Here is a 52,427-nt window from a genome sequence, read left to right on the forward strand (position 1 = left end):
CCCGCCCCCGGGCAACATTCCTAATGGCCGCAATGAGATCGAAACCGGCCACTCCCCACCAGCGAGCTGCAACAATCTCTGCTTAGAGTGTCATTTCGCCCCCAGCCGGAACCGACCCCTCTTACGAGAAGAAGAAGTCCCACGCCTGGCTGAAGATCAAGCCCGAGGACACGATCGACCTCTTCATTGTCGGGTTCTACAACGGCGAGGAGAACGCTGAGAACGAGGATCGTCTCGGCGGTGCGATCGTCGACCACAAGGGCGTCAATGTGCGCATCGGTGGTGGCTGGTCCTCTGAAGATCGCGATCAGCTCTGGGAAGACTGGTGCCATGACGCTGCGATCCTCGGTATCAATCCGAAGGTTGGTTTCAAGCCCGGTTGGTCGACCGACTTCGAAACGATCCGGCGCCACGCACATCGTTTCAAGTTCCTCGGCCGAATGCTCGAGATCGAGTTCAACGAGGTTACGCCGGACGGCTCGCTCCGTCACCCGCGCGCCGTTCGCTTCCGCGACGACAAGGCCGGCGAAGCTCTGCGTGAGGCTGCATAATGGCCCTTCAGCGCACCTATCACCGCAATCTGGATTACCCCTCGACCGATCCGGGCAACGAGCTGCGCGATGCGCTCTCCGAACTCGAAGTGGATGAGGAGCAGAACCGCAAGTTCGGCGAGCTGCTCTACACCGCGAGTGAGCGCGGCATCCTGGACTTTCACCTCGACAGCAAAGATGCGGCCACCGTTCTTCGGCTCGTCGCGCTCTCGGCGAAGATCAAAGGGGATGATGTTTCGAAATTTCGCATGTAGCGTCGAAATTTTCGAAAAGCCGACGAAATACTGACTATTCTATAGATACAAGACGCTCGGTTCCTTTCACGTTTGTTTTGTGTCTCCTGTCTCAAACTGGGCGATCTTCGGGTCGCCCTTTTTTTTAGTGCTGTCGTCTTCGCTTCATCAGGCGAATTTCTTGCGCGAGATCGACCTCGTTCTGCGCCACGCGTCGCACGTAGCTTCTGAAAAATCCGCCGAAGTTCTTGATCGTTGCCTTGCCGCGCTGATCCAGCTCGTAGAACTGGAGCGCGACCATAAAGACGGCGCCGGCGCGGCCACCCAATAGTTCGCGGGCCTCCTGCCAGGCCGACGCATGAACGCCGAACGCGCCGCGCAGTTTGCCCGCGGTCTCCATAATGCTCTCCCAGGTCGCCGGTCCCGGCAGATACCCGATCGCGTCAGGGCAAGCATCCGCAAGCTGTCCAAGGCTGATCTCGGTGTTCGCCCCTCTCATGTCTTCTTGGCCGTTTTGACAAGATTCCTGTAGTGCCTCGTTGTTGTCCTCAATGTTACGGCATTCTTTGCCCCCAAAGGCGGCTTCATAAATCGTCTGAGCTTCATCGAGGAGCGAAGTCCACATGCTGAGCGCCAGGTCGGCAGGCATCTTGCTGTCACGCCGCGGCGTCAAGCTTACGAGCCGTTCTGCTTCTGCGACGAGACCGCGTGTTAGGGTGGGATCGAGCGCCACTACAAGCGCCTGGATAGAACGCCGGCAGATGGTGATGCGGTCGAAGGCAGACTTCCGGCGCCGGCGCTCCTCCTCGAGCTCCTCAACCACGGCCGAAAATTCCTCGAGGCGGGAGGAGAGGGGAGTGAGATCAAAGCCGTAAGCGTCCATTACCTCCCCACTCTTTGAGCGGATCGGGAAGCGCTTTCCGTTGGCGCTATCTTTCGCCTGGATAAGTCCGGAAATAAGCAGATCGCGCAGCGCATATCTGACCGCTCTTTCGGACAGACCTGTGCGCTCCATGAGGAACTCATTGGAAGGCCAGACGAGGATCTTCTCAGCGACTGGTTCGCCACTGAAGCAGCCAACCAATTGCTCCAACACATGTCGTGCTGCTGACCTAAGCTTCACCGCTTGCATTGCAAGGCGCGCGGCCTGGTAAAGCTCGTTCTTAGATCGCTCTCTGGCGACTGTAGTTGTGCTGATTCTAGCGGGCGGAATAGTCCGCCAGCCAGAGCTAATATGCCCAAGCATCCCATCTCCTTAGAGGGCAAAGCTTCGCCGTTCTTCGAGCTAGTCGAAGATTGACAGCTACCCTGTTTTCTGGGAGATTGGATTTGTGAGAACCGAATCACCCAGAGTGATTTTTAAGAGCCCTCGAAGCTGGTAACTTCGGGGGTTCTTTCATTTGGGATTTACGCGCTCATGCGCGGCTCATCTCCGAAAGCCAGACGAAGGGCCTGGCGAACTACGTCCGACTTACTCATGCCCGTCTCACCAACTTTCTTCTCGACCATCAGGCGCTCTTCCGGCGACAGCCAGACTGTCGACTCGAGAAAACCTTCCGCTCGCTTGACCCGGCGAAACTCCGCCATACGATCACGGTGTGAAGACATGCATACCTCCTAAACCTTCGTTTACAGGTAGCGCAGATTCGCACTGATTTGGCAAGATTGCGGGCTAGGATGGTGAATCCGGTGTAACTTTCCACTGCCCGTCAAAGTGGCATATTCTATCTTATGGAACTAGCAGTTGCCTGTCCGAAACCTGTCGGCGACATGACTTAGACCAACTTTTTTCAAGTTTTCCATAATTTGGCGATCAATCGGCATTGACTTACTTTTGAAAATTTAGCCTATAAGAAAAATCTGCATCCCATGACTGATTTGCTATTCATTCAGTAGAAAACAAGAAAACGCTGTTAGTGAACAAGTCAAATACGGTCAAAGGAAGAAGGTAATACATTAATGTCCACTACATACGTTCGCCCCTACGCTAACACGAAGGTTGCTCGTTTTCTCGATAAGCACATCGACCAGAAGGTCAATAAATCTCATCGCGAGATCGCCCAGGCAGCCGGCTGGACCCAGTCCAACATGGTAACGATGATCAAGAAGGGCGACGCTAAGCTGCCGCTCGATCGCGTTGCTGCTCTTGCCCGCGCGATTAGCGTCGATCCTCTTTTTCTGTTTCGTCTGGCTCTTGAGCAGTTCCTGCCCGAGGACAAGGATACGGCGCGGATGCTGGACTTCGTTTGCTCTGCGAATGAGGTGGAGATCCTCAACGTGATCCGCGAAGCCAATGACGCCGATCCGAAGCTCACGGATGAGCAGCGCGCTCTCCTCACCGAGGCTTTTAGCAAGTAATCCCAGGCACCTGGTCTCAACCGTTGCGATCCGATCACTCAGTCGGATCGCATTATTTTTCACGACAGCGATCAGTCAACATTGACTGACCACCGCGCAAAGGACTGACTATGCAGACTCTCCAGCAAGCAATCACCAAGTCTCCGGCTCTCTCCGTTCAGGACATTCCATATGACATGGCGTGGTCTGAAGGACTGAAGTTGGAAGGTTGCGTGCGCACAGAACGAGAAGGCGCCACTGTCTTTACGGGCGTCCATCCTGAGCATGGCAATATTCACATCGTGATCCCTCCGGTCGGCAACGGGCTCCTGCTCTTCCCGTTTGTGACCCACTCATTTTGATGCGATAAACAATCAATCAAAATTGATTTAACGGAGTGCGACATGAACAATGACATTGTGATCCTGCGCGAAGCGATCAAGAAGATTATTCCGATGCTTGCGGGCAAAGGCTTGATCGTTACTCAGATGGGCACACAGGCATACGTCAAGCCGCACCCCGTCACTGGCCTGCCTCACCAGGTCAACATTCCACTCTTGCCCGACAACGCCGAGCCGGAGTTCGTCGTAGCGATCCAGGGCTTTATCGACCACGAAGTCGCGCACGTCCTCTACACCGACTTCCTGTTCAAGGCGCGCGAGAAGTCCAAGCGCCTGCACAGCCTGCATAACATCGTCGAGGATACGATGATCGAGCGTCTGATGGGTCAGGATTTCCCTGGTTCTAAGCGCAATATCTCGCGTCTGCGTGATTACTTCCTCGAGAACGTCACGAAGGTGGCGCTCGCAAAGGCGACTAACGCGCAGGAGGAGTTCAACTACCTCATTGTCGTGTTGGCTCGCGCACTCGCTGGTCACGTCGAGTTCCAGCGCTTCATGGACGACAACAACTACTGGGAGCAGGAGAAGGTGAAGGAGTTCATGCTCCGCTTCCCGAAGAATCTGCAAGCCAAGATGCCGCTCCTCGAGACGACCGAGGAGACCTATGAGATGGCGCTCGAGATCGAAGCCATTCTCTACCCGCCACCACCGCCCGTTCCTCCGCAGCCTGAGCCCGAGGAAGAGAAAGACGAGGATGATAGCCAGGGCGAAGGCTCTGACGATCAGCAGAAGTCCGAGGGTGAAGACGACAAGGATCATTCCGACGAAGAACAGACCGGCGACGGCGAAGGTCAGGGTGAGCGTGAGCACACTGAGGACAACGACAAGGCGTCGGGCGGCGAAGGTGAAAAGGAAGACGATGAGGAGACTCGCGACGGAGACGACTCTGCAGGAGACGGCGCAGACGATGGCGACGACGATCAGACTGGCGAAGAAGATGCCGGTCAGAGCGACGACGGCGATGGCTCCGAAGACGAAGACGACAAAGAAGGCGCCGCTGACGAGGACGAAGGCGATGCGGGTGCTGACCAGCCTGATAACGGTGGGTCGGAAGCAGAGGATTCTGATGCAGAGGATCAAGGTGAGCCCTCTGAAATGGAAGACGGCGCCAATGAGGAAGGTGGGGATGATCAGGATGGGGATAGCGAGAGCGACGGCTCAACTGAAGGCTCTAATCCCCCTGGTGATGCCGACGAAGAGCAGGATGGTGATGACGACGAAGATGGCGACGACCAGGACGCCAGCACGCCGCCTCTGAGCAACGTCGCGATCGAGCAGGACGATGACCAGCTCGATCAGGAAAATGCCGAAGCGACCGAGGAAGATAACGATCTCCAGGCGAGCGGCATTGGCTACGATCCGAAGCAGAATCCCTTTGAAGAAATGGACGATGACGCGCTCGAGGAGCAGGATCTCTCGTCGGCGCTGGTGAAGATCATCGTCAAGGAAGCAATCGCGGCGTGCAAGGCGTCGGAATATTCGATCTTCACCCGCGACTACGACACCATCAAAACGCTCGACGTGCCGGCTGACTTCGACAGCAAATACATCGTCCAGCTCGAAGAGGAGACGCGCTCGCTCACCGGTGTGATGCAGAAGGACATCGAGCGCATGATGGCCGCGCAGGCGCGCGTCTTCAATGTCGCCGGTCAACGCTCCGGCCGTCTAAACTCGGCCGGCCTGCACCGTCTCACCGCGGGTGATGCGCGTGTGTTCTCGCGTCGTGAAGAGATCCGCACCAAAGACACAGCCGTCGCGCTTCTGTCTGACTGCTCCGGCTCGATGAAGGGTGCGCCAATGGCGACGGCCGTCTCCGCTTCCTACGCGCTCGCGTCGGTCCTGGAGCGCTGCAATATTCCTGCTGAGTGCATGGGCTTCACGACTGCTAACCTCTGGGGTGGCCCGAGCGTGATGACGCGGGCCCGGATCGACCAGTTCAACGAAGATCTCCAGGCCGAATACGCGAGGTCCGGCATCAACTTCAATCGCGTGCATCCGATCTACATGCCGATCTTCAAGGAGTTTCACGAGCGCCTCAACGCTGACGTGAAGAAGCGCTTCGCCTATCAGCGCAAGTTCCAGCCGCACATGGGTGGAAACATCGACGGCGAGTCCCTCGAATACGCTGCGATGCGTCTCGCCAGGCGCAAGGAAAACCGCAAGGTGATCATCGTCCTGTCCGACGGCTTTCCTGCCGGCGCCACGAACGACGACGCGCACCTGAAATACATGGTTCAGCGCCTCACGAACATGGGCTTCGATCTCGTCGGTATCGGCATTAAGTCGGCCGCGGTCGAGCGGTTCTACGACAACTACGTCATCCTCAACTCTGTCGAGGAGCTGCCGAAGGCTGTCATGGGTGAGCTGAAAAAGATCCTCATGAAGTGATCTGGGGATGCAATCGGTCAGTAAATACTGATTGCATCCCATATCAGCGCTTGTTAGTAAGTAAATATTGATTGATAGCGACATAGAGCGCACGACACGGAGACATTCAATGACGACTGCTACCGAGAACGACGAGATGATCACCTGCGCGATCGACGGCGGGAAGTGCCACTCGATCCGCCTCTATTTGCGTGAAAATCACCCCGACTGGACGGTCGATAAATACAAGGAAGAGTTTCCGGGTCAGCCGGTGCTTTCTGAGCGCGGCCGACAGGCAGCCCTGAGAGCGAAAGCCGCTCAAGATCGCAAGGCGAACGTGCCGCAGCCTGGACACGCATTTGCTTTCGCCGAGCGACCGCTGGCTGAAATCTTCGGGCTCGACGCTTCGACGGCGCTGTCGTCGACCGGCAATCCGATCATGCTGCGCTGCCTGAGTGAGCATCACCCCGAGGCTGATGCTTATATGAACGCGATCGATGAGGACTACGTCTTCAACATCGATCTGGTGAAGAAAGTCTGCCTGGGCTTCGAGCTTGCCATGAACGTCTACCTCTGGGGCTTTCACGGCACAGGCAAGACGACCGTGCTTGAGCAGTGCGCCGCCCGCACCGGTCGCCCGTTCTTGCGCGTGCAGCACACCGGCAACACCGAAGAGGCGCACATTCTCGGTCAGTATGTCGTCAAGACGGTAATGGTCGATGCGCAGGAGCTCGGCCCCGACGGTAAGATCCATCTCGTCAAGAAGCCGCAGACCGTGACCGAGTTCCAATATGGTCCGCTCGCGATGGCGATGAAATACGGCATGATCTACTGCGCCGACGAATACGACTTCGCCATGCCGTCCGTGATCGCACTCTACCAGCCGGTGCTCGAGGGCAAGCCGCTTGTCATCAAGGATGCGCCCATCGATCAGCGCGTGATCCATCCGCACCCCGACTTCCGCTTCGTTGCGACCGGCAACACCAACGGCGTCGGTGACGAGACTGGCCTCTACCAAGGCACGATGATTCAGAATGCCGCGTCCTACTCGCGCTTCCATATCACCGAAGAGGTGAAATACATGGACGCGAAGCAGGAAAGCCTTGTGCTGCGCTCGAAGGCAGGTCTCGGCAAGCCCGACGCCGACAAGTTTGTCAAGATTGCAAACGCCATCCGCGAAAGCTTCTCGAAGGGCGAGCTGTCGATGACGATCTCGCCGCGCGAGCTGATCACCGCCGCATCCCTCACCATCGTCTTCGGCAACAACCCGGAGCTCGGCTTCCGGCTCGCGTTCGTCAACCGCTGCTCACGTGTCGACCAGGTGACGGTCTCCCAGGTCATTCAGCGTCACTTCGGGTCGTAATCATGATCGACCACAAGGAAAGCGCCGAACTGATCAAGCGCCTGTCCTGGTCGATCGCACGTAAGCTTCACGGCTCTGGCGCGATGTCCATGAGCCGTGAGGACGTCGAGCAGGAGTTGTGGTGCATCTGGTGTCGCGCACGCGACACGTTCGACCCGACCCTCGGTGTGCCTTTCAGAGCCTATCTGCTTGAAGGCATCCGGATCTCGAAACTCGCGATCAACCGGCAGATGTTCAAGCGCATCGACGAGGAGCGCGCCAAAAGCCTCGATGCTCCGATCGGCGACGATGACGAGATGGGCAGTTTGATCGACGTCATCGCGTCCGACGATACGACGGCCGAGACGAAGATGGTCGAGGAGACGCACCTGAACTGGGCTTTGCGCCGGCTGAGCGCCCGCGCTGCGCTGTTCCTGAAGCTCCTCTACGAGCAGCCGCCCGAGCTCCTCGAGCAAATGCGTCTGCTGAAGGCGCGCGCTGATTACGCCAAGTCGATCGGCGCGCCCAACATTCTCGCCAGCCACATCACGACGGCATTCGTATTTCGCGTGATGAACGCTGATCGCCCCGAACGCACGAAGATCCTCGCTGAGCTGCGCAAGCTCTCCGAGCGAGTTCAAAGGACTGCAGCATGAACGTCATTATCCCTCCTTTTGCGCCAGGCTGCTTTGGTTCGGCACTTGCGTTCGACGATCAGGCCCCGGTCTGCTCGGTCTGCAAGTTCGCCGAGTCCTGCCGCCCGCTGCACGAACACAATCTTCAAATCCTGCGCGATCGCGTTGGTGTGAAGGGTAAGGGGTCGAAGAAAGCCAAGAACCCACTCGTCGATCGTCCTCCGGCTGATCCCGCAAAGCTCACCGTGCCCAAGAAGGTCCAGGAGCTCGTCGACAAGTTGGACAAGTCGAACCTGCGCGTAACCGAGAGCTTCACCAAGGGCGTCAATCCATTTGCCTCGTCCTCGAGCTTTTTGAAGATCGCTGGGCACCTGCTCTTGAAGTTGCGCCAGCCGCTCGATCGCCAGACGCTCGCCTATGCATTCACCTCGAAGCTCGGCTGGACCGAAGGCACGGCAGACAGTCACGCGCGCATGACGATCCAGGCGCTCACCCATATCGGCGCTGTCGTCAACATCGACGGTCTGATCTCTCTGAGGAGAGGCTGATTGGCAGGCATTCGCTTTCGTTTCACGGTGCTCCCATACGGCAATACCCATGTCGCAGCAGGTGTCTGCGATATCGTCTCCTTCGACACGCCGACCCCGCCTCATCCGGAATTGATGCGGCAGATCGAAGAAGCCTTGGGTGCCGACTGGGAGCCCCTCATTCACTCGTGGGAGTTCCGCGAGGACATCAACCTTCCGGCGTTTGGCCTGACTGACTTCAAGGAGCTTCCCATCTAATGCACGCTATCCTCGCAGCTCGAACCGACTTCTCTCTGGGCGAAAGCATCCTCAATGCAGAGATGCTTGTCGACATCGCCAAGACGCAAGGGGCAAGTGTCGTCGCTATCACCGACACCATGTCCGTCACTGGTCTCGTCGACTTCACCAATCGCGCCAAGAAGGCCGAGGTGAAGCCGATCATCGGCGTGCGTCTCCGTCTGTCCGAGGATCCGACCTGGCGCCCGGCCAAGGGTCAGAAAAAGAAGCATATGCCGCCCGAGCACTTCCTCACGGCTTATGTGCTGTCGGAGACCGGGATGAAGACCATCTACCGGCTTCTCACAAAGGCCAATACAGGCGACTCTGAGGACGCTGCCGGCAATAAGGTGCCTGGACGCTACTACTACACCGCAAAGCTCGCCTACGACGATCTGTGGGACGAACTGAACGTGATTGGCGCCGGACACCTGGCCTTCCACCTCGGTGACACGCACGGCGTCATCATGCGTGCCGATGCCGACGACATCGTCGCCAAGCTGATTGACTTTGCGCACCCGCATTATGTCTTTGCGCCGCTGATCCCGGTCGACACGCCCTATTTCGGCGCCGTCAACAAACGCTCGGCCGCTCTGATCGCCAAACACGACATTTCGCCGCTCGTGATCCGCCCCGCCTTCTACGAAGAGGAGCAGGCTGACGCACACGAGGTCATGGGTGCGATCGCCAATGGCAACAAGGTCACGGACGGCTGGCACAAGTCGATGCACAATCGCGACTTTCACGTGCTGAAGGCGACCGATCTCGGCAAGGAGGTCATGAAGGCCGCAAAGCACCTGTCGATGCGCGGCATCACAGGCGCCGGCACGCTGTTCAAGCAAGGGCTCGCCAATACTGACCGCCTGGCAGATATGGTCGAATACGAGTGGTCGAAACAGCCCGTCTCATTGCCGGTGATGGCGCCGGATGAGTTCGCCAAGCTCGTCGAGGAGTGTAAGGCAGGTTGGAAGGTCCGTTTCAGCCAGGAGAGCTTCGGGCATAAGCCGAGCCAGCAAGAGCTGATCGACGTCTACAAGCCGCGTCTCGCCTACGAGCTCGAAACCCTCAAGAAGCTGTCATTCGCGGGCTACTTCCTGCTTGTGCAGGACGTGGTGCAGTTCTCCAAACAAAACGGCATTCTCGTCGGACCTGGTCGCGGCTCTGTCGGTGGCTCGCTCGTCGCTTATCTCATGGGTATCACTGACTGCGATCCGATCCGCTTTGGCCTGCTGTTCGAACGCTTTATCAACCCCGAACGTCTCGACTTGCCAGACGCCGACTTGGACTTCATGTCCACGCGCCGGCACGAGGTCGTCGAATACCTCATTCAGAAATACGGCGAGAAGCGCGTCGCCGGCGTGTCGAACTTCGGCACCCTTGCGGCTGCATCCTCGATCCGCGACGTCGGGCGCACCTTCGGCATTCCCGAGAAGGAATATGCCATCTCCAAGCTCGTGCCGAAAAAGCACGGCGCGAACGTTCCCCTGCCCGAATGCCGCATTGAAGTCGGCGAAATTGACGAGTTCGCTCACAAGTATCCGGCGCACTGGGACATCATGGAGCGCATCGAAGGCACGATCCGCAATATGAGCCAGCACGCAGCCGGCATCGTTGTTAGTGAGTGCGATCTGGTCGAGCGCGCGGTCATTGAGCGTCGAAAAGGCGACTCCGCGGTCGTGTGCTGGGACAAGCGCATCGTTGAGGATCAAGGCCTGGTCAAAATGGACATTCTGGGTCTGTCGACCCTGGATCTGATCGCCCTCGTCCAGCAATACATCTTCGAGCGCCACGCCAAGAAGATCAATCTGATGAAGGTGCCGCTGGACGATGAAGCGGTGCTGAAGAACTTTGCCGCGGGTCTGACGACAGGCGTGTTCCAGTTCGAAAGCTCCGGTATGCGCAAACTGCTGCGCGAGCTCGGCGCGGACGGCTGCATCACCTTCGATGATATCACCGCAGCGACCGCTCTCTACCGACCTGGCCCGATGGAGTCAGGCATGATGGACAGCTATTACAAGCGCAAGCAGGGCAACGAGACGGTCGACTACGACCATCCGCTGATGGAAGACGTGCTGCGCGAAACATACGGCGTCATCGTCTACCAGGAGCAGGTCATGAAGACCTCGCAAGTCGTATCGGGCTACTCCGGTGCCGACGCTGACAAGCTCCGCAAGATCATGGGTAAGAAATTGCCCGAAGAGATGAAGAAGGAGCGCGGCAAGTTCGTCGATGGTGCGGTCAAGACGATCGGCTGCACAGAGGAGTGGGCCGGCGCCCTGTTCGACAAGATCGAAGGCTTCGCCGGCTACGGCTTCAACAAGAGCCACTCGGTCGAATATTCGCTGATCTCCTGGCAATCCATGTGGCTGAAGACGCACTATCCGGTCGAGTTCTTTGCCGCTGCGCTGACGCTGATGGACGAGGACAAGCTCCCTGCCCTTCTGCGCGACGCAAGCCGTTTCGGCATCGACGTGAACATGCCCGATATCAACATTTCGACCGAGAGGTTTGAGATCGTGACCGACGTGCGCATGGTCATGCCGTTCCAGCGCATCAAGGGCGTGTCTTCGAACACCACGAAAGCCATCCTCGACGCGAGGAACGCGGTCGATCCCACGACGGGCCACCCTATCGGCAAGTTCAAGAGCAAGGCTGACTTCCTCGAGCGCGTGAACAAGACCAAATGCAACAAGCGGCATCAGGAGAATCTCGATCTCGTCGGAGCGTTCTCACGCATCGAGATGAGCCAGGCGCCGGCCAATGATCCGAGCCGCATTCGTGACCAGCTCGAGCTTCTGCCAGGCCTTGTGACGGCGACGGTGCCGGTCGCGCGCTCGATGGAGCGTGATAAGGCGACGAAGGACGCGATCGCGCAGGTGATCGAGGACTACAAGGGCGAGCTTTCCGAGGATGGCATCATGGTCATGCCTCACTTCGGCAAGAGCGCCGAGTTCATGATCATCACGGACGCGCCCAACAACCCGGAAGAGCAGGAAGGCATGATGTCGATCGGCAAGGCGTCGGCGCCGGTCATCGACGCGCTGATGGTGCATGAGCTCGATCGCAAGACCTTCTACTGGACGGCCATGCTGAAGCGACCGAAGTCCGGCAAGATGATCTCGATGGATGAGATCCGCATGTATCTGCCCTACCTCGAGCGCGAGATCGATATCCTCAAGCCTCCGATCATCGTGCTGCTCGGCTCGACGATCGTCCGGCACTTCCTGCCTGACTTCAAGGGCAAGGCGTCCGATGTCGCCGGCAAGATCGTCTACCACAAGGAGCTCGATGCGAATCTGGTGATCGGCTTCAATCCCGGCGAAATCTACTATGCACCAGAGAAACAGGAGTTGATGGAAACCGTCTTTGCGTCGGTCGTCGATCTCCTCGACTAGCCACCCGAACCCCGCGCGTCGAAGCGCTATTCTATAAACGCGATCAAAGGAGTTGATCATGAGTGACGATACAGAAGCAGAAAAGAAGGCGGTCGCCAAAATCACGGTGCGGAACTACGTCGACACGGCTGAGCTGAAGAAGGATCTCGGCTACACACTTGTCGATATCTCCGGCGCCCAGGCCGAGCAGGCGCAATTGTTCGCCCACTACGGCGTCCAGGCAGCCAAAGCCGCGCGCCAGGTGGATAATATCAAGCTGCTGCTGGAGAACGCCGAGGCGGCTGTCTATCGCGTATTGCGCGACAAGATGGTTGCGGCCGGCGAGAAGGTGACAGAGGCGCTGCTCGACAAGTTGGTGACGCGCCACGAGCGTGTGACTGCGGTCAAGAAGGCGCTCAATGAGGCCAAGCAGATCGAGGCGATCGCAAAGACCGCGGTTGAGGCGTTCCGGCATCGAAAGGACATGCTTGTGCAGCATGGCGCAACCGAGCGCGAGGAGATGAAGGGCGAGCTTGTGACGAAGCTGCGCTCGAGCCGTGAAGAGGATCTGACGAACCTCAAGGAAGGCTACCTGAAGCGCGTCGCGCAAAACGCCGCATAAATTTTACGCAATCCGTCTGTTTTTCAGCTATTCAACAGTCAGTCAATATTGACTGACTGGAACACACAGGAACCCCAGATGAGCAAGTTTCTCCAGAAATTCCGCACCATTTTCCGCCGCGACCGTTCGGTTGACACGATCCTCAAGCCGCTGACCAAGATCTCCAACGATCTCGCCCAGCACGAGCAGGAGCAGCTTCGCCGCGCCGACGCCAAGCGCGTCGCTGCCAACAAGGCTCTGTCCGCTGAAAACGACGCACGCGACGCCGCTGTCCGCGCTGCCGAAAAGCGCGCCAAGCTCTCGGTTTTCGCCTGAAATAATCCTCGAGATTTTTCGCGCAACCCGATGAAAAGCTGACTATTCTATTCTTAGCGATTTAGCGAAATCGCTAAGTCGAAAAGTAGCAAAGCACCAACCTACCAGCCTACGAAAAGGAAAAATCGATATGGCACTCTCTCCCGCACTGCAGAAGCTCGTTTCCCAAGGCGCAAACAAGTATTCGCGCTCCACTGGCGAGCGGATCAAGCCGAAGGAAGGTATCAACCGATACCGCGTCCTCGTGCCTGATGTGAATGCCCAGTTCTGGGCCGACCTCGGCGTCCACTGGATCAAGCCCGAAGTCGAAGGCAAGGCCAAGCCCATCGCCGTCGTCGGTTGCCCCGACGTTTGCTTCCAGCAGCCGTGCGAAATCGACACCGCGATCAACGAGGCGATCTCGTCCGCGATCGACGAAGATTCCAAGAAGCTCTACGAGTCCTGGCGCGCTCGCAAGACCGTTCTCCTGAATGTCCTCGATCGCTCGAAGGGCTCGACTGATGTCGACAAGGTCCAGATCCTCGAGATCACGACCGGCACCTTCGGCTCCATCCTGAATATCATTCAGCAGTATGCCGAAGAAGGCGAAGACATTCTCGACGCAGCAGGCGGCATGGATATCGCGATCACCCGCACCGGCAAGGGTCTCCAGACCGAATACGCCGTCAATATCGCGCCTGGCGCTTCCAAGCCGGTCACGAAGCAGCATCTCACCGACTGCCACAACCTGACTGACCACATCAACAAGGAGTTCTTCAAGGGCGACGAGAAGAAGGCCTTGAACTTCATCAGCCAGGTGGCTCAGGTTTCGCTCCCGCGTCTCGCCTCGAAGACGCCGACCGCAGCGCTGACCTCGCGTGCGGCCCAGGTCGACCCGGAAGTCGATGCTGACGCACTCGCTGACGCGCTCGATCTCGAAGAGGCGCCGGCTGAAGAAGCGCCGGCTCCCGTCAAGACTGCTGCTGCAACCACTTCGTCCGCTGCCCCGGCTGAAGAAGTCGAAGTCGCCCTCGACGACAACGACCTCGAAGACGTTCTGGCAGACCTGGACAACATCTAAGTCGTCACTGCGCCGCGCGTTAGAGCGCAGTGATCTCGTGCCTGGCAAGTCGCGCTGCCAGGCACGTTCGTCAGGAGGCCGTGTTTCTGTCTCCTCGTTCCGCTTGCGGCCTCCTGACGCTCCTATTCTCCAAAATTCAAAGGTTTGAAATGTCCAGGTATCTGCTGATCGACGGCATGAATATTGCTCATGCGGCCAACAACTCGAAGATCCTCACGGTTGGCAACACGCAGGTTCAGGCAATCTACCACTTCATCAAGATCGTCCGAAAGCTCGTCGCAGCCTACCCGACCGCAAAGCCCGCGGTGCTCTGGGATGGCGCGTCCTGGCGCTACATGGACTATCCGGACTACAAGTCCAACCGCAAGAAGGAAGACACCCCGTCCGCGATCAAGGCTGCAGAAGCGAAGAAGGCCGCTGAAAGCCAGATCCCGGCGATCAAGAAGGCAATGCAGCTCATTGGCATGCCCCAGGTGCGCGCTTCGAATATGGAAGCTGACGACCTGGCCGGCATCATGGGTGATCGCTACGCCGGCAAGGGCGCAAAGGTCATTCTCGTCTCGGGCGACAAGGACTGGGTGCAGCTCGTCAATCAGAACATCATCTGGTTCGATCCGATCCGCGACCGCAAGATCATGAAGCCGGCCGACATGCTCGACGCGCTCGGCTACGATCTCGAAAGCTTCGAAGCATTCCTCGAAATGAAGTGCCTGATGGGTGACACCGGCGATGGTATCGGTGGCGTCGGTGGCATTGGTGACAAGGGTGCGATCGAGTTCCTCAAGGCGTATGGCTCGACAGTCAACTTCTCCAACATGCTGCTCGACAAGACGCTTGATCCGAAGAAGGTGCCGAAGAAATATCGCGACTTCGCTGAGAGCGAGGACAAGCAGATTATCTTCCGGCGCAATCGCAAGCTGATGGATCTGCGCACGCCGCTGCGTCCCGAGCCCGTCAATCTGAGGGTTGATAGCGGCGAGCCCGACATCGAGCGCTTCCGCACCTTCTGCAACCGACTGATGTTCCGCTCGATCACAAAGGATCTCGAGAGCTGGGTATCGGTGTTCCCCGCATTCCATCACCTACAGGAGGAGCTCGCAGCCGCATGATGTATCTCGCTGCATTTGGTTCCGTGTGCATCTACGTCGCAATGACGGTGTTCACGGTCCATCTACTCACTACCCGCTTCGAAGGGGTTCGAACTGAGCGCGTCGCGCTCGCCTCAGCCCTTTGGTTCGTGTTCTGGCCCTACGTGGTCTTCAGCACATTCTTTGAATACTTCCGGAGGCGTCTGCAATATGTCCGATGATAGCAAGAAAGCCCTCGAGACAGCGATCGGTAAGGTCGCAAGGGCTTATGCTGATCTGATCAAGGTGGCTGAGAAGCACGGCGACGATATCAGCAAGGAAGACTACGAAAAGGCTCGTTTCTTCCTGGGTTCAACTCTCGATCAAATCTGGCAGAAGGTCGACATCGTGCGCTCGATCGCAAAGGCAACGACCGGTGAGTTTTCGCTCGATAGCGTTGAGGTGCCGCTTGATCTGAAGGTTTCGTGGTATGCAAACTTCCCCGACCCTATTCGCCCACACTCGACGCTGAACGGCCGACCCGATCCGGCAGCTCGCCTTCAACCGCATGAGACCGTCATCGAGGGTGGCGCAGTGCCGATTGGCACGCAGATCGTAATGCAGCCGCGTATCGTCGTTCCGCCCGGCACCCCTATCGATGCCTCGCAGATGGACGGCAAGTCCCTGGCGCGGGCAATTGGCGGTCGTCTTTCGAAGGCCGCTCAGCGCGAAGCTCCACGTCCAGAGCAGTCAGTCAATAATGATTTAGGCGGCGAGGACGGTAGCGACGACGACATTGATTTTATCGACGAGTAACCAAGGAGACTGAAAATGGCATCAGCAGCAGATATCGCAAAGAGCCTCGCCGGCGCGATCGGAGCCAACGACGAGGAAGTGACTGTCTCGCAGTTCCTCCCCTCGGGGTTCCCGCCTCTCGACCACGCATCCAATTCGAGCTGGGATCTCGGCGCCTTCCCGGTCGGCCGCATGATTGAGATCGCCGGCCCTCCCTCCTCCGGCAAGACCGCGCTCGCAACGGCAGGCATGGCCGGCGCACAGAAGATGGGCGGAATCGCAGGCTTCATGGATCATGAACGCTCATTCTCACTGCGCCTGGCGCCGCGCCTCGGCCTCGACACCACGCCTGGTCGGTTCATCTTCAAGACGCCGAAGACCTTCGAGGAAAGCCTTCAGATTTGCGTCGTCGCGGCCAATCACGTTCGCAAGAACAAGTTGATCGCGAAGGATGCTCCGATTTGCTGGGTGTTCGACAGTCTGGCTGCGATGGTGCCGCAGTCGGCTTACTACGAAATGAAGGCGGGTAAGGTCGTCGGTGTAAAGTCGCTCGAGGACCGCAACATGAACGACAATACGGCGCTCGCGCGTGCGACGTCGAACGCCTTCCCGGCCTTCGCTCAACACTGCGAGGATCTCGGCATCTGCGCCATCTTCCTCAACCAGATGCGCACCGACCTTAACGTCAAGTTCGGCGATCCGCGCAAGACGACCGGTGGTAACGCGCCCGAGTTCTACTTCTCGCAGCGCCTCTGGCTGTCGGCATCGCAGATCAAGAAGGGCACCGACATTATCGGCATGGAAGTGACCGGCAAATACAAGAAGAACAAGATTGCGCGTCCGTTCCAGGAGGCGAGCTGGCGCTTCGAGTTCCAGGAAGACGGCACTGGCAAGTTCAACCGCTTCCGCTCGCTGATCGAGTTTCTCGAGGGGCTCGACCTGATCAAGAAGGGCAAGCAGACCGGCACGGTCGAATGGGATGGCAAGACCTACCCGAAGGCCACGCTCTCCAACACCCTCGAGGCCGAAGGTGACAAGGGCTTTGCCAAGCTGACGGCATTGCTGCCGGCGAACTACGAGCCGCCTGTTGTCGCCGAGATCGACGCTGAGATCGACGAGGACGCGGCTATCGCGGCGTAATTTCGCGATTTAGCGTTTTCGCTAGCGTCTCCGATGAAAATCAGTCTATTCAAGATCAAATCATCGGAGACGCATCATGAAGGTAATTTCAGTTTGGCAGCCGTGGTCGACACTTCTCGTCTACGGCTACAAAAGGTTTGAGACACGAACCTGGGCGCCGCCCAAATCAGTGATCGGTCAGCGCATTGGTATCGCTGCGACGAAAAGCGTCCTGTCCAAGCAGGTCGCGGCCTTCAACGATCCGGAGTTCCAGCTTTTCTGGAACATGCTCGACGAGGATTGGGAGTTTAACACGCTGCCGAAGGGCTATCTCCTCGGCACGGTCATTCTCGATAGCGTCGAACTGATCGATGAGGAGTTCCTCGACGATATCACCCGCGAAGAGAAGGCATATGGCTGGTATCAGTTGGGCGGTTACGCCTGGCGCATGCGTGAGCCGGAACGCCTCGAGCACCCGATCCCGATCCGCGGCGCGCAAGGTCTTTACGAATGGAAGGGCTTTGAGAATGGCGCGCAAGCAGAAGGTGTCGACAACAGTCGTCCGGCGCGGTCGTCGGATATACGGCCACATCTATCACTTTGCGAATAGGGACGTTTACCTCGCCGCCCGGAAGATCGACCAGATTTTCCGGTTCGGCGAGAAGAACAATTCGGACGCGGTTCGAAAAGACCTCGCGGCCTGGGCGCTGGACGAGGAGACCATCACTAACCTGCGCCTGCAAAAGATCGTTTGGGTCGGCGTTCGCGTAAAGCAGAACAACGATATCTATATTACCCGGATCGAGAACTTCTTCGACAGGAAGAAGACCAAGCACCTGAATTACGAGCGCCGAGGCGGCGCCGCTCAGCGCTACCTCCCCTTGCAGTATTTTCACCACATTCCAGGCAGTGTGAGAATTAAGTGAGCCAGTATTTGTTGATGAAAAACGAGGCAATCTGTAAGGGTTATCTGGCAACTCCTCGAGTAAAAATTGCCGACCAACCCTCAATCGAAAGCACCAATATGTCAAATAAGAATCCACCCGTATCCCGCCCTAACGTAATTACAGAACAAAAGGGCTATCTGGCGACTCCGAAGATTCAGCCTTCTACCCCCGCGCCGACACAAGGCAGCTCCTCGAGCTCGAGCCCCTCTTCTACCAAGAAATGAACAATCCGCTTTGCCTACTAGGCATTCTTTCGGACGAAGCCGTGTGTCAGACCGCTCGAGCATGGCTTCGCCCGGATCAGACCTATTTGGATTTTCTGTCGGGTCTTGGCTCGATAGGCACATTGGCCGCGCTAGTATTTGCCGGGTTGTCGGTTCGACAGGCGGCGCAGTCTCGGAATTTAACAGCGACCATAGAGCTTTCTCGGCAAATCACTGCGGAAAGAGACCGCGCCCAATCGCTCAACCTCTTCGGTATGAGCGATCGCGAGTTTCACGCCTTCCAGATGCTCCAATTGGTCGAGCAGGCCTGCTTTATCGTCAATCACGGCATGATCACAGGCCGCGCATCGGAGTTCATGTGCGACTGGCTTGAGGGCGAAATTCGATCAATCGAAACGCAGGAGATTTACCGGGCGTTTTTGCGAAATTTGGAGCCGGGACAGCTTACCGAATATGTGAGTTTTCGCAGAAAAAGCTTACATTGGCACAAGGTGCTCGACGCCGATTTCGGTCCGCAAAAGTCCGCGCTAAAACACGAAATCTCTCATCTAAAAGCTCTCGCGAGTCAGTAAATACTGATTGCGTCCCTTCGGCCGATCGTTATAAACAAATCAGTCAGTCAATATTGACTTAGGAGACGCAACGAATGACAACGATGAAAACGTTGAACGACGGTAGCGAGATATCGCAAGACGCGTTCGGCTCAATCTTCGGCGGTGGGCTGAAGAAGGCACTCGACACGCAGCGCAAGCTCAAGATCGCCGGTGAGGATTTCTTCTTCACCATCCGCGACATGTCGCTACTGCAGAACGTAATCGACACTCTCGTGACCGAGAGCGCTACCGCGCGCAGCGAAGCCAATCGGCTGATGGAAGAAAACGCCACGCTGAAGGCTCGCGTTCGTTTCCTCGAGCGCCAGGACAAGCTCAGCCGCGGCAAGCGCCCTGTCGGTCGCCCGCGCAAGTCCGAAACGGACGACGCAAATGTCGTTGCGATGAAGCCCAAGGTCCGCGTGCAGGCCGGTTCGCATCGGATGGCAGCATGAGCTACGTCATCGTTTCCGATATCCACGGCCACAAGTGGTCAACGTTTTCGAACTTCACTGCGAACGGCGTCAACGGTCGTCTGCAGATCACCCTCGACGAACTGACCCGCGCCGCGCGTTACGCCAAGTCGATCGGCGCGAATTTCATCGTGTGCGCCGGCGACGTTCTGCACGTTCGCGGCTCGATCGACCCCGAAGTGCTCAATCCACTCCAGGACACCATCCGCGAGATCCTCGACATGGGTCTCGATATCTACGCCATCCCAGGCAATCACGACCTGGCCGGCAAGGATACAACTGCTCTCGGCAATGCGATCAACACGCTGGCTGAGACCAAGAGCGATTACGGCACATTCTACGTTTACAACGAGCCGCGTGGCGTCACGCGCGACGGGCACAAGATCGGGATGGTTCCATATCGGATGACCATCCCGTTGCTCCTCGCCGATCTGGCCGAGCTGGCGAAGCATCCGGACAAGGCAGAGATGGACGTCTTCATCCATGCCGGTATCGACGGTGTGCTGTTCGGAACGCCGGATCATGGCCTGACCGGTGAAATGCTGGCTGACTTCGGCTTCCGCAACGTCTTTGCCGGCGATTATCACAATCACAAGCAGGTTGTGCCTGGCGTCTGGTCGATCGGCGCAACCACGCATCAGCGCTGGAACGACGTCGGCACCAAGGCGGGTTTCATGTCCGTCATGGATGACGGTGCGGTTTCCTTCCACGCGACCCATGCGCCGCGCTTTGTCGATGTTAGCGGTCTGGACGAGAGCGACATGGCTCTTGCGGCCGACGGCAACTACGTGCGCTTCTCCGGCCCGGAAATGACCAGCTCCGAGATTGCCGAGCTGCGCAAGTTCCTCGAGGACTCCGGCGCGCAAGGCGTTGTCATCATGGCGCCGAAGAAGACCGCAGCAACCGCCCGCACCACGTCAGTCAAGGCGGGCACCGTCACTCTCGATGAGTCCGTTTCCGCCTACGTCGACGATGCGAAGGATATCTCGACGCTGGTCGATCGCGAGCGCCTCAAGCGTGACTGCGCCGACGTGCTCAACGCTGCCAGGTCGGTGGTCGAAGACGCCTGATAGCAACCCGCTCTTGATACGCTATTCTGTATCAAGTCACTGATTTTATGCAGGAAAACGCATCATGCAGCTTTACAGTATCACCTATGACCAGCTCACGTTGATCTCGGTCTTCGACGACAAAGGCAACAGAACCGGCGAGCGCGAGGAGCGCGTGCGCGTCTCGATGCACGATCTGCCGCTTCAGACGGCGCAGATGTATCGCGGCAAGATGACCGGTCTGAACTTCGAGATGACCGCGCAGACGGCAGTTTCGAACGAGCAGCCGCGCACCAGCAAGCGCGATCGCCGAGTGCACGAGGATACGTCTGTGCAGCGCGCAGCGGCTCGTCCCGCGCAACCCACCAAACAACAGCAGATCAACCAGGCTGCCGCGACCGGCGATATGACTGCTGCCATCAACAACAGGAGCAAGTGAGCGCCATGAAACTGTTCTTTACGGGGTGCACGCACTTCGCGCACGCCAACATTATTCGCCTGGCGAACCGGCCCTTCGTCAATGTCGATGAAATGAATGAGGCGCTCGTCGAGCGCTGGAACGCGAAGGTCGGCAAGAACGATCGTGTTTACCACCTTGGCGATGTCGGCTGGAACTCGGTCACGCCCTGGATGGAGCGTCTGAACGGCGAGAAAGTGATCATCACCGGAAATCATGACGATCCCGCTGAGATGCGGAAGCTCGGCCATTGGTGCGGCGTCAAGGAGATCACGAATTATCTAGAGATCGCGGTTGGTGGCGGGCGCCTTGTGTTGTTCCACTATCCGATTGACGACTGGAATGGCCGCTGGAAGGGCTCGATCCATCTGCACTGCCATACGCACTCGCCCAACTTCCGGAACGCGAATCTGCCTCGTGTCGACGACTCGGCTCTGTCCCTGCCGGATAATTTCCCGCCTGATATTCACTGCAACCGCTTCAACGTCGGTGTTGATGCGAACGGTTTCGAGCCCGTGGCGCTCGAGGAGATCATCGACGCGGCCATCAGCAAGGGTGATCGATGAGCCAGGCGGTAGTCACCATCAACGAAGAGGCGGATGAAGAACTGTCCGTTTCGCTGGGCGAAATGCTCGATCGCGAAAAGCTTTGGCAATTCTGCCAGGCCTTCATCGACAAGCAAAATATCCACTGCGCCGAGACGATCTGCCAGACCGATCGCGTGATCGAGAACGCCTACGAGTTCATCGATGGCGTCTGCAAGATCGTCGGCTTCAAGAAGGACGAAGACGAAGAATGAAATTCACCAAAATCACCATTGAGAACTTCATGGCGATCTCGCAGGCCGAGTTCGTTCTGAATGACCGCGGTTTGATCCTCATTCAGGGCGTCAACCTGGACGACACAAGCGCCAAGTCGAACGGCGCCGGCAAGTCCTCGATCTTCGACGCGCTTTGCTGGGCGCTCTATGGCGTGACGGCGCGCAACGAGGCTGGCGACGCCATCATCAACGACAAGGCCGGCAAGGGCACGCGCGTTGCTGTCGAGATCGTGGATAGCGGCCATATCTACCTGGTCGCGCGCCATCGCAAGCACAAGCAGCACAAGAACGCCTTGATCGTGAATCACCTGCCGGCGACGCTCGGCGCCACCTGGGGCGATCTGACGAAGGGCACGGATAAGCTCACGCAGGAAGTCGTCGACAAAGTCCTCGGCTGCTCACTCGACGTGTTTGTCGGCTCGATCTACGCCGGCCAGGAGCGAATGCCTGATCTTCCCGGCATGACCGACAAGCAGCTCAAGCTCCTGATCGAAGAGGCGTCCGGTGTGACCGTCCTTGAGGAGGCTTACGGCGAGGCTCGATCGCGCTCGCAGAAGGCCAAGATGGACGCGCAGAGCGTCATCCAAAGCTTCGACACCACCATGAATGGCAGGATCGCTACTGAGCAAAACCTTCAGATCGCCGAGCAGCAGCACAAGGACTGGGAAGTCGCGCGCATCGACCGTGCCAACACCGAGACGCAGTTCGCTCGAAACTACGTCAACCAGGTCAAGGACATTGAGAAGGTGATCCTCAGTCTGCCGACCAAGGCAGAGCTCGAGGTGCGGATCAAGGATCTCGACGATAAGATCGCAGCCGTCGGTCACGAGCAGCAAGAGCTCGCCGATCTCAATACGTCCGTCGCCCGAAAGGACGCCGAGGCGCGCAGTATGTCCAACGAGCTGTCCCGGCTCGCCAGTGACTACAGGGTCAAGAAGGATGCGGTCGAGAAGATCGATCACGTCGTCGGCTGCCCCTGTGACGGCTGTGGCCGCGAAATGACGGCAACAGAAGTGGCGCCGGCGCGCGCGTCTGCCATCAAAGCGGCCAAAGTCGTCGCTGCTGATCACAAGACGCTGAAATCGACGCTCGAAGCGACTCTGGCAGACGCACAGAAGCTCACAGAAGAGCGGGACGCGTTCAAAGCGTCAATGACAGACGTCTCGCAAGCCACAGCGCTCAGAAGCGATCTACAAGCGAAACTGAACGAGGTGAATCAGCAGCTTCGCGAAAAGGAAAATACGACCATTCGAGCGCGCCAGCACGCAGAGCGGGCGAAGGCGATCAAGATCGAGACCAATCCGCACGACGCAAGCATCGACCGCTTCAAGGCGCAGATCGAGGAGCTCGACCAGCGGATCAAGGATCTGAGCGCCGACAAGGTGAAGTCAGACACGGACGTTGCACACGCCGAAGCAGTCGTGAAGGTGTTCTCGCCGGCAGGAGTCCGCGCGCACATCATGGATGAGGTGACGCCGTTCCTCAATCAGCGCACGGCGCATTACCTCGGCACGCTCTCCGACGGCAACATCACTGCGACTTGGTCGACGCTTGTTGCGAACGCCAAGGGCGAGCTGAAGGAGAAGTTCTCGATCGAGGTCGAGAACATGACGGGTGGTAAGCGGTTCGGGCTGCAGTCGGGTGGTGAGAAGCGCAAGGTCCGGATCGCATGTGCGCTTGCACTGCAGGATCTCGTGGCGACCCGCGCGACAAAGCCGATCGAACTCTTCCTCGGCGACGAGATTGACGATGCGCTCGACGAGGCGGGTCTGGAGCGCCTGATGCAGGTGCTCGAGGAGAAGGCCAAGGAGCGCGGCTCGGTCTTCGTGATCTCCCATAACAGTCTCAGGGATTGGATCCCCCAGGTTATCGAGATCGAGAAACAGAATGGAGAAACGACCGTCAGAGAGGTGGCAGCGTGATTGTAGATGACGAGAGGCACCGGATCTCTGTCGTGAAGGTGAAGAAGGGTATTAAAATCAGCCATCCCAATCTGGGGTGGTTTATCCTCGATCAGAAAAACGCCATTGCCCTTAAAGAGCAGCTTGGTAGCAAGATCGGCATTCCCTTCCGTTTCGAGAGGGAAAAGGCATGAGCGAGACGAAACTTCTTGAACTTGCGCGACTTACCGCGGCCGCGCATGAGGACATGTTCGCTCAGTGCTGCTCCAATCCAATCACGAACGCCTGGGGCGGGCAGGTTAGTGTCGCAAAGCTGAACGATGCCGGCGCTCTTGCGAAGAATATCCTGCGTGATCACGCCGACGCCCTATCCACGCCAGCAGTAGACGGCAAGGGCAACCGAGTTCCGCCCGAGGTCTGGGTGACGCATTGGAACACGGATATGGGGTATCTCCATTTGAACAGCGTCAATGACAAGCCGTGGGACGCAGACTACGACGCTCCTGTCACCAAGCATGCCAGCAACACACGCTACGTCCCTGCCGCCCTCTCCTCCCGCTCCGCTGAAGCAGGCAAGCCGGTGGTGACTGCGAACTGCTGCCATTGCGGGCGGATTATCGACACGCGGGAAGTTTCGGAAGGTGGAGACGCATTCGGAGCTGAGATGTCCGATGGTCGCTGGACGTGCAGTTTCGAATGTAACGACGCTGTTCTTGGTCTCGCCGCCCCGGTTGCCGACATTGAGCCGGTGAGCGTGCCGGATGGGTGGCAGTTGGTTCCGAAAGAACCGACCGAGGAAATGGAGTTTGCGGCCTTTTCAAGTGGCGCAATTGCAGGAGGCAACTCTCCCAAGCGCGCCTACCGCGCCATGCTCGCTGCCGCTCCTCATCCCACCAAGACAGAGGGAGAAGCCAATGCTTAAGTTGTCGATGGAAAACAAGAACTTCGATCTGCCCGATCTCAACAGCTTTCGGATCGGTGACGAAGTGGTCGTCGATGCCTCTGAAGTCAATGACCGCTTCGAAGGTGTGATCATCGGTGTCGAGCTGCGGCGCGTATACGCTTCAAGCCATCTACAGCCGTGTATTACCCTTCTACACGACGGCTGTATCACAGATGAATTCAAACCCGCTGATGTGCGCAAGATCGCCGCTCAATCCGAGGCGATCGATATCGACGCCCTCGCCTATCGCTTCTGGTCGGTGCATCCCAAGGAAATTGACGAGTGGGAGAAGACTGCGCCCAAGATGCCTGAAGACTACAAGGGCGGCATGCGCGCCTGGTTCTTCGCCTGCGAGATGCGCGAGCTGATCTCCACGTAAAATTTCGCAAACACCAAGCCCGAACTGACTATTTAGCAGTCAGTAAAAACTGACTGACGAGGAATGAATGGCAAGCAAGAAAGAGAAACAGACCGTAACCGAGGAAGAAAAGGCGTTCGCGGAGCGCGCCGGTCGCGTCATCCTCGAGAAGCTGAAGGCGCTCGACGAGGTTTACTCGGTTGAAGGCATGCATAGTCGCTCGGTCATGAAGATCGAGAATGGAAAGTCCGTCGGCTATCGCACCAAGGCGCTGCAGCCGGAGAGCGACCACCTGATCAACGACTTCTTTGTCGGCGCCAAGGGGCAGCTCGTCTTCAAGGCGTATCCCGCCGACAGCACCGAATACGAATGGGCTGATGTCGACGAAGCCTCGATGGACAAGGTTTTCCCCCTGGTCGGCGCGTCCCTGGCAGATGCCCTCGATATTAAGGAATGCGAGGACTTTTCGATGGTCGTGCGCACCGTGAAGGAGCGCCTGGCGCAAGAGGATCTCGAAGCCGCGGACGCCGCGGCCGAGGAGAAGAAACAGGCCGACAAGGCCTATGAGACCAATCCCAACTTCGGAAGGTTCTGAAATGAAGATCAAGATCGCTGGCCTCGATGGCTCGCTGCGAAACTTTGGCATCGCAAAGATGCTCTACGATCTCGACACCGGCACGCTCGAGGTCGACGACTTTCTCCTGATCCAGACGGAGAAAGAGCAGACCAAGAAGATGCGCGCGTCCTCTGACACCTATGAGCGTGCCAAGAAGCTCGCAGAGGAAGCCAATGAGTTCACCAAGGATTGCGTCGTTACATTCGCCGAAGTTCCGTTCGGTGGGAAGTCCTACGACGCCGTGCTCGGCTTCGGCATTGTCATCGGCATCTACGCCTCGCTCAGTGTGCGGCCTGAAGAGGTCGCGCCGGCACAGACGAAGCTCGCTGCTGTCGGCACGCGCACCGCGTCCAAGGAAGAAATGATCCATTGGGCCTTCAACCTCTACCCGAACGCGCCGTGGCTGCTGCATCAGAAGAACGGCAAGGGCTACAAGAAGGGCGATCCGACGAACGCCAATGAGCACCTGGCCGACGGCTGCGGCGTCTGCCACGCCGGTATCAAGCTTCCGAGCTTCAAGCAGGCAGTCCAGCTTCTCAAGGCGAGCCAGAAGCTCGCGGCATAAACGGCGCAAAATTCAAGCCTATGCAGTCAATCAATATTGATTTAGCATAGGCACCCTTTCGAAATCAGGAGTAAATTATGATTCAGCACGCCGTTGCGAAGGAATACTTCGCCGGAATGGGTCAGGCTGTCGCCGATCGCACCATCAACCGCAAAATCACCAATCCGGACGGCACGACACGCGTCGAAACCTGGGCTGACGTTTCCCGCCGTGTCGCCATGGGTAACGCGCTGCTGATGCCCGGCGCCTACGAGAGCTTCCACAACGACGGTCACACCAATGACGAGTGGGCTGCCAACCCGCCTGCCTTCGCGGTCGAGTTCGACCGGATGCATCACCACCTGAAGCAGGCCTCGCTCCTGATGTCCGGTCGGCACCTGCAGCACGGCGACGAAACCCAGCCGACCCGCAACCAGGAAGTCTTTACCAACTGCTCGACCGCAGCCGCGACCTTCCTGCTGTTCTATCTGCTCCTCAACGGCTCTGGCGTCGGCCGCGCCTACGACGACGCGATGATCAAGGCAAACTACAATTTCATGCCGATCGTCGTTCCGACGATCGACTGGTCGCACCAGGACGTGCAACGCGGCCTTATCTCGGGTTACAAGACGCGCCGCGATGCCGAACACCTCTATGCCGGCCGCAAGATCACCGTCTATGAAGTGCCCGACAGCCGCGAAGGCTGGGCAAAAGCGGTCGAAGTCATCGAGCGCATGACGTTCGAAAGACGCCGCGACGAAGTTCTGATCCTCGAGTTCTCCGGCGTTCGTCACAACGGCGCCCCGATCAAGGGCATGCAGGGTCGCCCGGCGTCCGGACCTGGTCCGCTTATGTCGGCGATCGCCAATGTTGCGCTGCTGCGTGACGCAGGTATGGAGCCATGGCGCGCTGCCATGTATGCCGACCACTACTTCGCCGAATGCGTTCTCGTCGGTGGCGCACGCCGCGCGGCCCGCATGGCGACGAAGCACTGGAAGGACCGGACGATCTTCGGCTTCATCAATCTGAAGCGCGGTGGTTTCCTCTGGTCCTCGAACAACTCGGTCACGATCGATGACGAGTTCCGCACCGCCTGTAAGCGGGTCCGCAATCAGCTTGGCGACGGCGATCTGACGAACTCGGTTGAACGTCTGGTCTTCCTGCGCGCCATCAATGCGATCACCGAGACCGAAGCGCATGCCTGGAAGGTGCTCATGGAGCTCGCCAAGGCATCCTACTTTGACGGCACTGGCGAACCGGGCATCATCAATCAGGACAAGCTCACGCAGGTCAACGATGGCGTCGAGGATTACGTCGATGGTCTCTACGCCGGCTCCTCGCGCTTCCAGGTCGATGCTGAGACCGTGCCGCTGATGGCTGCGCTCGCAAAGGTCGTCATCGGCGTCAAATACACGATGATTACCAACCCCTGCGGCGAGATCACGCTGCTGATGCTCGGCGCCTACTGCGTCATCGCTGACGTGGTGCCTTTCCACGCGCAGAACGACGATGATGCAGAAGATGCCTTCCGCACGGCTGTCCGCGCCCTCATGCGGACGAACACGATGGATTGCCTCTATCGGCGCGAGGTCAATCGCACGAACCGCATCGGCGTCGGTATTACCGGCTTTCACGAGTGGGTCTACAGCCGCTTCAAGTTCACCTGGCACGATATCGTCGATGAGGCGAAGTCGAAGGAAATGTGGATGATGCTGTCGCGCTTCAAGCGTGCCATCGTCGACGAAGCGGAGCAGTTCGCGAAGGTGCTCGGCGTTGTCGTCCCGCACACGAACACCACGTTCAAGCCTGCCGGCACGACCTCGAAGCTGTTCGGCCTCACTGAAGGCGCTCACCTGCCCTCGATGCGCGAGTTCATCCGCTGGGTGCAGTTCCGCAACGACGATCCGCTCGTCGCTGACTACGAGGCTATGGGTTATCCGGTGAAGCGTCTGAAGACCTACGAAGGCACGACCGTCGTTGGCTTCCCGACCAAGCCGCGGATTTGCGAGCTCGACGGTGGCGCCTGGGTGGTGACGGCTGCCGAAGCCACGCCGGAGGAACAGTATGAGTTCCTGCGCCTGCTGGAGAAGTATTGGATCCATGGCGTCGACGCGAACGGCGAGTCCCTGGCTGAAGAAACGGGCAACCAGGTCAGCTACACGCTGAAATATGACCCGAAGGTTGTTACCTTCGAACACTTCCTGCACACGCTGATCGACGGCCAGTTCTCGATCCGTTGCTGCTCTGTGATGCCGCAGACCGATACCTCGGCCTATGAGTATCAGCCCGAGCAACCGGTGACGAAGCAGCAGTTCGAAATGATCGCGGCTGCGATCGAGAATGACAACGTGAAGGAAGACATCGGCTTCGAGCATGTGGATTGCGGCGCCGGCGCCTGCCCGATCGACTTCTCCGAAGGTCAGAAGGAGGCTGCGTAATGGGCTGGAAGATCGTTAGCCGCCCTGATTGCAAGTGGTGCACCCGCGCCAAAGCTCACCTGGCCGTCCGTGGCATCGACTTTGAAGAAGAGCACCTCGACACGCTCGAGGCGCAGCTCGCCTTCAAGGAGAGCACTGGTCACGACACCTTCCCACAGATTTGGGATGGTGATCAGCACGTCGGTGGCTTCTCACAACTGAGGATCCATCTGGCATAGTGCATAATCTGCATTTTGTCGCTTGAGTCCCATCGCTGCGCTTGCTAGTAAGTCATTATTGATTGATCACAGATCAAGCGCAGCAACACAAACAGCGAGGTGCCGATGAAGAAGTAAGTGGCCGTCGGATTAAGTCCAAATTGATTGACCAAGACGAGCCGGGATCGTCAGAAAATAAGCCCGGCCCTTATGCGAACGGATCGGATGACAGTTAGAGCGTAATCGCTGCTGAAAGCCGGTTCGCCCCGGTCGATCCGTTCTCATAAGGGAGTTGGTGCCGGAATTGGTTACGGGGCGGATTGCAAATCCGTTCATGCGGGTTCGAGTCCCGTCCAGCTCTCCAGAATTTCGCTCGAAAGGGCAACGAGACACCGGCCGCGAATTGACGCTGGCGAGTAATGATAGCGCGGAGAAAGTCTTCGACAATCTGCGCTGTTGAGAATGGACGGGTTGGCTGCCTGTCCCGGTGGAAAGCTTTGTCGAAGGCAATAAATCAACATTGATTGAGGAAGCGCAATGTCTGCCACTATCCTTGAATTTATACCGCGACCGAAGCCCGAGCCGACGCCGGCCAAGCCCGAGATCACCGACGCCGAGTGTCATCTGCTCGACCGCGTGAAGGTCGTCACCGACCGTGCGCTCGACGTGATTAACTCCGGCAAGACGGTCGTTCGAGGCTTCCTCCAAGGCAAGCAGACGATCGCGACCACGTTCACCCATAACGGTCGCGAATACCGCGCCAATGTCTTCCTTGAGGAAGTCAACGACGGCCCGAGGATCGCTTGATGGGTCTGTCGACGAACGGCAAGCCAATCACGCCTTACGTCGGCTCCTGGGCCTGGGAAATGGAGCAGCGCCGTAAGCTTGGCGCTCTCCGCGAGGAAGCAACCGCCCTCTTCGTTCACGGCAGACACGCCGAGTTCATCGAACGCTCTGATGAAGCCGCAAATCTCGAAAGGAGACTAAAACGTGACCGATCGTAGGATCACAAACAATCAGCCGGAGAAGACCGAGGATCGGTTGAAGCATCTCGCCGGCCTGATCCAGAAACTCACCTACTCCGAGATGAACGAGCTGGCGAAGCTCATTCACCAGGACGTCGACAACGACGCGGCGAACCTCGTTCCGGTCGGCTTGCTGAAGGTCTCCGAACGCATCCTCGCTGGCGGAAAGTCCGCTTCGAATAGCTTCGATGCCGGCGTTTGAAGCATCAACTCCCTCATCGCGAGCCATCAGGGCTTTGCGGGCTCGAGCCAAGAAGCACAATGATCCGTATTTGGATTTTGTCGCTGACGAGTTCGAGCGAACCTACACCCTAATGCTTCAAGCGAGACGTGCGCTCATCCTTATGGAGAAGGCGGTGAAGTTTGGTTTGAAGCTCCCCGAAGAGAAAGTAGAGAAAGCACCTTGACCCTCCAACTCAAACAGCGCGTGACCAAGATCACCGGCGACTACAGCTTCGACGGCGCCATTGTCGCGGCATTCGACAAGCAGGATGGCAAGCAGCGCTTCGTCGTCGAGGATGATCGCGGCGCACTGCACATCTACAGCGAGAGCAATCTGCGACCGATCGGCAACATGGCTGATCACCAGTATCTCCGCGTCCTGAAGAAGCTCCTGGAGACCGGCGTCTACCGCGAAGGTCGCAACGGTGGCACCTATGGCCTGTTCGGCGAGCAGATGCGCTTCGACCTGTCCGAAGGCTTTCCGCTGCTGACGACTAAGAAGGTCCATTTCCATTCGATCGCGGTCGAGCTGCTGTGGTTCCTGCGCGGTGACACCAACATCAAATACCTGCACGATCACAAGGTCTCGATCTGGGACGAATGGGCTGATGAGAACGGCGAGCTGGGGCCGGTCTATGGCTCGCAGTGGCGCTCATGGAAGACGAACCGTCTCGAGTCACACGGCGAGTTTGGCGATTGGATCGAGATCGACCAAATCAAGAACGTTATCGACGGCATCAAGCGTGATCCGCACGGTCGCCGGCACATCGTCTCGGCCTGGAACCCGGCTGAAGTTGATCAGATGGCGCTCCCGCCCTGTCACACCATGTTCCAGTTCCATGTCGCCAACGGCAAGCTGGGCTGCCAGCTCTACCAGCGGAGCGCAGATTGGTTCTTGGGTGTTCCCTTCAACATCGCCTCATACGCGCTGCTGACGCACTTGATCGCTCGCGAAGTGGGTCTCCAGGTCGGCGATTTCGTCCACACCTTCGGCGATCTGCATCTCTACGCCAACCACGTCGAGCAGGCGAAGGAGCAGTTGGGCCGCACGCCGAATAAGCTGCCGAAGCTCCTCATTAATCCGGACTTCGAAAAGCACCTCTTCGACCTCGAGCCGGGCGACTTCGCCATCGTCGACTACGACGCGCACCCTGCCATCAAGGCGCCTGTTTCCAAATAGGCGTCTACTCATCAATCAATCCTCACTTAGGAGAAATCACTTGTCCACACTCAAGATCATCGGCTTCAGCCTCGCAGGTCTCGCCGGCCTTGCCACCCTCTCGCTCGCAACAGGCGCATTCCAGTATGTCACTGCTCCGTTCTTCGGGCGCGTCCAGGCCGAGCGACAGATCGAGAGCGGCGCATCCCGCACCGCGCTCTACAACGAGTTCTTCGACCTGTGTGCCGGCGTCCAGGCGATCGAAGGGCAGATCGATGCCCAGACTGGCGTGCAGAGTGCCAACACCCAAATCAACCTCGCCGGCCTGCAATCGCGCCGCAGCCAGGTGATCGCGCAATACAACGCCAACGCCTCGAAGAGCTACACCTCGGCGCGCTTCCACGACGCCAAGCTTCCCTATCAGCTCGTCGCGGGCACCTACACCGGTCAGAACAAGACCGCCTGCGCCCAGTAACCCATCCATCAAGCCAACAAGGAGATCCCAGCTTGAAATTCCTCTCTCGTATCGCGGCGTTCGTCGCCATCGGCCTCTCGGCCATCATCCTTTCGGCCTGTGAGCCGAGTTCGGCCAGCGACGCGCGCCAGGCAGCAGCCCGCGCCGAAACTGCCAACCGTGCGGCTCAGGATAACGTCATGGCGTCGGCAACCGCCAAGATCCCGGTCCCGGTGACGAAGAACTTCCTCGCCCGCAAGAACCTCGCCGAATACATGAAGCGCATGGATGATCCGGCGAAGACCTGGTATGTTTATATCCTGGCCGACAACGGCGCCAAGCTCGGCTATTACGTCGCGTCGACCTACCCGCAGTCCTCTTGCTCATTCATGACGCCGCCCGAGCAGGTCAAGGAAGTGTCAGTGGGCGGTCAGGGCTCCAATCCCATCGCGATCACGTCTGCACCTTCGTTGATGGGCGTCTATTACAAGGGCGGTGGATGCGACAACACGTTCTTCTTCGATGCCAATTCCAGCGCGTTGATCATCCTCACCGGCGTCAATACCTGGGCCTCTGACGTGCCTCTGAATATCGACGCTCCCCTGATCACGGTCGCGAAAACCCAGTAGTAACCCGCAATTTTTGTCGCTAGAGTGCTCAGTAAATATTGATTGAGCACTCTTTTTGTTTTAGGAGCTTGGCATGGCAGACAACGAAAAGATCGACATTCACATTGACCACTATGTCGCCCAGCCAGGCGGCGTTGGTTACTACTACGCGGTCATGCCCTCACCCGAGCTCTTTGGTCCCTTCGACACGCCCGCCGACGCCAAAACGGCCGCTCTTGCAGCAGTCGAGCAATCCGTCGCCCAGGCTCTCGCCTCAGCCCTCTTTGGAGAATGACATGAGAATTGGATTCAAAGCCCTCCACCCCGACGCAGTTATGCCGAAATACGCCAACGACCAGGCTGCCGGCGCCGATCTCGTCGCCAACATCAAGCTGACGCTCAACAACGAGCGTTTCACCGAGTTCACGCTCGATCCCGGCGAGCGCAAGCTGATCAAGACTGGCGTTGCGCTCGAGATGCCACCTGGCATCTGGGCTGAGGTCCGCGGTCGCTCTGGTCTCGCCTATAACCAAGGCATCGCCATCCTCGGTGGCACGATCGACAGCGACTACCGCGGCGACATCGGCGTGATCATGCTCAACACCGGTGACGAGCCGTTTGTCGTCAAGCATGGCGAGCGCATCGCCCAGCTCGTCGTCGAGACCTATGTCCGCGGGCATTTCGTTGAAAAGGCAGAGCTGCGCGAGACGGCCCGCGGCGAAGGTGGTTTCGGTTCGACCGGGATGGCAGCCTGATGCTCTATGGCGTTTGCGGAACTCATAGGTCGGGGAAAACCTCGACCGCAAAGCTTCTCGCCGAACAGCTTGGGGTCGAGTTTCTCGACTCCTCGTTCGATGTAGCCAAGAAGTTTGGCTACAATCCGGTCGGCAAGATGACGCTCGGCGAGCGCGTTGCGATGCAGGAGCTCGTTCTTGAGGACCATCTGGACAAGCTCAAGCACTCCCCTCGCCCGCTGATCACCGATCGCACGCCGCTCGACTACTTCGCCTATACGATGGCGCAGTTCGGCATGACCTCACACCTGGAGTGCGGCCAGGTCGTTCTCGAGGCGGCGCACAGGTTCGCAAAGCGCTGCCTGGAAGAGACGAAAGCCTACTACGACATGGTTTTCATCATGGATCCACTCGTCGTCTATGAGGTCGATCCCTCGAAGGCCACGCCAGCGGCGAATCCCGCTTTCCAACTGCACATTCACGCCCTCATTCACGGCGCGGTGTCGCAGATCCATCGCGATATCAACTATGCAATGGTGCCGGTAATGCCGGTTCAGGATCGCGTCGACTTCATCGCTCAGGAGATCATCGAGCGCATGAACGATATCGACGACCTCAAGCAAAAAGCGGGAATGCACTGATCACCTGACAATGCCGCGCGCATCCCATGTGCGCGCGTGCTATTCAGTAAATATTGATTGATCGAACAACGATCGACGCACGAAAGGAAACGCAATGCAGGTATCGCAGATTAAGGAGCTCGACACGCACGCTGTCATCGGCGGTGGCAAAGCTCGATCGTTCTCGATGGCAGACTCCGCCGAGTTCTTCCAGGTTTTGTCCTCGACCCTCTACCGCGACAAGAAGCGCGCCATGATCCGCGAGGTTATCTGCAATGGCTGGGATGCGCACATCATCAGCGGCCGCACGGATCAGCCGCTCGAGATTACCCTCAACGATAACGAGATCGTCTTCCGCGATTTCGGTCCTGGCATTCCGGACGAGCTGATCGTTCCGATCTATTGCGTCTACGGCGCGTCGACCAAGGTCAAGAGCGAGAAGGAGACGGGCGGTTTCGGCCTCGGCTCCAAGTCACCCTTCGCCTATTCCGACCATTTCACTGTCACGAGCTGCCACAACGGCATCAAGAACGTCTACGCGCTGAGCCGAGGTGGTGTGGCGACTGACGGTCGACCCGAGATCCGCACGATCGTCAGCGTGCCGACGACCGAAACCGGCATTACCGTCACTGTTCCGCTGCACGATAAGGACGACAGAGCCGAGTTCTCGCGCCATATCTCGATTGTCACCTACCAAGGCGGCATGAAGGTCAAGCTGAACGACACGGCGCTGCGCACGCTCGACTACGATCCCGCGCGCAAGCAGGGCTTCTGCACCGTCGATGACTGGTTCGGCGCGATGCACGAAGCACCAGTCTATTTGCTTTACGGCACGGTTCTCTACCCGGTCTCGACGACAGACACGGAAGTCTACAAGGCGGTGCGCGATGCCGGCGAGCTGATCGGTAAAAATCACAAGCTCGTGCTTGTCGCGCCTCCCAACTCGGTCGGCGTCACGCCCAGCCGCGAGTCCCTCTCGTATACGGACATGACCACCGACACGATCCTGCGCCTCTTGCGCCGGGCTCACAAATCGATCCAGGCGGCTTTGCCGGCTGCCGGCAAGCGTGTGTTCGCTGAAGCCACAAAAGACTTCACCCTCGATCACGCACGCAGTAGCGACATGCCGAGCCTCTTGGTCAGCTTCGCTGCAGGCATTCGCGTTGAACCGCTCGATATCGCCGGTTTCATCATTCAGAACGAACCAAAGCACGTTCGTGACCGGGTGAAGCTCAACTACTATTACGACGGGTTGATCAAGAACAGCCGCGACCTGCGGGCACCGCTGCGGAAGGCGCGCTGGCTTGGTCAAAAGATCGATAGCACCATCCAGCGCTATGATTTCAGCCGCTTTATCAAGCTGGCGATGAAGCTGAATCTCCTTGACGGCGCGATGATCTACGATGACGGCGAGGACTATTTCGGCAGCACGCGGCTGAAGAGCATTCGTGCCGGCATTAAGAGTTGCGGCGATATTGACCGTTGCATTTTCATTGCGCCCAATAAGCGCGAGCTTACCTCGATGATCGTCGCGCACAAAGAGGATCCGACCGAACGCACCGAAAAGCTCTACCTCGGTTTCGTCGTTGGAAAGAGGCCGTCAGAGGCATTCCTTGAGCGCATCGATGCCCTCTCCGAAAAGTTCAGGTTCTACACAGACGAATACGATTTCGCCTTCGAGAAGCCGAAGCTCGTTCGTGCCAAAAAGCCGACCGAGACGTTCCACAATCTCGACGACTACATGGACGATCGCAGCGTGGTCGAGGCTAAGCTCGAGTCGGCGCGATACTTCATGCGCGCCTATATCCATCACGGCACGATGAGAATCGGCATCGATGAGCCGTTCCGCTACAGGCTCGCCAAGCTGTTTCCGGGTATCGCGGTCGTCACGACGAAGGATCAAGAGGCAAAGCTGCGAAAAGCGGGCGCAATCAACGTCTTCGAGGAGATCAACAGGCGTCTGAGTAAGCTGACCAAGAACCGGGAAGTTCAATATGGCTTGATGTTGCAAGACCATGCGTTCGTCGAGGGCTGGGAAAATTACTACGCTAATGAGTGTGGCGAAGTCGCCGTCAAGCTCGCAAATAAAGACCCGGATATCGCCAAACTGATCTTCCCGGATCGCGTGAAGCTCGGCGAGACCTGGGAAGAGACCAAACGGCTCATCAGCGTCGCTCGGAACTTCCCGGTCAACGCACAGGAGTTGCCAATTGAAGTTCGCTGCGCCGATCCGATCAGCCTGATCCTGGAGAATGCACAGAAGACCTTCGGGCACCTGATCGTCAAATACGTCCACATTGAGGAAAGGCTCGGCTACCTCTCGATGCTCGTTAACTCCAATTGGGTCAACGGGAGCCTCTCCGTCAGCGCTGAACGGAAAGAGCGTTTGCTTGGCGTCATCCGCTATTTGCAGCGCTGCGATAGTAAATCAAAATTGACTTCAGACAATACCAACGACGCCATCGCCCAGAAGGAGGCAGCATGAGCAAGAACACTGTAGTGATCGTGGCCGCAATCGCCGGTCAAAAAGGCATCACCCTCTATCATGAGGATGGGCGCGAGACGAACCTCACCCTCGAGGGCTGGCGCACGAAGCAGATCATGGACAAGGTGACGCCCTATATCGCGCGTCATCAGAAGGTCGAGATCGATCTCGACAGCTTCGACGTCCATGCGCACATCGAGAAGAAGTCGGGCGGGCTGATCCGCTTCGTCAAGGAGAAGATCGCCTCTGTCCGGAGCTGGTTCAAGCCCGAGGCGGAAGATGAAGCTTCGAAGGGCGCAGAAGCGTTCGCACCGACCGCGACTGTCGATGATGGCTCCTATGGCAAGCACACCTACGGCGTGCCGAAGGCTGATCCCGAGCAAGAGACGGTCGTCGCTATCATCGGCGACACGAGAGTGCCAGGCGTCGAGGCGCTCGAGGTTCACATGGAGCGAGCCATTGAGGCTGGCGACACTGAAGGCGTCGAGAACTTCATGAAGCGTTGCGCCGCAGTCATCGACAAGCGCGGCCACTCCATCCAAGAGCTCCTCAACTTCATGAAGAAGGGTGATCTGCCAATCGCGCGTGACGGCTCGATCATCGCTTACAAGGTGCTGAAGACGCAGGGCGACATCATCGTTGACTGCCACTCCGGCGAAGTGAAGCAGAAAGTCGGCTCGCGCGTCGTGATGGATGAGAAGCTGGTCGATCCAAGCCGACGCACCGAGTGCTCCTCCGGTCTGCACATCGCGCGTCGCGGCTACCTGCGGAACTTCGGCGGCAACGTGATCATGATGGTGAAGATCGCGCCGGAAGACGTGATCGCTGTGCCGATGGGCGAGCCGGACAAGATGCGTGTCGCTGCTTACCACGTCGTCGGCAGAATCCCGGATAAGGTTCACAATCTGCTGCGCTCGAACAAGCCGATGACTGGCGACGATGAAGCGAGCAAGCTGCTTGCGGACGTCATCACTGGTAATCACGTCGGTGTGCTCGAAGAGGTTCGCATCACTGGACCAAAGGGCAGTGGGCTGAAGATTACCCAACTGGTCGACCAGGCGCCCGAGATCATTCACGGCACCTCTGGTAGGGCCAAGGCGCTCGACGACGAGGTCCAGAAGCCGTCTGTGACCGTCAAGGAGATCAAGGACGCTGCGAAAGCGGCCGCGCCCGACATCAAGCCCGAGAGCGAGATCACCAAGCAGCACGTCCAGATGATCAACGGCGATCTGCACGTCGACGGCAAGATCCTCGATATCAGCGAGGCAGCAGCGACCGGCGATATGAGCGCTGCGATCAACAATGCACCCTCGGCGGCTCCCGCGAAGAAGGCCAAGTCGATCACCAGGTCGAAGGGCGTTGCGCCTGATGCGATCGCGGTGAAAGTCAAGATGCCGGCGCTCGCTAAGAAGAAGGCGTATGACGGCCCTGAGCCCGAGAAGCCGCTGCCAGAGAAGCACACCCTCGCCCTCGTGCTGCATGCTGAAGGCAAATCCAACCGCGCGATCGAGGCGGAGCTCAAGATTTGCCGCAAGACCCTCAAGAAGCTGTTCGACAAGAACGGCCTGAAGCCCAACGGCTGATCCCAGGCACCCGAGGGTCGGCAATGGTGCCGATCCTCAATCGCAGAGGAAATCATGGCGACTTACTACCGCATCAAGAGCCGCTGCCGACGCAATCGGCAAGGCGCAGTCATTTTCATCGCCCTCGCGGTGGTCTTTCTGATCATCGACAAAATGTTCTGAGGAGAACCTAGTGATCGAAACCAAGTCTTTCGCAAACGCGCAGCCCATTCTGAACGCCGACGGCTCCATCGCCGGCATTCGACACCAGGATCCGATCTACGGTAAACTGCCGGCCGAGCCTGTCGTTTTGCCCGAGCCGACCGTGACCAACGGCCAGCCGGTTCGCGGGCGCTACATGCACACGTCGAACGGCAAGAAATACTACCCGATGGACCCGCGCCCGAGCGAAGTCCATTCCGAGGTCATCGCGCACCACCTGGCGAACCGCTGCCGCTACAACGGCGCCACCCAGCACAAGATCTACCGCTCCAAGATCTTCTATTCCGTGGCTGAGCACTCGATTCTGGTCTCGCGCTACATCGAAGAGGTGCTCGGCAAGCCCGAATACGCGCTCGAAGGTCTGCTGCACGACGGCTCCGAGGCCTACAACGGCGATCTGATCCGGCCGCTCAAATACGATCCCCTCTTCCGCGCGCCGTTCCAGGTGGTTGAGGAGAAGAACGAGTGGGCCGGCGCCCTTCGCTTCAACCTCGTCTATCCGTATCCGAAGGAGGTCAAGATCGCCGACGAGGCCGTTACCGCGGCTGAAATCGAGCAAATGATCATCAAGGATCCGAATGAAGACTGGACGAACGGCAAGCCGCATGACGACAGTCGTGTTGCGCCCTATGAGATTCAGATGCTCGATCCGTATCCGGCCAAGGAAGCGTTCCTCATGCGCCTCGAAGAACTCCTGCGGAAGCGCTCAAAATACGCTTTCATCCCAAGTTTTTGATCTCTATAGTCAGTAAATACTGATTGATTAACAAGGAAACGGTCATGCACGAGCCACACATTGCAACAGCGCCCTCCTGGCCGGTGACGATTCATATCGCCGGCGACTACCTGGATGCTCGTCGCGTCTGCCGAGAGTTCTGCGACAAGGTTGGGCTCTGCGTGACCGTTCATTCTGTCGACTACGTTTACACCGGAGACACTGAGCGGGGCGTTCGCGTCGGTCTAATCAACTATCCGCGCTTCCCAAAGACGCCGGGTCAGATCGAGGAGCAGGCTTACTTCCTCGCAATGATGTTGCGCGAGCGCCTCGGTCAGGAAAGCTTCTCCATCGAGACGCCGCAAGAGACGACCTGGTTCTCGTGGCGCGAACAGGACGTTCGCAAGTGAGCGTGTCTCCTGCAGCCGCTGAATGGCCGACGCACGTCGAGGAACTGAGCCGCAAGCTGAATGAGCAGCTTGAGCGCTACACCAAGGCGCATACCGACGGCAGGATCAGTGATCGCGAGTTCTACCTGCTGGTCAATCTCATGTGGGATTTGACCTCGGGCCTCGTCTTCGAGAGCGACAGCCGCACGCTTGAGATGGTGCACGCCGCCCTGCGCGTGACGCTGAAGGGGCAGAAGAAGCATGGCTGAGTTCGACAAGGATGCCTGGATTCTAGAGGCGATCGCCTGCCGATACATCATTCCGCGTGAAGATGGCACGGTCTGGCGCCGCAAGTGGATCTCGAAGGATCTGAAGTCGATGAGCCGCGAGGTTCATCAGATCAAGCAGCGAACACACAAGGCTGCGGGCCGGGTCTATTTCAATTTGACCTTCAAGGGGCTCACGAAATCGGTCCTCGTCAATCGCGTGATCGCCCTCGCCTTCCTGCCCAACCCGCTCAATCTGCCGCAGGTCAACCACATCGACGGCGACAAGAGCCACAACTACCTCAAGCAGCCGACGCCGGAGCTGATCGCCAAGTGGGGTGAATATCAGCTCGAATGGTCGACAGGTCGCGATAACGAGAAGCACGCGCACGCCAACGGTCTGAAGACTGGCCGTGGCTCGCAGAACTCGAACGCCAAGCTGACAGCGCCCCAGGTCCAGGAGATCCGCGCGTCCTCGGCGAGTCCCACGGCGCTAGCGAAGGAATACGGCGTCGCTCGATCTACGATCATTAACATCAAGGAAGGCAAGACATGGATACACGTCTGAAACCAAAGAGCGGACAATATCTGCTTCTTCATATGAACGTTCTCGCCCAGGCAGGAACCGTCGATGAGAGCGGCTTCAAATTCAGCGTCATCAATGGCGGGTGGAGCGGCCGCTATACGTTCGCGACCAACTCTATCTTCGTCGATGGCATCAAGGAGACCCGCGATTGCGAGATCCTCTGCGTTGATCAGCCGCCTCCGGACGTAGTGCGCGATGGTTATCACGCAATGATCCCTTGGATGCGTATCCGCGCTGGTATCGCCGATGAGCGCGACCTCCGCATGTTCGGCGGGAAAGTTCCGGAGCCGGAGTTCACCTTCACGATGACCTGCACCGAGCTTCACACCGCGACCTACACGGTCAAGGCGGCTTCGCGCGAAGAGGCGATGAAGAAGTGGGAGCAGCTCGACTGGTCTGCCGCTACCGATCGCACGCTGCAGGACAGCTCTGACATGGCACTTGAGGAGGCCGCATAATGGACCCTATTGAAGCAGGTCTCGACATCGAGACGACCGGCCTCGAATACGGCGATCACCGCATCATCGAAATCTACATCGGGCTCTATCGCGAGGATAAGCTCCTCAAGGAGCTCAATCAGCGCATCGACCCGCAGCGCTCGATCGCAAAAGAGGCGCAGGACGTCCACAAGATCTCATCCGCGGATCTCGTCGGTATGCCGATCTGGAACACGGTTGCTCCCGTCGTTCACGCATTCCTCGCCAAGGCTGACGTTCACGTCGCGCACAATTCGGGCTTCGACCTCCCGTTCATCGCCTATGAGCTGAAGCGCGTGGGTCTGGTCATGCCGGAGCGCCAGCAGATCGACACGATGCAATACACCTGGGCAACGCCTGACGGTAAGAAGCCGTCGCTGAAGGAGTTGTGCCTGGCGTGCGACGTTCCCTACGATCCGGCGCTCGCGCACGCCGCGGACTACGACGTCCATCGAATGATGGAGTCCCTCTTCAACGCGCGCCGCTTTGGCGCCGTCGAGCGTCCGTATATCGCCCCGCCGATGCAGCAAGCTGCCTGATCTATCCTACCGAGTTCCAATCAATGACGCGCTATACAGACAATGCAAGCGAAAACAACGATTTAAACGAACTCGCAAAGGAGATAGACATGAACGCATTGAACAGCACCACTGCTCTTGCCGGCGCAACCGCAAATCAGCTCGACGACCTCCTCGATGACCTCGAGCTCGACGGGCTGGACAACGAGGAGATCTCGGACGAGGTGGAAGAGACCGTCGTTCTCGAAGCCGACGCCGTAGTCGAGGAGCCGGTTGTGACGGATGAGGATCTCGAAAACGTCGACATCGACGCTCTTGAGATCAACCTCGACCGTGAGGAAGGCTACGCGAGCCAGGAAAGCGAACTGGACGTCGCAGAGAAGCCCGCTGACGCGGTTGCAGCAGCAAAGGGCACCTCGACGCCGAAGACGCCACGTGCGGCTTCTGCTCCGCGCGCCCCGCGTGACATGGCATCGCTCGACGCGAAGGTCTTCGTTCTCGAAGGCGACGCGTCGACGATGGAAGATGGCGCACTCGAGGCGAACAAGACCGATGTGATGGCCGCAATCCCGTCGCAGAAGAAGATCGCCGAGAAGTTCGAAAACCTGTTCGCCGCCCTCAACGCCGGCAAGCAGCCCTCGGTCTACGTGACCCAGGCGTTCAAGCTCCTGGACGAGAAGAAGACCATCACCGGCACGGACATCACCACGATGTTCAAGGCGAGCTACAAGCAGGGCACGGCGCAGTCGCAGTCCGGCCAGATCATGACCCTCTTCGAAGCCGTCAAGATCGCCACGCGCCAGAAGAACACGCTGGTGCTGAACGATAGCTCGGTCGTCGCCGAGCGTCTGCGTGCGATCTTCGCCGCAGCAGCCAACACCTCAACCCAGACCACGACCGCAGCAGCGGCGTAAGCCTCCCAAGGCGCAGACCAACGGGGATATTGCGTCTCCGTTGGTCAATCAATATTGACTGATTCCACGGCGCATCCCATAAGGCGCCAACGAAAGGACATGGCAATGCCCCAGATGATTAATGGCCGGGAATTTCCGGCAGCCGGCGATGAGCTCGTCTTCCTCAACGAGAATGGCTACGACAGCCAGCTCGAGGAGGCGCGCAGGCACTTCGTCAAGGACCAGGTCCTCAAGGTGAAGAATATCGACATTGGCGACTGGTCGAGCTCGATTGAGTTCGAGGAAAAGCCGGGTCAGCGCTTTAACAGCGTGATGTTCGAACCGCTCGGCGCCGACGTAGCGCCTGAAGTGCAGGAGCCAGCGCGGCGCGCGTATGAGCTGAGCGACCAGGAGCACTCGATGGTGCTCGCCGCGCTGCGGCTCTGGATCGACGTCGTGAACGACGGTGGCGAATACATCAACGAGATGCTCCTGGATATCGCTACCAATGGCGAGGATCACGCTACCAATGGCGAGGATCACGCTCTGATGGATGACAAGGCGATCGACGCCCTCTGCGAGCGCATCAATGTCTGACGTCACGAACGCCGACCGCGCAGCCTGGGCCGCGATCGCTCTGGGCGCCTTCAAGGCGAGCCATCAGTGCGATGGCGACGATGTGGCGAACATCAAGGATCTGATGACCGATCTGCTGCACCTGGCACGCCGGGAGTTCGGCGTGCGCGATGTTTATCAGCTCGCCCACTCGGCCGCGAACATGAATTTCTTCGAGCAGACCGAAGATAAGGAGGAATAGCCATGTGGATCAACCTCGATGACGCCCAGGTCCGAGCGATCGAAAACGCGCTCGCCTACACCAACAGCGACGTCAAGGAGATGATCAGCGATCTGATGGATGGCAACCAGGCGCTCAATCAGAAGCACATCGACGCGCTCGAGGCTCGGCAGAAGGAGCGTCAGGCGGTCCTCGACTATTTCCACGAGGAGCGCGCTGCTCACAACCCGGCTGATCCCTATCGCGCATATCTTCAGACCCAGGCCGATGACGACATGGGAGTCGACGATGACGCCATCGTCTCGCTCGGCGACGATCCAGGTGCCTTTGTTCACGCGTGGATCTGGGTTCCGAACGGCAAGGCCGGCGTTGCAGACGAGAATGCGGACGACTGCTCCGAAAGCGCCGACGAGGACAAGTGCTCCGAATGCGGCACCCCTCTCGATGATGCTGGCGACGGCTATGACGGCATGTGCCCTGACTGCGCTGATCTCGCCGCGGCAAAAGACACCTATCCCGAAAACTGGACAAAGGACGACGGCTAATGACCAAGATTTTCGTATTTGGCTCGAACCTGGCCGGCATTCATGGCGCCGGCGCTGCGCTCTACGCGGTTCGACATCACGGCGCGATCCGGGGTCAGGGTGAAGGCCTGCAGGGCACCTCCTACGGCATCCCGACAAAGGACGAATGGATCCGCACACGCGGCCTCGTCGAGGTCGAGAAGTCGGTCATGGTGTTCATGGACTTCGCCCGCGAGCATCCGGAGCTGAGCTTTTACGTCACGCCGATTGGCTGCGGGCTCGCTGGTTACAAGCGTGAGCAGATCAAGCCGATGTTCGCGGACATGCCGGCCAACTGCCACTTCGCCGAGACCTGGGAGGATCCAGACTGATGAGCACGACCTATCCGACTGACGAGCGCATTCTCTCCTACGAGACCCTCGATCTCGCCGTGAAGACCGAGGCTGCACTCATCTACAACGCGCCCGACGGCGATTTCTGCGCCAAGACCGTCATTCTCGACCGACGTAATTTCGAAGCTGCCGGCCAACCCATTCCCGAAACCATCATCGTGTCCGTCTCATTCGACGGCCTGAAATAAGGAGAAAACATGACCGAGACTATCAGCGGCAAGACCCTTAAGACCTGGGGCCTCGAGCCCGGCGCCTGGTTCAAGAACGCCATCCCGCTCGCCAACGAGATGAAGGCGGAAGGCAAGACCGATCGCCAGATCATCGACCACCTCTTCACGCTGCGCGTCATGCCGAGCGTGACTGAAGGCATCCCGCTGCGCACGAACAATATTCCTTTCGAGCGCTTCATCGAGCCGGAGACCGCCGACGAGATCCAGAACGTTGCGTCCGTCGTCGCACATATGGATGCGCTGCTGCGCACGCCGACGATCGAGCGCGGCGCTGTTATGCCCGACGCCTGCCCTTCCGGCAGCCAGATGGGCACGATCCCTGTAGGCGGCGTTGTGGCGACCCGAGACGCGATTCATCCGGGCTTCCACTCCGCAGATATCTGCTGCTCGGTCGCAATGTCGGTCTTCAAGCGCAACGACGATACGGCCAAGGTGCTCAGCGCTGCGATGAAGGCGACGCACTTCGGACCAGGCGCTCGCCCGAACGACAAGGAGATTCCCTCGGCGTTCACGCCGATCCTCGGCCAGATCATCGCCAAGTTTGGCGCCAATCCGTTCCTGAAGGGTCTCGAGGACGTGGCGATCGAACACTTCATGACCCAGGGCGACGGCAATCACTTCCTCTACGTCGGCGAGGTCGAGAGCTCCGGTCAGATGGCTGTTGTCACGCATCACGGTTCGCGTGGCCTCGGCGCGCAGCTCTACAAGCGCGGCAAGAAGGCTGCTGAGCGCCACACGCGCATCGTCGCGCCGCGCGTCCCACTGCACAACGCCTGGATTGACGCCAACAGTGAAGATGGCATTGCCTACTGGGAAGCGCTGCAGGTGATCCGCCTGTGGACAAAGTTCAACCACTTCGCCATTCATCATCTGCTGTCGCACTACCTCGGCAATGCGATTGTCGATCAGATGTGGAACGAACACAATTTCGTGTTCAAGCGTGATGATGGCCTGTTCTACCACGCGAAAGGCGCAACCCCGACCTTTGACGGGTTCGCGGCCGACGATCAGGGCTATACGCTGATCCCGCTGAACATGGCGCAACCCATCCTGATCTCCGAGCACGTCAACAACGAAGCGGCCCTCGGCTTTGCCCCGCACGGTGCCGGCCGCAATCTGTCGCGCACAGCGCATATGAAGCGCCTGGCTGCTGAATATGGCGCCGACGACCGCGGCCTCAGCCCGCGCGACAAGGCAATCCAGATGGGTAAGGAGACGAAGGGGCTCGACGTCCGCTTCTACACCGGGTCCGTCGATCCGTCCGAGCTACCCTCGGCCTACAAGAACGCCGACCAGGTGCAGGCGCAGATCGAGAAGTTCGGCCTGGCTAAGATTGCTGATCGCGTCATGCCGCGTGGCTCCATCATGGCCGGAGAGATGAAGTGGCACCGCAACCCTAAGAAGCCGAAGAAGGCTGCTGAAACAGCGACTGCTTAAACGATAAACCAAGGCGGCGCGTCCCATGCGCCGCCTTTTGGCGGGTATAGGGCAACCGCTAGTCTCCGAGCCAGCATCTTGGCTCACATGCCCGCTGTTAACCAGCCGACAGTCAAGTATTAAAATGCGATGTTCGCGATGTTATACAACATCAGAGAGCGAACATGGCGATTATATACGATGAGAGCGTCCGCAGTGGTCCGAGTAACATTTCGATAGACCGTATGGACGGAACAAAGGCTTACCTGCGCCACTTCGAAAATAAGCTGTTCCTTATGTTTATTGCAACCCACGGCACCCGAACAGAGAAGTGGCAGGCGGAGAAGGAGCTCACCATATGCGAGCGAAAGCTGAGCTTTTGGGAGAAGCATCCGAGGTTCGTAGGTGACCTGGCTCGGAAGGGAATGGAGGAGTTAAAGAAGAACTGGCGAGCGGGGCGCGGAGCCTAGTTTTCCACTAGGCTCGGCACGCGGCAGTCATCGATTTCCGGCGAGGCCGCGTCGCCGTCTGCCGGAAACAGACCAGCGCCGAAAAACAGCATTTCACGAGCTGAGTCCTTGAGATCAAAGGAAGATTGGGCGTCGTAGGCAGCCAGGTCGAGCGGCACATTCATTTTTCGAAGGAAGTCGCCGGCACGGTCACGGAGTGCGGCGTTGAGGGATTCCAGAATGTCGTCGAAGCCTCGCGGGTTCATTGTTGGCGTTTCCTTTTCCGGGGATTTCGCTTCCGGAACCGATCCCGAAAGCGGCGATTGATCAGGCAGCCACTAAATGAGTTACCCGATTGTTAACGCCGCAAAGGGCGCTGACGCCAAATAGCGTATGGCGAATCTGTGTTCAAGTCGAACCACGAAATTTCTTATGCACCCCAATGTCTAACTGACTATCTAGACTTAGCGACTAAACAACAATTCGCGTAATATTAACCGCGTTGAAAATATGAGGAGCCCCTAAAATGATGACAAACGCGCTCAAAATCGTTAACGACGCAATCTCGGAAAACCCCGATAGCTCGAATTTTCGAATTAACGATGGAGACTGCGGCTTGATTATTCGCAAGGATGGACAAATCGAATTGTTCCAACAACGAATTGACACGGCTGCATTGCAAAAACCGCATAGCTCCTTGTCTGACTGCGACAAGCAGTCACTTTTGAATGGGCAGACGCTCATGGCGCTTTCGATCCTTGCCAACATGCCGGAGCTCCAGCAGACCATCCTGTCCGTGGCGATCAACGAGGGGGCAGTTACCATTCCGACTGCGAACAGCAATGCCGCATAGGAAGCGCCTCAAGGACTATCTCGCCGAGCTCTCGATCGAGGAGCGCACACCGGAACGGATCATCGAGTGCTTGACCATCTGTCTGAGCAAGCGGCCAGAGCTGATCGAGGATCTCAGTCCCGGCAAGACCCTGGTCCGTCGCAAGATGACCGTCGCCGAACGCATTCAGACCGCTTCCAAGGCGTCTGGTGCGGCGTCGAAGGCTGCGGCTGACGAACGCTACGAGCAGATTCTACCGGTGATCGAGGGCGTTCTGCTCGAAAATCCAGAGGCCTCGCTTGCTGAGATCAAGCGGGCGCTGGATAATAGCGGTCTCACCCCAGTTCGCGCGGCCAAATGGAACCGCGCGAGCGTCAATTACATTCTGCAAAGGGCCGGCATTCGTGCAAAAGATCAGCCGTAAACGCCTCGAGTTCGCGAGCCAGGCGTTCTTGACCGCGATGGTCAGGCAATTCTTCGCTCTGAACCCGGACGCTGAGGAGTGCCCGATCAAGACGCTCACCGACTACCCCGAGGATCAGCGCAGTGCGCTCATGCGAGGCATCGGTGCTGCGATCAAAAGCACCGGCGCTGAGGATGACGCCTCGTTCAATACGTGGGTCGCGCAACAAACACCGCAAGCAGCATGAAATGAGCCCGGCATCGACCGGGCTTCATTTTGTCGTGCACAGTCAATAAATATTGATTGATCATCGCCGCGCGGCACGCTAACAGCAAATCAACAACGGAGATCGAAATGTCCGACCTCAACAACTTCCAGAAACAAATGCTTTCGTCCGTGGACGCATACATTAGCAAGTTCGGCCACCTGCACTACTCGCTGCCCAGGCGCCACGGCAAGTCCCGCAGCGCCCAGATAACGACCGCGAACGCGACTTTGAGAGGGGTCTCGGCTGAAAACAGTATTCAGATTCTTCTCGACGACCTCGGCTGGAGCCCGCCTGTGCCGAGAAAGCCGGCGCTTGGACCAGAGCACGTTTTTGATAACCCGCAGTGGCCGGGCAGCCGCATCGAGGTGTGGCGCCTGGATAAGACCAAACGAGACCCGCGCCATCCCAATCCGGCTGCCGGCACGATCACGCAGTATGAGATCCGCGACGAGAACGGAAAGCTCGAGACCGTCAGTGGCCTCAACCTGGCAGTAGCCCGCGCCGAGCACCTGCATGAGCTGGCGATCGCCGAGGCGCAGGAGAAGATGCGCCAGCTCAACCCGAACTTCGGCCGCTTCTAACCACAACGCTCCTACCGCAATCCTTGACGTCTTATGCGATAAATAAACATTGATTGATCAAGAGGAGATCAGCATGAGCTATTCTGCTTATGGCACTGAAATGATCGCGCGAGCCGAGGCTTTCGCGACTGCTGCGCACGAAGCCGTCGGTCAGACGCGCAACTATTCCGGCGAGTCCTACATCGTTCATCCGCGTGCTGTCGCCAAGATCATTCAGGCGCTGCCCGATCACACCTGGCAGCAGGTCTGCATGGCTTGGCTGCACGATACGGTCGAGGACACCGGCGTCAGGCTCGAGACGATCCGCGCCCATTTCGACGAGGAGATCAAAGAGGGTCTCTACTATCTCACCAACGTGGAGCGTGAGGCCGGCAATCGCCGCGAACGCCACGCCATGAATATCGAGCGCCTGGCCTTGGCGCCGGCCCGCGTCCAGACCGTCAAGCTCGCCGACATCAAGGACAATACCAAGAACGTCGCACAGCTCGCGCCGAGCTTCGCACCGCTCTTCCTGAAGGAGAAGGACGACGTGATGGCAGTCTTGAAGCGCGGCGACCCGGTGCTGTGGTCGCTGACGATGGACCAGATCGAACAGCAGAAGAAGGAGCTCGCCCTTGAAGCCTAATCTGAAGAAGGTCCGCGCCTATCTGCGCTGCGACGAGTGCGGTCATGTTACGGCTACCTCTTTCGGCATCATCAGCCTGGTGAAGCCGAACCGGTCGCTCGACTGCGGCTGCAAGAAATACCGCGCGACGGCCATTTCCGAGACCGAGGGTGTCGATGCACTCGCGCGCCAGCACGTCGAGGCCGCAGCATGAAGAAGAAACAGCACCGACAGCGCCCGAACCAGAAGAAAGCGCGCGAGAAACAGCCACAGCGAGTCGCCAGCGCGCTTTCGAGCGACAAATGGGCTGCGCGTCAGCGTAGCACCGATGCGCTCCACCACGCTTCTATGGCCGCAGCACTCGGCTCGGCAATGGCAGCGGCGTCAATGATGAGGAGATTTGACCGGTGACAAGATGGACCTCGAATAATCAGCACGAGCGCTTCACCCACGATGCCTGGTGGCAGGCCCAGAAGGAGGGGCTCGAGCTCTCCTATCACGACTGGGTGGTCGCTCAGCTCGACGAATGGACCGGCGACGTCCGGGCGCTGAACGACAAGCTGCGCCGTGGCGAAGCTGAAGGCAAAATTCACATCGTCGGTGGTCTGGCACAGGCTGATCACAGCGAGATCGCCGCGGCCGTGGAGCAAGTGTGCACCTATGCGGCCTTCGATCCGAAGGATGACCCCTATGGCGAGCACGACTTCGGCGCCTTCACGATCGGCGATCAGAAGTTCATGTGGAAGATCGACTACTACGCTCCCGATATGGAGAGCGGGTCGGAGAATCCGGCCGATCCCAAGGTCACGCGGCGCGTGCTGACGATCTTCTACGCCGAGGACTACTGATGTTCCAGGAGGCGGTGCTCGAGACCCGAGAGTGCGACCGCTACTTCGGCTTCCTGGTTGAGACTCAGGAATACGAATTACCTCGCAGTCTTGACGACCAGTGGGATGAAATATGCGTCGGTCGCGAGTTCCTCTGGCGCGTGACCGATCGGATCACCGGTGTTTCTATCGAAGGCCCGATCATGGATGCTCCTTATGAGGACATTCTGCAGGCCTTCGAGGAAACCTGGGAGACTTACGCCCAGTCTAAACCGGTCGCAGCGCCGCCCAATCCATACGCCGATCATCCCAACTACGGGCGGTTCTGACTACCGAACGCTCCCGAACGCTCCCGAGCGCTTTCCGAATGAGCGCGTGCGATAACAGCATAGATACAACAGCTTAGAGGAATGCATGAACGCGTTGAACTGTCTACCGAAGAAGACCCGCAAGACCCTCGAGGATATCGGCAACTGCTGGCGCCTTGAGGTGGGCTCCAAGCATATCCGCATCATCGTCAACGAGACGATGGCGGGTATCGTGCCGAAGAGGGTTCGAGGCGACGGTTCCGGGCTGCCCGGCCGGCAGGAGCTCAACGTGATCAGCCAGATTCGCCGTGCGGCGCGCGGCGCGGCCAGCAACCGCCGCCTCGCTGTTGCCGTCTAAAACCACCCGCAATCCACGATTCACTGTGCGACAGTGAATCAATCAATAATGATTGAGGAGATAGCGAATGCCAAAAGCAGCACGCATACCCAAGACCACGATCGTCATCGATCTGAACAAACAGCGCCCGGATGGCGAATGGGAACACGCCGGCTACACCATGCGGGAAGCCGCCCAGGTCGCTGTCGACGATGGCAGCGATGACGCCTGGGAATGGTTCAAGGCCTGGTTCAAGGGCAACCTGACCCGCTCCGACACAAAGCCGGGTAATTGGTGATGGAGATCGCCATTGTCGTAGCTGCGGGCAGCGCAGCAGCCATTCTCGTTCCGCTGGGGCTCGCCATCGTTGGTGCCGCACAGCGGCTCTCCCGACGTGCGCTCGAGCGCCGTGGCATCATTTCAAGGAAACTCTAATGTATTGGCACGTCCAACACGACGATCACGTCTATTCCGGCGATCGATATGTTCTGCTCGCCAATGATGGGGAGAGCGCCGAAGAGATCGTGCGCAAGCACAACGCCGAGCTCGATCAGCTCGCCGGCGCGATCCGGCAATTGCGCGCTTCCTACCAGTCGAGGTCCATGCTCGACGTCGGCCGGCGTCAGCTCCTCGATCACTTCGAGGGGTTCCTGCAGCGCAAGCGCACCGAGCAGCAGGATCTTCAGTCCGCGGCTGACTGTCTGACGTCCTGGCTGCTCGATCATACCGAGACCGTCTTCTGCGAGGAGCCGGACATCGACGAGGCGCGCCAGGTGATCCTCGACAAGATCACTGAGATGGAAACGAAGGAGAAGGCCTGATGGGCGCGCTTGGTAGACTGACGCGGAAGGTAAAGAAGATCGAACGGCAGGCGCAGTTCGACGCCAAATTCCCCACGATTAGCCGACGCAGCGAGGCGCGGCCGCTCATCGGCTTCTTGGATGGACTTACGCCCGAACAGCGCACAAGAGCGCTTGCTGTCGGCGATGACGTGGTTGTTTTCCCAATGGAGATGACCGTCCGGGAGGTCGAGGAGCGCTGCACGATCGGCGAGATCCAGCCCTCGCACCCGATGCGCTACGAGAGCCACGGTCAGGAGTTTAAGGGTCGTGTCTTCAATGGCGAGTGCAATCGCGCTGCCTGCAACAGCCGCGGCGCCATCTACTACAACCGTGGCACCTTTTCCTATTACTGCCCGCCCTGCGCGCACGCCGGCAACCACGCCAACCGCGACATGCGCAAGCCGCTCTACATCGCTGTCGATGCCAACCTGACGCACGAGCGCATGGATGAGCTCTGTCGCGAGCAATACGAATGAGCGAGCCCATTATCTTCAAAGATCCGGAGCGCGAGGGTGTTCTCTGGCGCTACCGAGACGACCAAACCATGACCCAGATCCTCAAGCACGCCTACCGCGTGCAGGATGTGGTCAACGCGGACATTCTCTCGTGGAAGCAACCCTCTAGCGGCAATGTTGACGAGGTGATGGCCTGGCTGGTCGACCGTAATCCGTTGGCTGGACAGTCACACCCTATGGGTTTCAACTGTCAGCCAACGCCATACGACTATCGTAGGCACGCCCGCGCGCTCGCGGTGAGGCTGCTATTTCGCATCGCCGATCCTTACTGGACCGACCTCGATTTCATCAGCTCCTTCATCCTTGGTGATCGTTGGTCCAAAGACGAGCGAATTGATTATTGGCGATCCATCGCGATCTGCTCATCCGTTTGGGAGGAGACGCGATGATCGCGCGCCAGGTTCCGATCGACATGCTCTGCGATCTGCACGCTGCGCTGTCCTCGGGCGGCTCCCGCGGCGACATAAGGAACGCACGTTGGATGCTGACCTGGCGCACGCACGATCGCCGCATAGAGCACAAGGTGCGCGCCGGCGTTCTCACCATTCACAACATAGAGCTGCGCGCGAAACATCGCGGGCGCGGCTATCTGACCGAGCTACTGCGCCATCTGGACGAGGTGCCGGAGATCGCCGACCGACGCTTCGAGTGGATCTATTTCGAGCAGGTCAACTTCCGGCTCTCAAATCACCTGCTGCGCGAACTGAATTACCGATCCGAGGCTGGCCTGGTCATTGACTGCTGGCGCCGCGTGACCGGTCAACTGGAGATGAAACTGTGAGAGAGCCGGAATACGACGTGGGTCTTGTTACTCTCCTGATCCACAAGGGCCTGTATGCGCTGTTTGCAAGCCGTGTGCTTTCGAGCCAAGGCAGTATCAGCAAATATGTCGAGGGTGACTGGGAGTTCTACGACTCAGGCGATCTTGACGACATGAGAACGAAGTTCGATCGCCTCACTGCGCTGGATCAGTTCGGCGTCAACCTTGATACCTTCGATAAGGCATACCCTCACGATCGGTGGGAGGAGATCGACGGTTTCACCGGGCCTATGGAGATCTCCTACACGCTTTGGAAAGAGCGCACGCGCTCGATCGATCCACGCGCTTTCACCTCGACCGCATCCAAGGAGGGCGAAGAGATCCATTGGCGGATCGTCGACCAAGGCAAATTGAGCGCAGTTAAAGAGGTTTTCGCTCGCTCCAGGTTTGCGCTCGAGGTGAAGGACGACATTCCGATCCCGGCGCCGATCAACGAATACGCCGCTCACCCGAACTTCGGGCGGTTCTAATGGATGAGGACGTATTTCGCGATCTCCTCGACGAAGGCTGCACATGCCCAACCGGTCATCCGCCGTGCTCGTTCTGCACCTCCCTCGATGAGGAAGAATACGAGGCTTACCGATCAGGAGGTGCTCCCGCTGTGCGCGCCATGCGTGACGCCCTGGAGAACGGCGAGCCCTGGCCTCCCCTTCCAGAATACCACGACCACCCCAACTTCGGGCGGTTCTGACTATCTATTTCTGCAGTGAAAACAACCGCTTACTGCCTACCGTAAACCGCGATTTCGCTTGCTATGATTGATCATAGTCA

Annotated in this window: 75 protein-coding genes and 1 tRNA gene; 73 read left to right on the forward strand and 3 right to left on the reverse strand. The window is 58.4% G+C overall.

Features of this window, described 5'->3' with window-relative positions; all coding sequences use genetic code 11:
• Nucleotides 1-269 precede the first annotated feature (269 nt).
• Nucleotides 270-551, forward strand: coding sequence for a hypothetical protein (locus BC363_RS35965; protein ID WP_065784137.1), 282 nt, complete (start codon nucleotides 270-272; stop codon nucleotides 549-551).
• A complete protein-coding gene (locus tag BC363_RS15035; protein ID WP_065784136.1) occupies nucleotides 551-805 on the forward strand; it encodes a hypothetical protein in 255 nt (84 codons plus the stop codon). Before BC363_RS35965 ends, BC363_RS15035 begins: the two co-directional genes overlap by 1 nt.
• A gap of 124 nt (nucleotides 806-929) precedes the next feature.
• Here the strand turns inward: BC363_RS15035 and repC are convergent, their stop codons facing one another.
• Nucleotides 930-2,030: a replication initiation protein RepC gene (gene repC / locus BC363_RS15040; protein WP_065784135.1), complete on the reverse strand. Its 1,101-nt coding sequence runs from the start codon at nucleotides 2,028-2,030 to the stop codon at nucleotides 930-932.
• A 161-nt stretch (nucleotides 2,031-2,191) separates the two neighbouring features.
• The gene (locus BC363_RS15045; RefSeq protein WP_141690322.1) at nucleotides 2,192-2,392 is read right to left on the reverse strand and encodes a hypothetical protein; all 201 of its coding nucleotides are present in this window, start codon (nucleotides 2,390-2,392) and stop codon (nucleotides 2,192-2,194) included.
• A gap of 351 nt (nucleotides 2,393-2,743) precedes the next feature.
• Between BC363_RS15045 and BC363_RS15050 the strand changes: the two genes are divergently transcribed.
• From BC363_RS15050 to BC363_RS15325, 55 genes are all read left to right on the forward strand, one after another.
• Nucleotides 2,744-3,142 (forward strand): helix-turn-helix transcriptional regulator, encoded by a 399-nt coding sequence (locus BC363_RS15050; RefSeq protein ID WP_065784133.1) that lies wholly within the window; start codon nucleotides 2,744-2,746, stop codon nucleotides 3,140-3,142.
• 110 nt (nucleotides 3,143-3,252) lie between these two features.
• Complete coding sequence (locus tag BC363_RS15055; RefSeq protein ID WP_065784132.1) at nucleotides 3,253-3,483, forward strand: hypothetical protein; 231 nt, start codon at nucleotides 3,253-3,255, stop codon at nucleotides 3,481-3,483.
• 42 nt (nucleotides 3,484-3,525) lie between these two features.
• Complete coding sequence (locus BC363_RS15060; RefSeq protein ID WP_065784131.1) at nucleotides 3,526-5,910, forward strand: hypothetical protein; 2,385 nt, start codon at nucleotides 3,526-3,528, stop codon at nucleotides 5,908-5,910.
• Nucleotides 5,911-6,019: 109 nt separating this feature from the next.
• Complete coding sequence (locus BC363_RS15065) at nucleotides 6,020-7,252, forward strand: AAA family ATPase (RefSeq protein WP_065784130.1); 1,233 nt, start codon at nucleotides 6,020-6,022, stop codon at nucleotides 7,250-7,252.
• 2 nt (nucleotides 7,253-7,254) lie between these two features.
• Complete coding sequence (locus BC363_RS15070; protein ID WP_065784129.1) at nucleotides 7,255-7,887, forward strand: sigma factor; 633 nt, start codon at nucleotides 7,255-7,257, stop codon at nucleotides 7,885-7,887.
• Nucleotides 7,884-8,414, forward strand: coding sequence for a hypothetical protein (locus tag BC363_RS15075; protein WP_065784128.1), 531 nt, complete (start codon nucleotides 7,884-7,886; stop codon nucleotides 8,412-8,414). The genes BC363_RS15070 and BC363_RS15075 overlap by 4 nt, the downstream gene beginning before the upstream one ends.
• A complete protein-coding gene (locus BC363_RS15080; protein ID WP_065784127.1) occupies nucleotides 8,415-8,651 on the forward strand; it encodes a hypothetical protein in 237 nt (78 codons plus the stop codon).
• Nucleotides 8,651-12,064, forward strand: coding sequence for a DNA polymerase III subunit alpha (dnaE, locus tag BC363_RS15085; protein ID WP_065784126.1), 3,414 nt, complete (start codon nucleotides 8,651-8,653; stop codon nucleotides 12,062-12,064). Before BC363_RS15080 ends, dnaE begins: the two co-directional genes overlap by 1 nt.
• A 58-nt stretch (nucleotides 12,065-12,122) precedes the next feature.
• Entirely contained in the window at nucleotides 12,123-12,665 is a 543-nt protein-coding gene (locus BC363_RS15090; RefSeq protein WP_065784125.1) for a hypothetical protein, read from the forward strand.
• Nucleotides 12,666-12,743: 78 nt separating this feature from the next.
• Nucleotides 12,744-12,980: a hypothetical protein gene (locus tag BC363_RS15095; RefSeq protein ID WP_065784124.1), complete on the forward strand. Its 237-nt coding sequence runs from the start codon at nucleotides 12,744-12,746 to the stop codon at nucleotides 12,978-12,980.
• Between the two features lie 130 nt (nucleotides 12,981-13,110).
• Nucleotides 13,111-14,040 (forward strand): hypothetical protein, encoded by a 930-nt coding sequence (locus tag BC363_RS15100; protein WP_065784123.1) that lies wholly within the window; start codon nucleotides 13,111-13,113, stop codon nucleotides 14,038-14,040.
• Between the two features lie 149 nt (nucleotides 14,041-14,189).
• A complete protein-coding gene (locus BC363_RS15105) occupies nucleotides 14,190-15,149 on the forward strand; it encodes a PIN domain nuclease (protein WP_065784122.1) in 960 nt (319 codons plus the stop codon).
• Nucleotides 15,150-15,338: 189 nt separating this feature from the next.
• Nucleotides 15,339-15,923 carry a hypothetical protein gene (locus BC363_RS15115; protein ID WP_065784120.1) on the forward strand — a complete coding sequence of 195 codons (585 nt, stop codon included), beginning with the start codon at nucleotides 15,339-15,341 and terminating at the stop codon, nucleotides 15,921-15,923.
• Nucleotides 15,924-15,938: 15 nt separating this feature from the next.
• Nucleotides 15,939-17,042, forward strand: coding sequence for a hypothetical protein (locus BC363_RS15120; RefSeq protein WP_065784119.1), 1,104 nt, complete (start codon nucleotides 15,939-15,941; stop codon nucleotides 17,040-17,042).
• Between the two features lie 76 nt (nucleotides 17,043-17,118).
• Nucleotides 17,119-17,631: an ASCH domain-containing protein gene (locus BC363_RS15125; RefSeq protein ID WP_065784118.1), complete on the forward strand. Its 513-nt coding sequence runs from the start codon at nucleotides 17,119-17,121 to the stop codon at nucleotides 17,629-17,631.
• Nucleotides 17,549-17,947 (forward strand): hypothetical protein, encoded by a 399-nt coding sequence (locus tag BC363_RS15130; protein ID WP_141690323.1) that lies wholly within the window; start codon nucleotides 17,549-17,551, stop codon nucleotides 17,945-17,947. Before BC363_RS15125 ends, BC363_RS15130 begins: the two co-directional genes overlap by 83 nt.
• A gap of 331 nt (nucleotides 17,948-18,278) precedes the next feature.
• Nucleotides 18,279-18,764 carry a hypothetical protein gene (locus tag BC363_RS15135; protein WP_141690324.1) on the forward strand — a complete coding sequence of 162 codons (486 nt, stop codon included), beginning with the start codon at nucleotides 18,279-18,281 and terminating at the stop codon, nucleotides 18,762-18,764.
• A gap of 74 nt (nucleotides 18,765-18,838) precedes the next feature.
• Entirely contained in the window at nucleotides 18,839-19,237 is a 399-nt protein-coding gene (locus BC363_RS15140) for a hypothetical protein (RefSeq protein ID WP_065784115.1), read from the forward strand.
• Nucleotides 19,234-20,325, forward strand: coding sequence for a metallophosphoesterase (locus tag BC363_RS15145; protein WP_065784114.1), 1,092 nt, complete (start codon nucleotides 19,234-19,236; stop codon nucleotides 20,323-20,325). Before BC363_RS15140 ends, BC363_RS15145 begins: the two co-directional genes overlap by 4 nt.
• Nucleotides 20,326-20,389: 64 nt before the next feature.
• Nucleotides 20,390-20,743 carry a hypothetical protein gene (locus tag BC363_RS15150; RefSeq protein ID WP_065784113.1) on the forward strand — a complete coding sequence of 118 codons (354 nt, stop codon included), beginning with the start codon at nucleotides 20,390-20,392 and terminating at the stop codon, nucleotides 20,741-20,743.
• 5 nt (nucleotides 20,744-20,748) lie between these two features.
• On the forward strand, nucleotides 20,749-21,327 hold the full coding sequence (locus BC363_RS15155; RefSeq protein ID WP_065784112.1) for a metallophosphoesterase family protein: 579 nt from the start codon (nucleotides 20,749-20,751) through the stop codon (nucleotides 21,325-21,327).
• On the forward strand, nucleotides 21,324-21,560 hold the full coding sequence (locus BC363_RS15160; protein WP_065784111.1) for a hypothetical protein: 237 nt from the start codon (nucleotides 21,324-21,326) through the stop codon (nucleotides 21,558-21,560). Before BC363_RS15155 ends, BC363_RS15160 begins: the two co-directional genes overlap by 4 nt.
• Complete coding sequence (locus BC363_RS15165; RefSeq protein WP_065784110.1) at nucleotides 21,557-23,503, forward strand: AAA family ATPase; 1,947 nt, start codon at nucleotides 21,557-21,559, stop codon at nucleotides 23,501-23,503. Before BC363_RS15160 ends, BC363_RS15165 begins: the two co-directional genes overlap by 4 nt.
• A 32-nt stretch (nucleotides 23,504-23,535) precedes the next feature.
• A complete protein-coding gene (locus BC363_RS35115; RefSeq protein ID WP_161952464.1) occupies nucleotides 23,536-23,676 on the forward strand; it encodes a hypothetical protein in 141 nt (46 codons plus the stop codon).
• Nucleotides 23,673-24,404, forward strand: coding sequence for a hypothetical protein (locus BC363_RS15170; RefSeq protein ID WP_065784109.1), 732 nt, complete (start codon nucleotides 23,673-23,675; stop codon nucleotides 24,402-24,404). The genes BC363_RS35115 and BC363_RS15170 overlap by 4 nt, the downstream gene beginning before the upstream one ends.
• A 7-nt stretch (nucleotides 24,405-24,411) precedes the next feature.
• Nucleotides 24,412-24,804: a hypothetical protein gene (locus tag BC363_RS35460; RefSeq protein WP_141690325.1), complete on the forward strand. Its 393-nt coding sequence runs from the start codon at nucleotides 24,412-24,414 to the stop codon at nucleotides 24,802-24,804.
• A gap of 67 nt (nucleotides 24,805-24,871) precedes the next feature.
• On the forward strand, nucleotides 24,872-25,378 hold the full coding sequence (locus tag BC363_RS15180) for a hypothetical protein (protein ID WP_065784108.1): 507 nt from the start codon (nucleotides 24,872-24,874) through the stop codon (nucleotides 25,376-25,378).
• Between the two features lies 1 nt (nucleotide 25,379).
• The gene (locus BC363_RS15185; RefSeq protein WP_065784107.1) at nucleotides 25,380-25,964 is read left to right on the forward strand and encodes a hypothetical protein; all 585 of its coding nucleotides are present in this window, start codon (nucleotides 25,380-25,382) and stop codon (nucleotides 25,962-25,964) included.
• Nucleotides 25,965-26,041: 77 nt separating this feature from the next.
• Nucleotides 26,042-28,381: a ribonucleoside-diphosphate reductase gene (locus BC363_RS15190; RefSeq protein WP_065784106.1), complete on the forward strand. Its 2,340-nt coding sequence runs from the start codon at nucleotides 26,042-26,044 to the stop codon at nucleotides 28,379-28,381.
• Nucleotides 28,381-28,599, forward strand: coding sequence for a glutaredoxin (locus BC363_RS15195; RefSeq protein ID WP_065784105.1), 219 nt, complete (start codon nucleotides 28,381-28,383; stop codon nucleotides 28,597-28,599). Before BC363_RS15190 ends, BC363_RS15195 begins: the two co-directional genes overlap by 1 nt.
• A gap of 268 nt (nucleotides 28,600-28,867) precedes the next feature.
• Nucleotides 28,868-28,942, forward strand: a tRNA-Cys gene (locus BC363_RS15200).
• A gap of 173 nt (nucleotides 28,943-29,115) precedes the next feature.
• Complete coding sequence (locus BC363_RS15205; RefSeq protein WP_065784104.1) at nucleotides 29,116-29,385, forward strand: hypothetical protein; 270 nt, start codon at nucleotides 29,116-29,118, stop codon at nucleotides 29,383-29,385.
• Nucleotides 29,385-29,582, forward strand: a complete 198-nt coding sequence (locus BC363_RS35120; protein WP_065784103.1) for a hypothetical protein — start codon at nucleotides 29,385-29,387, stop codon at nucleotides 29,580-29,582. The genes BC363_RS15205 and BC363_RS35120 overlap by 1 nt, the downstream gene beginning before the upstream one ends.
• A complete protein-coding gene (locus tag BC363_RS15215; RefSeq protein ID WP_065784102.1) occupies nucleotides 29,569-29,805 on the forward strand; it encodes a hypothetical protein in 237 nt (78 codons plus the stop codon). Before BC363_RS35120 ends, BC363_RS15215 begins: the two co-directional genes overlap by 14 nt.
• Before the next feature lie 372 nt (nucleotides 29,806-30,177).
• Nucleotides 30,178-31,005 (forward strand): thymidylate synthase, encoded by an 828-nt coding sequence (locus BC363_RS15225; protein ID WP_065784141.1) that lies wholly within the window; start codon nucleotides 30,178-30,180, stop codon nucleotides 31,003-31,005.
• A gap of 40 nt (nucleotides 31,006-31,045) precedes the next feature.
• Nucleotides 31,046-31,459, forward strand: coding sequence for a hypothetical protein (locus BC363_RS15230; RefSeq protein ID WP_065784100.1), 414 nt, complete (start codon nucleotides 31,046-31,048; stop codon nucleotides 31,457-31,459).
• A gap of 32 nt (nucleotides 31,460-31,491) precedes the next feature.
• A complete protein-coding gene (locus tag BC363_RS15235) occupies nucleotides 31,492-32,067 on the forward strand; it encodes a hypothetical protein (RefSeq protein ID WP_065784099.1) in 576 nt (191 codons plus the stop codon).
• Between the two features lie 73 nt (nucleotides 32,068-32,140).
• Entirely contained in the window at nucleotides 32,141-32,341 is a 201-nt protein-coding gene (locus tag BC363_RS15240; RefSeq protein WP_065784098.1) for a hypothetical protein, read from the forward strand.
• 1 nt (nucleotide 32,342) lies between these two features.
• Nucleotides 32,343-32,801 carry a dUTP diphosphatase gene (gene dut / locus BC363_RS15245; protein WP_065784097.1) on the forward strand — a complete coding sequence of 153 codons (459 nt, stop codon included), beginning with the start codon at nucleotides 32,343-32,345 and terminating at the stop codon, nucleotides 32,799-32,801.
• Nucleotides 32,801-33,421 carry an AAA family ATPase gene (locus BC363_RS15250; protein WP_065784096.1) on the forward strand — a complete coding sequence of 207 codons (621 nt, stop codon included), beginning with the start codon at nucleotides 32,801-32,803 and terminating at the stop codon, nucleotides 33,419-33,421. The genes dut and BC363_RS15250 overlap by 1 nt, the downstream gene beginning before the upstream one ends.
• A gap of 94 nt (nucleotides 33,422-33,515) precedes the next feature.
• The gene (locus BC363_RS15255; RefSeq protein ID WP_065784095.1) at nucleotides 33,516-35,885 is read left to right on the forward strand and encodes an ATP-binding protein; all 2,370 of its coding nucleotides are present in this window, start codon (nucleotides 33,516-33,518) and stop codon (nucleotides 35,883-35,885) included.
• A complete protein-coding gene (locus BC363_RS15260; RefSeq protein ID WP_065784094.1) occupies nucleotides 35,882-37,468 on the forward strand; it encodes a hypothetical protein in 1,587 nt (528 codons plus the stop codon). The genes BC363_RS15255 and BC363_RS15260 overlap by 4 nt, the downstream gene beginning before the upstream one ends.
• A 172-nt stretch (nucleotides 37,469-37,640) precedes the next feature.
• Nucleotides 37,641-38,405, forward strand: coding sequence for a hypothetical protein (locus BC363_RS15265; protein WP_065784093.1), 765 nt, complete (start codon nucleotides 37,641-37,643; stop codon nucleotides 38,403-38,405).
• 44 nt (nucleotides 38,406-38,449) lie between these two features.
• A complete protein-coding gene (locus tag BC363_RS15270; RefSeq protein WP_065784092.1) occupies nucleotides 38,450-38,794 on the forward strand; it encodes a hypothetical protein in 345 nt (114 codons plus the stop codon).
• Entirely contained in the window at nucleotides 38,791-39,042 is a 252-nt protein-coding gene (locus BC363_RS15275) for a hypothetical protein (RefSeq protein ID WP_141690326.1), read from the forward strand. Before BC363_RS15270 ends, BC363_RS15275 begins: the two co-directional genes overlap by 4 nt.
• Complete coding sequence (locus tag BC363_RS15280; RefSeq protein WP_065784090.1) at nucleotides 39,035-39,607, forward strand: hypothetical protein; 573 nt, start codon at nucleotides 39,035-39,037, stop codon at nucleotides 39,605-39,607. Before BC363_RS15275 ends, BC363_RS15280 begins: the two co-directional genes overlap by 8 nt.
• Nucleotides 39,592-40,083 (forward strand): hypothetical protein, encoded by a 492-nt coding sequence (locus BC363_RS15285; RefSeq protein ID WP_065784089.1) that lies wholly within the window; start codon nucleotides 39,592-39,594, stop codon nucleotides 40,081-40,083. Before BC363_RS15280 ends, BC363_RS15285 begins: the two co-directional genes overlap by 16 nt.
• On the forward strand, nucleotides 40,083-40,640 hold the full coding sequence (locus tag BC363_RS15290) for a 3'-5' exonuclease (protein ID WP_065784088.1): 558 nt from the start codon (nucleotides 40,083-40,085) through the stop codon (nucleotides 40,638-40,640). Before BC363_RS15285 ends, BC363_RS15290 begins: the two co-directional genes overlap by 1 nt.
• A gap of 89 nt (nucleotides 40,641-40,729) precedes the next feature.
• Nucleotides 40,730-41,533 (forward strand): hypothetical protein, encoded by an 804-nt coding sequence (locus BC363_RS15295; RefSeq protein WP_141690327.1) that lies wholly within the window; start codon nucleotides 40,730-40,732, stop codon nucleotides 41,531-41,533.
• Nucleotides 41,534-41,638: 105 nt separating this feature from the next.
• Nucleotides 41,639-42,109, forward strand: coding sequence for a hypothetical protein (locus BC363_RS15300; RefSeq protein WP_141690328.1), 471 nt, complete (start codon nucleotides 41,639-41,641; stop codon nucleotides 42,107-42,109).
• On the forward strand, nucleotides 42,102-42,329 hold the full coding sequence (locus BC363_RS15305; RefSeq protein ID WP_065784085.1) for a hypothetical protein: 228 nt from the start codon (nucleotides 42,102-42,104) through the stop codon (nucleotides 42,327-42,329). The genes BC363_RS15300 and BC363_RS15305 overlap by 8 nt, the downstream gene beginning before the upstream one ends.
• Before the next feature lie 2 nt (nucleotides 42,330-42,331).
• On the forward strand, nucleotides 42,332-42,853 hold the full coding sequence (locus BC363_RS15310; RefSeq protein ID WP_065784084.1) for a hypothetical protein: 522 nt from the start codon (nucleotides 42,332-42,334) through the stop codon (nucleotides 42,851-42,853).
• A complete protein-coding gene (locus BC363_RS15315; protein ID WP_065784083.1) occupies nucleotides 42,853-43,203 on the forward strand; it encodes a hypothetical protein in 351 nt (116 codons plus the stop codon). Before BC363_RS15310 ends, BC363_RS15315 begins: the two co-directional genes overlap by 1 nt.
• Entirely contained in the window at nucleotides 43,203-43,412 is a 210-nt protein-coding gene (locus BC363_RS15320) for a hypothetical protein (RefSeq protein WP_065784082.1), read from the forward strand. The genes BC363_RS15315 and BC363_RS15320 overlap by 1 nt, the downstream gene beginning before the upstream one ends.
• A gap of 9 nt (nucleotides 43,413-43,421) precedes the next feature.
• Nucleotides 43,422-44,891 carry an RtcB family protein gene (locus tag BC363_RS15325; RefSeq protein ID WP_202618572.1) on the forward strand — a complete coding sequence of 490 codons (1,470 nt, stop codon included), beginning with the start codon at nucleotides 43,422-43,424 and terminating at the stop codon, nucleotides 44,889-44,891.
• A 445-nt stretch (nucleotides 44,892-45,336) separates the two neighbouring features.
• On the opposite strand, the gene BC363_RS15335 is transcribed toward BC363_RS15325, so the two are convergent.
• The gene (locus tag BC363_RS15335; RefSeq protein WP_065784080.1) at nucleotides 45,337-45,585 is read right to left on the reverse strand and encodes a hypothetical protein; all 249 of its coding nucleotides are present in this window, start codon (nucleotides 45,583-45,585) and stop codon (nucleotides 45,337-45,339) included.
• Nucleotides 45,586-45,848: 263 nt separating this feature from the next.
• Between BC363_RS15335 and BC363_RS15340 the strand changes: the two genes are divergently transcribed.
• The 16 genes from BC363_RS15340 (at nucleotide 45,849) to BC363_RS15415 (ending at nucleotide 52,126) form a co-directional block, all read left to right on the forward strand.
• A complete protein-coding gene (locus BC363_RS15340; RefSeq protein ID WP_141690550.1) occupies nucleotides 45,849-46,172 on the forward strand; it encodes a hypothetical protein in 324 nt (107 codons plus the stop codon).
• On the forward strand, nucleotides 46,162-46,575 hold the full coding sequence (locus BC363_RS15345) for a hypothetical protein (protein WP_065784078.1): 414 nt from the start codon (nucleotides 46,162-46,164) through the stop codon (nucleotides 46,573-46,575). Before BC363_RS15340 ends, BC363_RS15345 begins: the two co-directional genes overlap by 11 nt.
• Nucleotides 46,556-46,801, forward strand: coding sequence for a hypothetical protein (locus tag BC363_RS15350; RefSeq protein WP_065784077.1), 246 nt, complete (start codon nucleotides 46,556-46,558; stop codon nucleotides 46,799-46,801). Before BC363_RS15345 ends, BC363_RS15350 begins: the two co-directional genes overlap by 20 nt.
• A gap of 107 nt (nucleotides 46,802-46,908) precedes the next feature.
• Nucleotides 46,909-47,403 carry a hypothetical protein gene (locus tag BC363_RS15355; RefSeq protein WP_065784076.1) on the forward strand — a complete coding sequence of 165 codons (495 nt, stop codon included), beginning with the start codon at nucleotides 46,909-46,911 and terminating at the stop codon, nucleotides 47,401-47,403.
• Nucleotides 47,404-47,476: 73 nt separating this feature from the next.
• Nucleotides 47,477-48,028 carry an HD domain-containing protein gene (locus BC363_RS15360; RefSeq protein ID WP_065784075.1) on the forward strand — a complete coding sequence of 184 codons (552 nt, stop codon included), beginning with the start codon at nucleotides 47,477-47,479 and terminating at the stop codon, nucleotides 48,026-48,028.
• Complete coding sequence (locus tag BC363_RS15365; RefSeq protein WP_065784074.1) at nucleotides 48,018-48,221, forward strand: hypothetical protein; 204 nt, start codon at nucleotides 48,018-48,020, stop codon at nucleotides 48,219-48,221. The genes BC363_RS15360 and BC363_RS15365 overlap by 11 nt, the downstream gene beginning before the upstream one ends.
• Nucleotides 48,222-48,414: 193 nt before the next feature.
• Entirely contained in the window at nucleotides 48,415-48,855 is a 441-nt protein-coding gene (locus tag BC363_RS15375) for a DUF3768 domain-containing protein (protein WP_244519884.1), read from the forward strand.
• Nucleotides 48,855-49,163 (forward strand): hypothetical protein, encoded by a 309-nt coding sequence (locus BC363_RS15380; RefSeq protein WP_065784072.1) that lies wholly within the window; start codon nucleotides 48,855-48,857, stop codon nucleotides 49,161-49,163. Before BC363_RS15375 ends, BC363_RS15380 begins: the two co-directional genes overlap by 1 nt.
• A gap of 85 nt (nucleotides 49,164-49,248) precedes the next feature.
• On the forward strand, nucleotides 49,249-49,500 hold the full coding sequence (locus BC363_RS15385) for a hypothetical protein (protein ID WP_065784071.1): 252 nt from the start codon (nucleotides 49,249-49,251) through the stop codon (nucleotides 49,498-49,500).
• A 67-nt stretch (nucleotides 49,501-49,567) separates the two neighbouring features.
• On the forward strand, nucleotides 49,568-49,777 hold the full coding sequence (locus tag BC363_RS15390; RefSeq protein WP_065784070.1) for an ALF repeat-containing protein: 210 nt from the start codon (nucleotides 49,568-49,570) through the stop codon (nucleotides 49,775-49,777).
• Nucleotides 49,777-49,914, forward strand: coding sequence for a hypothetical protein (locus BC363_RS35125; protein ID WP_161952465.1), 138 nt, complete (start codon nucleotides 49,777-49,779; stop codon nucleotides 49,912-49,914). The genes BC363_RS15390 and BC363_RS35125 overlap by 1 nt, the downstream gene beginning before the upstream one ends.
• The gene (locus BC363_RS15395; protein WP_065784069.1) at nucleotides 49,914-50,300 is read left to right on the forward strand and encodes a hypothetical protein; all 387 of its coding nucleotides are present in this window, start codon (nucleotides 49,914-49,916) and stop codon (nucleotides 50,298-50,300) included. Before BC363_RS35125 ends, BC363_RS15395 begins: the two co-directional genes overlap by 1 nt.
• Nucleotides 50,300-50,797 carry a hypothetical protein gene (locus BC363_RS15400; protein ID WP_065793308.1) on the forward strand — a complete coding sequence of 166 codons (498 nt, stop codon included), beginning with the start codon at nucleotides 50,300-50,302 and terminating at the stop codon, nucleotides 50,795-50,797. Before BC363_RS15395 ends, BC363_RS15400 begins: the two co-directional genes overlap by 1 nt.
• Nucleotides 50,794-51,225, forward strand: a complete 432-nt coding sequence (locus tag BC363_RS15405; protein ID WP_065784067.1) for a hypothetical protein — start codon at nucleotides 50,794-50,796, stop codon at nucleotides 51,223-51,225. The genes BC363_RS15400 and BC363_RS15405 overlap by 4 nt, the downstream gene beginning before the upstream one ends.
• Nucleotides 51,222-51,617: a hypothetical protein gene (locus tag BC363_RS15410; protein ID WP_065784066.1), complete on the forward strand. Its 396-nt coding sequence runs from the start codon at nucleotides 51,222-51,224 to the stop codon at nucleotides 51,615-51,617. Before BC363_RS15405 ends, BC363_RS15410 begins: the two co-directional genes overlap by 4 nt.
• On the forward strand, nucleotides 51,614-52,126 hold the full coding sequence (locus tag BC363_RS15415) for a hypothetical protein (protein ID WP_065784065.1): 513 nt from the start codon (nucleotides 51,614-51,616) through the stop codon (nucleotides 52,124-52,126). The genes BC363_RS15410 and BC363_RS15415 overlap by 4 nt, the downstream gene beginning before the upstream one ends.
• The last annotated feature ends 301 nt before the right edge of the window (nucleotides 52,127-52,427 follow it).

The sequence above is a fragment of the Ensifer sp. LC384 genome, assembly GCF_001695865.1.
Lineage (GTDB): Bacteria > Pseudomonadota > Alphaproteobacteria > Rhizobiales > Rhizobiaceae > Ensifer.

Bases quoted from the DNA above. Each gene is read 5' to 3' on its own strand.
- BC363_RS15295 (WP_141690327.1), top strand. From the start codon at position 40,730: ATGAACGCATTGAACAGCACCACTGCTCTTGCCGGCGCAACCGCAAAT.
- BC363_RS15255 (WP_065784095.1), top strand. From the start codon at position 33,516: ATGCAGGTATCGCAGATTAAGGAGCTCGACACGCACGCTGTCATCGGC.
- BC363_RS15405 (WP_065784067.1), top strand. From the start codon at position 50,794: ATGAGCGAGCCCATTATCTTCAAAGATCCGGAGCGCGAGGGTGTTCTC.
- repC (WP_065784135.1), bottom strand. From the start codon at position 2,030: ATGCTTGGGCATATTAGCTCTGGCTGGCGGACTATTCCGCCCGCTAGA.
- BC363_RS15060 (WP_065784131.1), top strand. From the start codon at position 3,526: ATGAACAATGACATTGTGATCCTGCGCGAAGCGATCAAGAAGATTATT.
- BC363_RS15285 (WP_065784089.1), top strand. From the start codon at position 39,592: ATGGATACACGTCTGAAACCAAAGAGCGGACAATATCTGCTTCTTCAT.
- BC363_RS15305 (WP_065784085.1), top strand. From the start codon at position 42,102: ATGTCTGACGTCACGAACGCCGACCGCGCAGCCTGGGCCGCGATCGCT.
- BC363_RS15130 (WP_141690323.1), top strand. From the start codon at position 17,549: ATGGCGCGCAAGCAGAAGGTGTCGACAACAGTCGTCCGGCGCGGTCGT.
- BC363_RS15170 (WP_065784109.1), top strand. From the start codon at position 23,673: ATGAGCGAGACGAAACTTCTTGAACTTGCGCGACTTACCGCGGCCGCG.
- dut (WP_065784097.1), top strand. From the start codon at position 32,343: ATGAGAATTGGATTCAAAGCCCTCCACCCCGACGCAGTTATGCCGAAA.
- BC363_RS15065 (WP_065784130.1), top strand. From the start codon at position 6,020: ATGACGACTGCTACCGAGAACGACGAGATGATCACCTGCGCGATCGAC.
- BC363_RS15180 (WP_065784108.1), top strand. From the start codon at position 24,872: ATGGCAAGCAAGAAAGAGAAACAGACCGTAACCGAGGAAGAAAAGGCG.
- BC363_RS15400 (WP_065793308.1), top strand. From the start codon at position 50,300: ATGGGCGCGCTTGGTAGACTGACGCGGAAGGTAAAGAAGATCGAACGG.
- BC363_RS15410 (WP_065784066.1), top strand. From the start codon at position 51,222: ATGATCGCGCGCCAGGTTCCGATCGACATGCTCTGCGATCTGCACGCT.
- BC363_RS15095 (WP_065784124.1), top strand. From the start codon at position 12,744: ATGAGCAAGTTTCTCCAGAAATTCCGCACCATTTTCCGCCGCGACCGT.
- BC363_RS15045 (WP_141690322.1), bottom strand. From the start codon at position 2,392: ATGTCTTCACACCGTGATCGTATGGCGGAGTTTCGCCGGGTCAAGCGA.
- BC363_RS15250 (WP_065784096.1), top strand. From the start codon at position 32,801: ATGCTCTATGGCGTTTGCGGAACTCATAGGTCGGGGAAAACCTCGACC.
- BC363_RS15315 (WP_065784083.1), top strand. From the start codon at position 42,853: ATGACCAAGATTTTCGTATTTGGCTCGAACCTGGCCGGCATTCATGGC.
- BC363_RS15165 (WP_065784110.1), top strand. From the start codon at position 21,557: ATGAAATTCACCAAAATCACCATTGAGAACTTCATGGCGATCTCGCAG.
- BC363_RS15150 (WP_065784113.1), top strand. From the start codon at position 20,390: ATGCAGCTTTACAGTATCACCTATGACCAGCTCACGTTGATCTCGGTC.
- BC363_RS15385 (WP_065784071.1), top strand. From the start codon at position 49,249: ATGAACGCGTTGAACTGTCTACCGAAGAAGACCCGCAAGACCCTCGAG.
- BC363_RS15290 (WP_065784088.1), top strand. From the start codon at position 40,083: ATGGACCCTATTGAAGCAGGTCTCGACATCGAGACGACCGGCCTCGAA.
- BC363_RS15120 (WP_065784119.1), top strand. From the start codon at position 15,939: ATGGCATCAGCAGCAGATATCGCAAAGAGCCTCGCCGGCGCGATCGGA.
- BC363_RS15240 (WP_065784098.1), top strand. From the start codon at position 32,141: ATGGCAGACAACGAAAAGATCGACATTCACATTGACCACTATGTCGCC.
- BC363_RS15325 (WP_202618572.1), top strand. From the start codon at position 43,422: ATGACCGAGACTATCAGCGGCAAGACCCTTAAGACCTGGGGCCTCGAG.
- BC363_RS15125 (WP_065784118.1), top strand. From the start codon at position 17,119: ATGAAGGTAATTTCAGTTTGGCAGCCGTGGTCGACACTTCTCGTCTAC.
- BC363_RS15090 (WP_065784125.1), top strand. From the start codon at position 12,123: ATGAGTGACGATACAGAAGCAGAAAAGAAGGCGGTCGCCAAAATCACG.
- BC363_RS15205 (WP_065784104.1), top strand. From the start codon at position 29,116: ATGTCTGCCACTATCCTTGAATTTATACCGCGACCGAAGCCCGAGCCG.
- BC363_RS15380 (WP_065784072.1), top strand. From the start codon at position 48,855: ATGTTCCAGGAGGCGGTGCTCGAGACCCGAGAGTGCGACCGCTACTTC.
- BC363_RS15190 (WP_065784106.1), top strand. From the start codon at position 26,042: ATGATTCAGCACGCCGTTGCGAAGGAATACTTCGCCGGAATGGGTCAG.
- dnaE (WP_065784126.1), top strand. From the start codon at position 8,651: ATGCACGCTATCCTCGCAGCTCGAACCGACTTCTCTCTGGGCGAAAGC.
- BC363_RS15280 (WP_065784090.1), top strand. From the start codon at position 39,035: ATGGCTGAGTTCGACAAGGATGCCTGGATTCTAGAGGCGATCGCCTGC.
- BC363_RS15270 (WP_065784092.1), top strand. From the start codon at position 38,450: ATGCACGAGCCACACATTGCAACAGCGCCCTCCTGGCCGGTGACGATT.
- BC363_RS15225 (WP_065784141.1), top strand. From the start codon at position 30,178: ATGGCTGATCACCAGTATCTCCGCGTCCTGAAGAAGCTCCTGGAGACC.
- BC363_RS15070 (WP_065784129.1), top strand. From the start codon at position 7,255: ATGATCGACCACAAGGAAAGCGCCGAACTGATCAAGCGCCTGTCCTGG.
- BC363_RS15075 (WP_065784128.1), top strand. From the start codon at position 7,884: ATGAACGTCATTATCCCTCCTTTTGCGCCAGGCTGCTTTGGTTCGGCA.
- BC363_RS15105 (WP_065784122.1), top strand. From the start codon at position 14,190: ATGTCCAGGTATCTGCTGATCGACGGCATGAATATTGCTCATGCGGCC.
- BC363_RS15035 (WP_065784136.1), top strand. From the start codon at position 551: ATGGCCCTTCAGCGCACCTATCACCGCAATCTGGATTACCCCTCGACC.
- BC363_RS15300 (WP_141690328.1), top strand. From the start codon at position 41,639: ATGCCCCAGATGATTAATGGCCGGGAATTTCCGGCAGCCGGCGATGAG.
- BC363_RS15345 (WP_065784078.1), top strand. From the start codon at position 46,162: ATGCCGCATAGGAAGCGCCTCAAGGACTATCTCGCCGAGCTCTCGATC.
- BC363_RS15335 (WP_065784080.1), bottom strand. From the start codon at position 45,585: ATGAACCCGCGAGGCTTCGACGACATTCTGGAATCCCTCAACGCCGCA.
- BC363_RS15100 (WP_065784123.1), top strand. From the start codon at position 13,111: ATGGCACTCTCTCCCGCACTGCAGAAGCTCGTTTCCCAAGGCGCAAAC.
- BC363_RS35460 (WP_141690325.1), top strand. From the start codon at position 24,412: ATGGAAAACAAGAACTTCGATCTGCCCGATCTCAACAGCTTTCGGATC.
- BC363_RS15390 (WP_065784070.1), top strand. From the start codon at position 49,568: ATGCCAAAAGCAGCACGCATACCCAAGACCACGATCGTCATCGATCTG.
- BC363_RS15340 (WP_141690550.1), top strand. From the start codon at position 45,849: ATGACAAACGCGCTCAAAATCGTTAACGACGCAATCTCGGAAAACCCC.
- BC363_RS15320 (WP_065784082.1), top strand. From the start codon at position 43,203: ATGAGCACGACCTATCCGACTGACGAGCGCATTCTCTCCTACGAGACC.
- BC363_RS15155 (WP_065784112.1), top strand. From the start codon at position 20,749: ATGAAACTGTTCTTTACGGGGTGCACGCACTTCGCGCACGCCAACATT.
- BC363_RS15310 (WP_065784084.1), top strand. From the start codon at position 42,332: ATGTGGATCAACCTCGATGACGCCCAGGTCCGAGCGATCGAAAACGCG.
- BC363_RS15160 (WP_065784111.1), top strand. From the start codon at position 21,324: ATGAGCCAGGCGGTAGTCACCATCAACGAAGAGGCGGATGAAGAACTG.
- BC363_RS15050 (WP_065784133.1), top strand. From the start codon at position 2,744: ATGTCCACTACATACGTTCGCCCCTACGCTAACACGAAGGTTGCTCGT.
- BC363_RS15145 (WP_065784114.1), top strand. From the start codon at position 19,234: ATGAGCTACGTCATCGTTTCCGATATCCACGGCCACAAGTGGTCAACG.
- BC363_RS15055 (WP_065784132.1), top strand. From the start codon at position 3,253: ATGCAGACTCTCCAGCAAGCAATCACCAAGTCTCCGGCTCTCTCCGTT.
- BC363_RS35125 (WP_161952465.1), top strand. From the start codon at position 49,777: ATGGAGATCGCCATTGTCGTAGCTGCGGGCAGCGCAGCAGCCATTCTC.
- BC363_RS15260 (WP_065784094.1), top strand. From the start codon at position 35,882: ATGAGCAAGAACACTGTAGTGATCGTGGCCGCAATCGCCGGTCAAAAA.
- BC363_RS15355 (WP_065784076.1), top strand. From the start codon at position 46,909: ATGTCCGACCTCAACAACTTCCAGAAACAAATGCTTTCGTCCGTGGAC.
- BC363_RS15195 (WP_065784105.1), top strand. From the start codon at position 28,381: ATGGGCTGGAAGATCGTTAGCCGCCCTGATTGCAAGTGGTGCACCCGC.
- BC363_RS15185 (WP_065784107.1), top strand. From the start codon at position 25,380: ATGAAGATCAAGATCGCTGGCCTCGATGGCTCGCTGCGAAACTTTGGC.
- BC363_RS15360 (WP_065784075.1), top strand. From the start codon at position 47,477: ATGAGCTATTCTGCTTATGGCACTGAAATGATCGCGCGAGCCGAGGCT.
- BC363_RS35120 (WP_065784103.1), top strand. From the start codon at position 29,385: ATGGGTCTGTCGACGAACGGCAAGCCAATCACGCCTTACGTCGGCTCC.
- BC363_RS15395 (WP_065784069.1), top strand. From the start codon at position 49,914: ATGTATTGGCACGTCCAACACGACGATCACGTCTATTCCGGCGATCGA.
- BC363_RS15140 (WP_065784115.1), top strand. From the start codon at position 18,839: ATGACAACGATGAAAACGTTGAACGACGGTAGCGAGATATCGCAAGAC.
- BC363_RS15115 (WP_065784120.1), top strand. From the start codon at position 15,339: ATGTCCGATGATAGCAAGAAAGCCCTCGAGACAGCGATCGGTAAGGTC.